Source organism: Methylobacterium sp. M6A4_1b (genome assembly GCF_053345175.1).
The window spans coordinates 55976-111791 of sequence record NZ_JBKEZQ010000015.1; the positions used below are offsets into that span (position 1 = coordinate 55976).

General features: G+C 70.2%; 46 protein-coding genes and 2 tRNA genes (1 of these 48 only partly in view). 9 read left to right on the forward strand and 39 right to left on the reverse strand.

The genetic code is table 11. The features are described from left to right. From ACLBWX_RS15470 to ACLBWX_RS15535, 14 genes are all read right to left on the reverse strand, one after another. Positions 1-157, reverse strand: the start of a protein-coding gene (locus ACLBWX_RS15470; protein WP_056474122.1) for a peptidylprolyl isomerase. 302 nt of this gene lie to the left of the window's left edge; the window shows 157 of its 459 coding nt (coding positions 1-157); it begins with the start codon at positions 155-157; its stop codon lies beyond the left edge, outside the window. A gap of 4 nt (positions 158-161) precedes the next feature. Continuing rightward, positions 162-638 carry a hypothetical protein gene (locus tag ACLBWX_RS15475; RefSeq protein WP_447677958.1) on the reverse strand — a complete coding sequence of 159 codons (477 nt, stop codon included), beginning with the start codon at positions 636-638 and terminating at the stop codon, positions 162-164. 31 nt (positions 639-669) lie between these two features. Continuing rightward, positions 670-1215, reverse strand: a complete 546-nt coding sequence (locus tag ACLBWX_RS15480; RefSeq protein WP_447677959.1) for a peptidylprolyl isomerase — start codon at positions 1213-1215, stop codon at positions 670-672. A gap of 51 nt (positions 1216-1266) precedes the next feature. Next, positions 1267-1767 (reverse strand): pantetheine-phosphate adenylyltransferase, encoded by a 501-nt coding sequence (gene coaD, locus ACLBWX_RS15485; protein WP_447677917.1) that lies wholly within the window; start codon positions 1765-1767, stop codon positions 1267-1269. Between the two features lie 118 nt (positions 1768-1885). Beyond that, on the reverse strand, positions 1886-4639 hold the full coding sequence (gene gyrA / locus ACLBWX_RS15490; RefSeq protein WP_447677918.1) for a DNA gyrase subunit A: 2754 nt from the start codon (positions 4637-4639) through the stop codon (positions 1886-1888). 251 nt (positions 4640-4890) lie between these two features. Continuing rightward, the gene (locus tag ACLBWX_RS15495) at positions 4891-6474 is read right to left on the reverse strand and encodes an efflux transporter outer membrane subunit (RefSeq protein WP_447677919.1); all 1584 of its coding nucleotides are present in this window, start codon (positions 6472-6474) and stop codon (positions 4891-4893) included. A gap of 101 nt (positions 6475-6575) precedes the next feature. Beyond that, positions 6576-9737 (reverse strand): efflux RND transporter permease subunit, encoded by a 3162-nt coding sequence (locus ACLBWX_RS15500; protein ID WP_447677920.1) that lies wholly within the window; start codon positions 9735-9737, stop codon positions 6576-6578. Positions 9738-9797: 60 nt separating this feature from the next. Beyond that, positions 9798-11081: an efflux RND transporter periplasmic adaptor subunit gene (locus ACLBWX_RS15505; RefSeq protein WP_447677921.1), complete on the reverse strand. Its 1284-nt coding sequence runs from the start codon at positions 11079-11081 to the stop codon at positions 9798-9800. A 585-nt stretch (positions 11082-11666) separates the two neighbouring features. Then, positions 11667-12002 carry a hypothetical protein gene (locus ACLBWX_RS15510; protein WP_447677922.1) on the reverse strand — a complete coding sequence of 112 codons (336 nt, stop codon included), beginning with the start codon at positions 12000-12002 and terminating at the stop codon, positions 11667-11669. A gap of 544 nt (positions 12003-12546) precedes the next feature. Beyond that, positions 12547-12624, reverse strand: a tRNA-Pro gene (locus ACLBWX_RS15515). 102 nt (positions 12625-12726) lie between these two features. After that, a complete protein-coding gene (locus ACLBWX_RS15520) occupies positions 12727-15939 on the reverse strand; it encodes an efflux RND transporter permease subunit (protein ID WP_447677923.1) in 3213 nt (1070 codons plus the stop codon). 128 nt (positions 15940-16067) lie between these two features. Further along, on the reverse strand, positions 16068-17219 hold the full coding sequence (locus ACLBWX_RS15525) for an efflux RND transporter periplasmic adaptor subunit (RefSeq protein WP_447677924.1): 1152 nt from the start codon (positions 17217-17219) through the stop codon (positions 16068-16070). 85 nt (positions 17220-17304) lie between these two features. Further along, positions 17305-17628, reverse strand: coding sequence for a rhodanese-like domain-containing protein (locus tag ACLBWX_RS15530; protein ID WP_447677925.1), 324 nt, complete (start codon positions 17626-17628; stop codon positions 17305-17307). A 64-nt stretch (positions 17629-17692) separates the two neighbouring features. After that, positions 17693-18997, reverse strand: a complete 1305-nt coding sequence (locus tag ACLBWX_RS15535; protein ID WP_447677926.1) for a glycosyltransferase family 4 protein — start codon at positions 18995-18997, stop codon at positions 17693-17695. Positions 18998-19115: 118 nt separating this feature from the next. Here ACLBWX_RS15535 and ACLBWX_RS15540 point away from each other — a divergent pair, with 118 nt between their 5' ends. After that, positions 19116-19985, forward strand: coding sequence for an MBL fold metallo-hydrolase (locus tag ACLBWX_RS15540; protein ID WP_447677927.1), 870 nt, complete (start codon positions 19116-19118; stop codon positions 19983-19985). 72 nt (positions 19986-20057) lie between these two features. On the opposite strand, the gene ACLBWX_RS15545 is transcribed toward ACLBWX_RS15540, so the two are convergent. Continuing rightward, positions 20058-20762, reverse strand: coding sequence for a glutathione binding-like protein (locus tag ACLBWX_RS15545; protein ID WP_447677928.1), 705 nt, complete (start codon positions 20760-20762; stop codon positions 20058-20060). Between the two features lie 176 nt (positions 20763-20938). Here ACLBWX_RS15545 and ACLBWX_RS15550 point away from each other — a divergent pair, with 176 nt between their 5' ends. Both ACLBWX_RS15550 and ACLBWX_RS15555 read left to right on the forward strand, forming a co-directional pair. Continuing rightward, the gene (locus ACLBWX_RS15550) at positions 20939-21172 is read left to right on the forward strand and encodes a hypothetical protein (protein ID WP_447677929.1); all 234 of its coding nucleotides are present in this window, start codon (positions 20939-20941) and stop codon (positions 21170-21172) included. Positions 21173-21212: 40 nt separating this feature from the next. Further along, on the forward strand, positions 21213-21404 hold the full coding sequence (locus ACLBWX_RS15555; protein ID WP_447677930.1) for a hypothetical protein: 192 nt from the start codon (positions 21213-21215) through the stop codon (positions 21402-21404). Positions 21405-21946: 542 nt separating this feature from the next. On the opposite strand, the gene ACLBWX_RS15560 is transcribed toward ACLBWX_RS15555, so the two are convergent. Together ACLBWX_RS15560 and ACLBWX_RS15565 are read right to left on the reverse strand one after the other, a co-directional pair. Continuing rightward, the gene (locus ACLBWX_RS15560; protein WP_447677931.1) at positions 21947-22246 is read right to left on the reverse strand and encodes a hypothetical protein; all 300 of its coding nucleotides are present in this window, start codon (positions 22244-22246) and stop codon (positions 21947-21949) included. A gap of 137 nt (positions 22247-22383) precedes the next feature. Beyond that, positions 22384-22533: a hypothetical protein gene (locus ACLBWX_RS15565; protein ID WP_447677932.1), complete on the reverse strand. Its 150-nt coding sequence runs from the start codon at positions 22531-22533 to the stop codon at positions 22384-22386. Positions 22534-23329: 796 nt separating this feature from the next. Here ACLBWX_RS15565 and ACLBWX_RS15570 point away from each other — a divergent pair. Beyond that, a tRNA-Pro gene (locus tag ACLBWX_RS15570) sits at positions 23330-23406 on the forward strand. A 38-nt stretch (positions 23407-23444) separates the two neighbouring features. Then, on the forward strand, positions 23445-23756 hold the full coding sequence (locus ACLBWX_RS15575; RefSeq protein ID WP_055950667.1) for an ETC complex I subunit: 312 nt from the start codon (positions 23445-23447) through the stop codon (positions 23754-23756). A gap of 182 nt (positions 23757-23938) precedes the next feature. On the opposite strand, the gene ACLBWX_RS15580 is transcribed toward ACLBWX_RS15575, so the two are convergent. The 10 genes from ACLBWX_RS15580 to ACLBWX_RS15625 form a co-directional block, all read right to left on the reverse strand. Further along, a complete protein-coding gene (locus tag ACLBWX_RS15580; RefSeq protein ID WP_447677933.1) occupies positions 23939-25510 on the reverse strand; it encodes a SpoVR family protein in 1572 nt (523 codons plus the stop codon). A gap of 78 nt (positions 25511-25588) precedes the next feature. After that, positions 25589-26890, reverse strand: coding sequence for a YeaH/YhbH family protein (locus ACLBWX_RS15585; RefSeq protein ID WP_447677934.1), 1302 nt, complete (start codon positions 26888-26890; stop codon positions 25589-25591). A 106-nt stretch (positions 26891-26996) separates the two neighbouring features. Continuing rightward, the gene (locus ACLBWX_RS15590; protein ID WP_447677935.1) at positions 26997-28943 is read right to left on the reverse strand and encodes a PrkA family serine protein kinase; all 1947 of its coding nucleotides are present in this window, start codon (positions 28941-28943) and stop codon (positions 26997-26999) included. Between the two features lie 198 nt (positions 28944-29141). After that, positions 29142-29591: a 4-aminobutyrate aminotransferase gene (locus ACLBWX_RS15595; RefSeq protein WP_447677936.1), complete on the reverse strand. Its 450-nt coding sequence runs from the start codon at positions 29589-29591 to the stop codon at positions 29142-29144. Positions 29592-29735: 144 nt separating this feature from the next. Then, complete coding sequence (locus tag ACLBWX_RS15600) at positions 29736-30236, reverse strand: MerR family transcriptional regulator (protein WP_447677937.1); 501 nt, start codon at positions 30234-30236, stop codon at positions 29736-29738. Between the two features lie 37 nt (positions 30237-30273). Continuing rightward, positions 30274-30594 (reverse strand): integration host factor subunit alpha, encoded by a 321-nt coding sequence (locus ACLBWX_RS15605; protein ID WP_056474070.1) that lies wholly within the window; start codon positions 30592-30594, stop codon positions 30274-30276. Between the two features lie 116 nt (positions 30595-30710). Then, positions 30711-31718 (reverse strand): beta-ketoacyl-ACP synthase III, encoded by a 1008-nt coding sequence (locus ACLBWX_RS15610; RefSeq protein WP_447677938.1) that lies wholly within the window; start codon positions 31716-31718, stop codon positions 30711-30713. Positions 31719-31746: 28 nt separating this feature from the next. Continuing rightward, on the reverse strand, positions 31747-32781 hold the full coding sequence (gene plsX / locus ACLBWX_RS15615) for a phosphate acyltransferase PlsX (RefSeq protein ID WP_447677939.1): 1035 nt from the start codon (positions 32779-32781) through the stop codon (positions 31747-31749). Between the two features lie 188 nt (positions 32782-32969). Further along, positions 32970-33509 (reverse strand): YceD family protein, encoded by a 540-nt coding sequence (locus ACLBWX_RS15620; protein ID WP_447677940.1) that lies wholly within the window; start codon positions 33507-33509, stop codon positions 32970-32972. Then, on the reverse strand, positions 33506-34102 hold the full coding sequence (locus ACLBWX_RS15625) for a ubiquinol-cytochrome C chaperone family protein (protein ID WP_447677960.1): 597 nt from the start codon (positions 34100-34102) through the stop codon (positions 33506-33508). The genes ACLBWX_RS15620 and ACLBWX_RS15625 overlap by 4 nt, the downstream gene beginning before the upstream one ends. 256 nt (positions 34103-34358) lie before the next feature. Between ACLBWX_RS15625 and ACLBWX_RS15630 the strand changes: the two genes are divergently transcribed. Then, complete coding sequence (locus ACLBWX_RS15630; protein WP_447677941.1) at positions 34359-34856, forward strand: outer membrane protein assembly factor BamE; 498 nt, start codon at positions 34359-34361, stop codon at positions 34854-34856. A gap of 150 nt (positions 34857-35006) precedes the next feature. Continuing rightward, a complete protein-coding gene (locus tag ACLBWX_RS15635) occupies positions 35007-37460 on the forward strand; it encodes a PAS domain-containing protein (protein ID WP_447677942.1) in 2454 nt (817 codons plus the stop codon). Positions 37461-37465: 5 nt separating this feature from the next. On the opposite strand, the gene ACLBWX_RS15640 is transcribed toward ACLBWX_RS15635, so the two are convergent. The 5 genes from ACLBWX_RS15640 to ACLBWX_RS15660 form a co-directional block, all read right to left on the reverse strand. After that, entirely contained in the window at positions 37466-37690 is a 225-nt protein-coding gene (locus ACLBWX_RS15640; protein ID WP_447677943.1) for a hypothetical protein, read from the reverse strand. 35 nt (positions 37691-37725) lie between these two features. Further along, entirely contained in the window at positions 37726-38445 is a 720-nt protein-coding gene (locus tag ACLBWX_RS15645; RefSeq protein ID WP_447677944.1) for an HAD-IA family hydrolase, read from the reverse strand. Beyond that, positions 38442-40340 (reverse strand): PAS domain S-box protein, encoded by a 1899-nt coding sequence (locus ACLBWX_RS15650; protein WP_447677945.1) that lies wholly within the window; start codon positions 40338-40340, stop codon positions 38442-38444. The genes ACLBWX_RS15645 and ACLBWX_RS15650 overlap by 4 nt, the downstream gene beginning before the upstream one ends. Positions 40341-40515: 175 nt before the next feature. Further along, positions 40516-41607 (reverse strand): alkene reductase, encoded by a 1092-nt coding sequence (locus ACLBWX_RS15655; RefSeq protein WP_447677946.1) that lies wholly within the window; start codon positions 41605-41607, stop codon positions 40516-40518. A 674-nt stretch (positions 41608-42281) separates the two neighbouring features. Next, the gene (locus ACLBWX_RS15660) at positions 42282-42536 is read right to left on the reverse strand and encodes a hypothetical protein (protein WP_447677947.1); all 255 of its coding nucleotides are present in this window, start codon (positions 42534-42536) and stop codon (positions 42282-42284) included. Positions 42537-42905: 369 nt separating this feature from the next. Here ACLBWX_RS15660 and ACLBWX_RS15665 point away from each other — a divergent pair, with 369 nt between their 5' ends. Then, on the forward strand, positions 42906-43289 hold the full coding sequence (locus ACLBWX_RS15665) for a VOC family protein (RefSeq protein WP_447677948.1): 384 nt from the start codon (positions 42906-42908) through the stop codon (positions 43287-43289). Positions 43290-43335: 46 nt separating this feature from the next. Here the strand turns inward: ACLBWX_RS15665 and ACLBWX_RS15670 are convergent, their stop codons facing one another. The 6 genes from ACLBWX_RS15670 to ACLBWX_RS15695 form a co-directional block, all read right to left on the reverse strand. Continuing rightward, positions 43336-45723, reverse strand: coding sequence for a TonB-dependent siderophore receptor (locus ACLBWX_RS15670; protein WP_447677949.1), 2388 nt, complete (start codon positions 45721-45723; stop codon positions 43336-43338). Between the two features lie 252 nt (positions 45724-45975). Next, positions 45976-47973 carry a Fe(3+)-hydroxamate ABC transporter permease FhuB gene (fhuB, locus tag ACLBWX_RS15675; RefSeq protein WP_447677950.1) on the reverse strand — a complete coding sequence of 666 codons (1998 nt, stop codon included), beginning with the start codon at positions 47971-47973 and terminating at the stop codon, positions 45976-45978. After that, entirely contained in the window at positions 47966-48880 is a 915-nt protein-coding gene (locus ACLBWX_RS15680; RefSeq protein ID WP_447677951.1) for an ABC transporter substrate-binding protein, read from the reverse strand. Before ACLBWX_RS15680 ends, fhuB begins: the two co-directional genes overlap by 8 nt. Continuing rightward, a complete protein-coding gene (locus ACLBWX_RS15685) occupies positions 48849-50129 on the reverse strand; it encodes an MFS transporter (RefSeq protein WP_447677952.1) in 1281 nt (426 codons plus the stop codon). Before ACLBWX_RS15685 ends, ACLBWX_RS15680 begins: the two co-directional genes overlap by 32 nt. A gap of 9 nt (positions 50130-50138) precedes the next feature. Continuing rightward, positions 50139-51209, reverse strand: coding sequence for a DUF2218 domain-containing protein (locus tag ACLBWX_RS15690; protein WP_447677953.1), 1071 nt, complete (start codon positions 51207-51209; stop codon positions 50139-50141). Between the two features lie 249 nt (positions 51210-51458). After that, on the reverse strand, positions 51459-51995 hold the full coding sequence (locus ACLBWX_RS15695) for a sigma-70 family RNA polymerase sigma factor (RefSeq protein ID WP_447677954.1): 537 nt from the start codon (positions 51993-51995) through the stop codon (positions 51459-51461). A gap of 294 nt (positions 51996-52289) precedes the next feature. Here ACLBWX_RS15695 and ACLBWX_RS15700 point away from each other — a divergent pair, with 294 nt between their 5' ends. Beyond that, positions 52290-53057: a GNAT family N-acetyltransferase gene (locus ACLBWX_RS15700; protein WP_447677955.1), complete on the forward strand. Its 768-nt coding sequence runs from the start codon at positions 52290-52292 to the stop codon at positions 53055-53057. 7 nt (positions 53058-53064) lie between these two features. Here ACLBWX_RS15700 and ACLBWX_RS15705 read toward each other — a convergent pair. Beyond that, positions 53065-55816, reverse strand: a 2752-nt coding sequence (locus tag ACLBWX_RS15705) for an amino acid adenylation domain-containing protein (protein WP_447677956.1), incomplete at its 5' end; no start/stop codon positions are given.

The following is a 55816-nucleotide window of genomic DNA, read 5'->3' on the forward strand; positions in this document are numbered from 1 at the left end:
AGCCGTCGATCACGCGGTGGAACGGCACGCCGTCGTAGAAGCCCTGCGCGGCGAGCGTCTTCAGGCGCTCGACATGGTTCGGGGCGAGGTCGGGGCGCAGCCCGATCACGACGCGGCCCTTGCTGGTCTCGAGGATGATGGTCTCGGTCTCTGCCATGGGTCTAGACTCCTTTTCCCTTGGGTCCTTGGTAGATGAAGCGAAGCGCGATGGGGCGCCCCGCGATGGCCGCGCCGAGGGCGGGGGTGATCCGGGCGGGCGTGCAGCGCCGGATCGCCGCCAGGGTCGCATCCGTGAGGATGCGGTAGGCGCGGGTGTCCGAATCCTGTGTCGAGAAGGTCACCCGCGGCGTGCCGATGACGGTCCCGTCCCGGCGCAGGGCGAAGCGGGCGGTGATCTCGGTGCGCTCGAAGCGAGCCAGACCCTCGGGGACCTCCCAGCACGCGGCGAGGACGGGATAGAGCTCCCGCAGGGTGTCGGCCGGGTTCTGCCCGTCGGCAGACCTCCGTCCGTCGGCCATGCCCGCCTGCGGCGCGGCCTGCGGGACCTGGACGGTGCCCCGCAGGGTCTCGGGCAGGGTCAGCGGGCCGGTGGAGGGCGCCGCCCGCACGGGGAGCCCGGCGGCGACGAATGCCGCCAGCGCCCCGAGGTGGCGGCCGGCGCCCCGCAAACTACTTGGCTCCCTGCGCCATCTGCATCTTCACGATCTTGTCGGGGTTCTGCACCGCCCCGCCCGCGGCGCCGGGCGCCGCCTTCTTGATCGCGTCGACGGCCTCCATGCCCGAGGAGACGAGGCCGACCACGGTGTACTGGCCGTTGAGGAACGGCGCGTCGCCGAGGCAGATGAAGAACTGCGAGTTGGCGGAGTTCGGGTCGGAGGAGCGGGCCATGCCGACGGTGCCGCGCTTGAACGGCGCCTGCGAGAACTCGGCCGGGATGTTCGGCAGGCTGGAGCCGCCGGTGCCGTTGCCCTTCGGGTCGCCGGTCTGGGCCATGAAGCCGTCCATCACCCGGTGGAACTTGAGGCCGTTGTAGAAGCCCTGCTTGATCAGGGTCTTGATCTGAGCGACGTGCTTCGGGGCGATCTCGGGACGGAGTTCGATGGTGACGCGACCGTCCTTGGTCTCGAGGTAGACCGTGTTCTCGTCCACCGCCCAGGCCGCGGGGGTCGTGGCGAGCAGGCCGGCGAGGCTGAGGAGGGCGAGGCGGCGATTCAGTCCAAAGGCCATGGGGTCGGCATGCTTTCGTTGGTCGTGACGAGGAACGGCTCAGGCCGCGGCGAAGCGCTGGGCGAGGCGCGCCGCCACCAGCGGCGGCACGAAGGGCGAGACGTCGCCGCCCATGGCCGCGATCTGGCGGACGAGGGTGGCGGTGATCGGCCGGACGCCCGTGGAGGCGGGCAGGAACACGGTCTGCACCTCCGGCGCCATGGCGCCGTTCATGCCGGCGAGCTGCATCTCGTAGTCGAGATCGGTGCCGTCGCGCAGGCCGCGGATGAAGACGGTGGCGCCGACCCGCCGCGCCGCCGTGACCGCGAGGTCGTCGAAGGTCACGATGGTCAGCGCGGTGCCCTCGGCCTCGGCCAGGGGGCCGCAGGTGGCGGTCAGGAGTTCGGCGCGTTCCTCGGGCGAGAACATCGGCGCCTTGCCGGGATGCACGCCGATGGCGATGACGAGGTTCGGCACGAGGCGGCACGCCTGACGAATGACGTCGAGGTGTCCGTTCGTGACCGGGTCGAACGAGCCGGCATAGAGGGCGGTGCGGATCATCGCGGCCCGGGGTAGAGCATTTCGTCCCGAAACGGAACCTCCGGTCGGAGCAGGAAAACGGCGTGACCTCCGCGCGGCGGCGTGGACGGCTCCCGGGCCATCCGCGCCGCCATGGGGCTCAAGCGGTCTCTTCGCCGCCCTCGATCGAACCGCCGTCGGTCTCGTCCTCGCCCTCGATGTGCTCGACGGACACGACCTTCTCGGTCTTCTCCGTGTTGAACACCGTCACACCCTGCGAGGCGCGGCCGACGATGCGGATGTCGTCCACCGGCACGCGGATGAGCTGGCCGCCATCGGTGACTAGCATGATCTGGTCGGAGGGCTGCACCGGGAAGGAGCCCACGAGGTTGCCGTTGCGGGCGTTGACCCGCATCGCCGTGATGCCTTTGCCGCCGCGGCCCGAGGTCCGGTACTCGTAGGACGAGGTCCGCTTGCCGAAGCCGCGCTCGGACAGGGTGAGGACGAACTGCTCGGCGGCGCCCATCTCGTTGTAGCGCTCCAGGGAGATGGCGCTCGCCTCGGCGACCCCCTCCTCCGCCTCGGGGCTCGCCGTCTCCTCGCCCTCGACCCCGTCGCCGATCACGGCGCGGCGCATCTTCAGGTAGCCCGCCCGCTCCTCGGGCGAGGCATCGAAGGCGTTGAGGATCGTCATCGAGATGACGCGGTCGTCCTTGCCCAGGCTGATGCCGCGCACGCCGGTGGAATCGCGGCCCTTGAAGACGCGGACGTCCTCCACGGGGAAGCGGATGCACTGGCCGGCCTGGGTGGTGAGCAGCACGTTCTGGTCGGCGCGGCAGATCTCCACGTGGACGATGTGGTCGCCCGCATCGAGCTTCATGGCGATCTTGCCGGCACGGTTCACCTGCACGAAGTCGGAGAGCTTGTTCCGGCGCACGCTGCCGCTCGCGGTGGCGAACATGACGTCGAGGGTCTCCCAGGAGGCCTCGTCCTCGGGCAGCGGCATGATGGTGGTGATGCGCTCGGTGCCGGCATCCATCGACAGGATGTTGACCAGCGCCTTGCCGCGGGCGTTCGGCGCCGCCATCGGCAGGCGCCAGACCTTCTCCTTGTAGACCTGGCCCTGGTTCGAGAAGAACAGCACCGGCGTATGGGTGTTGGCGACGAACAGGCGGGTGACGAAGTCCTCGTCGCGGGTCGACATGCCCGAGCGTCCCTTGCCGCCCCGGCGCTGCGCGCGGTAGGTCGAGAGCGGCACGCGCTTGACGTAGCCCGCATGCGACACGGTGACGACCATGTCCTCGCGCTGGATCAGGTCCTCGTCCTCGACGTTCGAGTCCCAGTCCAGGATCACGGTGCGGCGTGGGGTGGCGTAGGCCTCGCGGACCTCCGCGAACTCGTCCTTGACGATGCCCATGATGCGCAGGCGCGAGCGCAGGATGTCGAGGTAGTCGGCGATCTCGTCGGCGAGCTTCTTCAGCTCGTCGCCGATCTCGTCGCGGCCGAGCGCGGTGAGGCGCTGCAGGCGCAGGTCCAGGATGGCGCGGGCCTGCACCTCGGAGAGGCGGTAGGTGCCGTCCTCGGCCACCCGGTGGCGCGGATCGTCCACCAGGGCGATGAGCGGCGCGATGTCGTGGGCGGGCCAGCTGCGCGCCATCAGCGCGTCGCGGGCGGTGTTGGGATCGGGCGAGGTCCGGATCAGGCGGATCACCTCGTCGATGTTGGCGACCGCGATGGCCAGCCCGCACAGCACGTGGGCGCGCTCGCGGGCCTTGTTGAGGAGGAACTTGGTCCTCCGCGAGACCACCTCCTCGCGGAAGTCGATGAAGGCCTGGAGCAGATCCTTCAGGTTCATCAGCTCGGGGCGGCCGCCGTTCAGCGCCACCATGTTGCAGCCGAAGGAGGATTGCAGGGGCGTGAAGCGGTAGAGCTGGTTCAGCACCACGTCCGCCATGGCGTCGCGCTTGATCTCGACGACGATGCGCATGCCGTCGCGGTCGGATTCGTCGCGCAGGTCCGAGATGCCCTCGACGCGCTTCTCCTTCACCAGCTCGGCGATCTTCTCCATGAGCGTCGCCTTGTTCACCTGATACGGGATCTCGGTGAAGATCAGCGCCTCGCGCTCCTTGCGCAGCTCCTCGACGTGGGACTTGGCCCGCATGATGATCGACCCGCGGCCCGTGGCGTAGGCCTGGCGGGTGCCGGCGCGGCCGAGGATCGAGCCGCCGGTGGGGAAGTCGGGGCCGGGCACGATCTCGGTGAGCTGCTCGATCGAGAGGCCGGGATCGTCGATGAGCGCGACGCAGGCGTCGATCAGCTCGCCGAGGTTGTGCGGCGGGATGTTGGTGGCCATGCCGACCGCGATGCCGCCGGCGCCGTTGACGAGGAGGTTGGGGAAGCGCGCCGGCAGGACGGTCGGCTCCTCGCGCGACTCGTCGTAGTTCGGCTGGAAGTCGACGGTGTTCTTGTCGATGTCGGCGAGCAGCGCGTTGGCCGGCTTGGCCAGGCGCGATTCGGTGTAGCGCATGGCCGCCGCCGGATCGCCGTCGACGGAGCCGAAATTGCCCTGCCCGTCGATGAGCATCAGGCGCATCGAGAAGTCCTGCGCCATGCGGACCAAGGCGTCGTAGATCGATTGGTCGCCGTGCGGGTGGTAGAGACCGATCACGTCGCCGACGATGCGGGCCGACTTGACGTATTTGCGCTCGGGCAGGTGCCCGCTCTCGTAGGCGGCGTAGAGGATGCGCCGGTGCACGGGCTTGAGGCCGTCGCGCGCGTCCGGCAGCGCCCGGCTCACGATCACGCTCATGGCGTAATCGAGGTAGGAGCGCTTCATCTCGTCGGTGATGGACACGGGCTTGATGTCGGAGGCGGGCGGCGGCGTGCCGGCGCCCGGAATATCGTTCTCTGCCAAGGTCTTCGGTCTCTACCTGTCCGGGGTCCGGAGCGTCGGCGGCAAGGGTCGGTCCCGCCCGTTCGCGGCGTTGTCGCACGTGCCTCCGGCGCTTGAGCCGAACCGTGCGGTGTCCTGGCCAAACCTATAGCGCATCTCGTCGGCCCAAGCCAACAAATCGCGGCTTAACCCCCTGGTAACGAACGGTTTGCCCGCGCCGCTCCGATCGGCCCGGCCCGGCGGTTCGCCGGCCCTGCCCCCGGACCCTGCCCCTAGAGGAACTTCGCCGGGTCGGTGCTCGGCGGCGCCGGCTTCACGTCGGCGCGGTTCCACCAGCCGCCGCCGAGCGCCTGGAACAGGGCGGCGGTGTCGGCATACTGGTTGGCGCGCGCGCCCGCCGAGGTCACGAGGGCCGAGAGGTAGGATTGCTGGGCGATCAGCACCTGGGTGCTGTTGAGGGCGCCCGCCGCGTATTGCTTGCGGACGAGGCCGAGGCTCTCGCCGGTGGCCCGCTCGGCGGCGGAGGCCGCCGCCACCGCCCTGGCGTCGGACTGGAGCGCGCGCAGCGTGTCGGCGACGTTCTGGAAGGCGCCGATCACCACGGCCCGGTACTGGGCCTGGGCCTCGTTCAGCGTCTCCTCCGCGGCGCGCTGGCGCCGGAACAGGGTCCCGGCATCGAAGATCGGCTGCGCCATGGTGCCCACGATTCCGTAGAACGAGGCCGCCGACGTCGCGAGCTGCGCGATCCGCACCGCGCTGGCACCGCCATTGGCGGTGATGTTGAACTGCGGCAGGCGGTTCGCCACCGCGACCCCCACCGCCGCGCTGGCCTGCTGCACGTTGGCCTCGGCCGCCTTCACGTCCGGACGCTGCTGCACCAGGCGCGAGGGCAGGCTCACCGGCAGGTTGGTGGGCAGGCGCAGGGAGGCCAGGGTGAAGGTCGGCGCGATCTCCTCGCTGGGCAGGCGCCCGACCAGGGCGGTCAGGAGGTTGCGCTGCTGGGCAAGCTGCTTCTCCATGGGCGGCAGCAACTGCATCGAGACCGAGAGGGCGGCCTGCTGCACCACCACGTCGGCCCCGGCGATCTGTCCGAGGGCGAGCTGCTTGTTGTAGAGGTTCAGGACCTCGGTCTGGGCCTGGATGACCTTGCGGGTGGCGTCGATCTGGGCGCGCAGCGACGCCTCCTGGATCGCCGCCAGGACGACGTTCGTGGTCAGCGTCAGGTAGGTCGCCTCGAGCTGGAAGCGCTGGTTCTCGGCCTGCGCCTCCAGGGACTCGATCTGGCGCCGGTTGCCGCCGAACACGTCGGGCGTGAACGAGACCGTCACCTGCGGGGTGTAGAGGCTGTAGAAGAGCTGCCGGTTGTCGTTGAGCGGCCCCTGCAGGGCGCCACCGGGCGCCTTCTGGCGCGAGCCGAGGCCATTGGCGCCGACCACCGGGAACAGGGTGCCGCGCTGCGCCTCGACGTTCTCCTGCGCGATCCGGAGCGAGGCCTGCGCGGCGTCGAGGTTCGGGTTGTTGGCGAGCGCCTCCGCCACGAGGCGGTCGAGGGCGGGGGAGCGGAACAGCGTCCACCACTGGCCCGGCACGTCGGCGCCCGCGACGAAGTTCTGGTCGGCCGAGCCGCCATGGGCGGTGCGGATGTTGTCGGCGGCGGTGGGGTTGCGCAGGGGCTCGCGGGTGTAGCGGGTGGCCGGCGGGTCGGCCGGCGGCACGTAGTCCGGCCCGACGACGCAGCCGCCGACGGTGCACAGGGCCGCGGCGGCGAGGAGCGCGCGGAGCGGAGAGGCGCCGGACACCCGGCCGGCCCGGGCTTCGCTCCGGGACCGGGCCCGGATCTGTGTGGATGCCGCCATGGTGTCGGAGAATCCTGTCGCCGTCCGCGGCCGTAGAGGCGCCGGGCCGGCCGCGAAGTCAACGCGGCCGGCGGACGGCGCGCGGGGCTGTGATCGCCGGGTCATGCGTGCTTGGCCCGGGCCGCGGCCCGGGCGGCCGCTCCCGAGGGGAGAGCGGCCGGCACGCGGCGCGAGAACAGCGCGATCAGGATCGGGACCACCACGAGGATGAGGTTGGGCGCGAGCAGGATGCCGCCGACGACCACAAGGGCGAGGGGCTTCTGCACCTGCGAGCCGATGCCGGTGGAGATCGCCGCCGGCAGCAGGCCGACGCAGGCGGCGACGCAGGTCATCATCACCGGGCGCATGCGGACATTGGCGGCGTGCCACACCGCCTCGGTGCGCGCCCAGCCCTCGTCGACGAGCTGGTTGTAATAGGAGAGCAGGATCACGCCCTCCATGGTCGAGATGCCGAAGAGCGCGATGAACCCGATCGCCGCCGAGATCGAGAACGGCGTCATCGTGAGGAACAGGGCGAAGACGCCGCCGATCATCGCCATCGGGATCACGCTCAGCGTCAGCACCATGTCGGTGACGGAGTTGAAGTTGACGTAGAGCAGCAGCGCGATGAGCGCGATCGTCACCGGCACCACGATGGTCAGGCGCTGCACCGCGTCCTGCAGGTTGGTGAACTGCCCGACCCATTCGAGGTGGAACCCGGCCGGCAGGGTCACGTCCTGGGCGATGCGCGCCTGCGCCTCCAGCACCGCGCCGCCGAGGTCGCGCCCGCGCACCGAGAACTTCACCGGGATGTAGCGCTCCTGGTTCTCGCGGTAGATGAAGGCCGCGCCGGAGACGAGCTCCACGGTGGCGATCTCGGAGAGGGGCACCTGGACCACGCCGCCCGTAGGGTTGGCCGCCCCGATGGTGATGTTGCGGATGGTCTCCAGGCTGCGGCGGTACTGCGGCGCCAGGCGCACCCGCATGGGGAAGTGCCGGTCCGAGCCGTACTCGTAGAGGTCGCCCGCGGTCTGGCCGCCGATCGCCGCCTGGACGGTGGTGTTCACGTCGCCCGGCGACAGGCCGTAGCGGGCCGCCTTGCGCCGGTCGATGTCGATCCGCACCGTGGGCTGCCCGAGGGAGGCGAAGACCGAGAGGTCGGCGATGCCGGGCACCCGCGACAGGGCCGCCTTGATCTCCTCCGCGGTGCGGGTGAGGTCGTTGAGGTCGTTGCCGTAGATCTTGACCGAATTCTCGCCCTTCACCCCGGAGGCGGCCTCCTGGACGTTGTCCTCGATGTACTGGGAGAAGTTGAACTCGATCCCGGGGAACGCCTCGTCGAGCTTGGCCGAGAGGTCGCGGACGAGCCCGTCCTTGTCGAGGCCCCGGCGCCAGGTGTCGAAGGGCTTCAGGGACGCCAGGATCTCGACGTTGAAGAAGCCGGTGGCGTCGGTGCCGTCGTCCGGGCGGCCCTGGTGCGAGAGCACGGTGACCACCTCCGGCACCGCGGCGATGATCTTGCGCAGGCGCTCCACGTAGGCGTTGCCGGCCTCCAGCGAGATCGAGGCCGGCATGGTGCCGCGGATGTAGAGATTGCCCTCCTCGAGCTTGGGCAGGAACTCGAGGCCCAGCGTGCGGGCGGCGATGCCCGAGACGCCCAGCACCGCGGCGACCACGAGGAGCGACAGCACCTTGTTGCGCAGGCCGAAGCGCAGGATGAGCACGTGGCCGAAGCGTAAGGCGCGCACCACCAGGGTGTCGCGCTCCTCCACGCGCTTGGGCAGGATCAGGGCCGAGAGCGCGGGCGAGACCGTGAAGGTGGCGATGAGGCCGCCGAGCAGCGCGTAGGCGTAGGTCTTGGCCATCGGGCCGAAGATGTGGCCCTCGACGCCCGTCAGCGTGAAGAGCGGCAGGAAGCCCACGATGATGATCGTGGCCGAGAAGAAGATCGCCCGGTTCACCTCGGCGCCCGCGATGGCGATCGTGCCGAGGCGCCCGGTCAGGCCCCCCGGCGGCGTCTGGCCCTCGCCGTGCTCCGGCTCGGCGAGGTGCCGGAACACGTTCTCGACCATGATCACGGTGGCGTCGACGATGAGGCCGAAATCGATGGCGCCGAGGGAGAGGAGGTTGGCCGAATCCCCGCGCAGGACCAGGATCAGGATGGCGAAGCCCAGCGCGAAGGGGATCGTCGCCGCCACGATGATCGCGCTGCGCAGGGAGCCGAGGAACAGCCACTGCACCACGAAGACCAGCGTCACGCCGAAGACGAGGTTGTGCATCACCGTGTGGGTGGTGGTCTGGATGAGCCCGCTGCGGTCGTAGATGCGCTCCACCCGCACGTCCGGGGGCAGGATGCCGCTGGCGTTGATCTTGTCGATCTCGGCGTTGACGAGGCGCAGGGTCGGCAGGCTCTCCCCGTCCCGGCTCATCAGCACGATGCCCTCGACGATGTCGTTGTCGCCGTCATGGCCGACGATGCCGAGGCGCGGCGCGTGCGAGACCCGCACGTCGGCGACGTCGCGCACGAGCACCGGCACGCCGTTGACTTGGGTCAGCATCGTGTCGCGGATGTCGTCCATGTCGCGGATGAGGCCGATGCCGCGCACCACCGCCGACTGCTCGCCCACGTTCAGGGTCTGGCCGCCGACGTTGATGCTCGAATTGTTCAGCGCGGTGACGAGCTGGACCAGGGTGAGGCCCTGGGCCTGGAGCCGGTTGAGGTCGACGGCGATCTCGTATTCCTTGGTCCGCCCGCCGAAGGCCGTCACGTCGACGACGCCCGGAATCGCCTTGAAGCGCCGCTGCAGCACCCAGTCCTGCAGGGTCTTGAGGTCGGTGGAGGAGTAGCCCGGCGGCCCCGTCACCTTGTAGCGCATGATCTCGCCGACGGGGCTGGTGGGCGAGATCTGCGGCTGGGCGCCATTGGGCAGGGGCGGCAGCTGCGAGAGCCGGTTGAGCACCCGCTGCAGGGCCTCCTGGTAGGTGAAGGCGTAGCTGAACTGCACCTTCACGTCCGAGAGGCCGAAGAGCGAGATGGTGCGCACGACCGTGGCGTTGGGGATGCCGGCGAGCTGCACCTCCAGGGGAATCGTGATGTAGCGCTCGATCTCGTCGGCCGATTGCCCGGGATTCTGCGTGATGACGTCGACGAGCGGCGGCACCGGATCGGGATAGGCCTCGATGTTGAGCTGCGTGTAGCTGGCATAGCCGAGCGCCAGCATCACCAGGAACAGCAGGCAGACCAGCACGCGCTGGCGCAGGGCGAAGACGATCAGGCTGTTCATCGTGAGATTTTTCCGGCCGCGGCCCGATGACGACGAGGAAGGGGCCCCCGGCCCGACGGGTCAGGACGCCTTGTCACCGCTCGTCGCCCGATCCATGAACACGGCCCCGCGCGTGACGATCGCCTCCCCCGCCGCGACCCCGGCGGTGACCTGCACCATCCCGCGGGCCGTCATCCCGAGGGTGACGTCGCGGGCCTCGATCGCCCCGTCGGGCCGCGCGATCCAGACATGCGCCCGCGCGCCCTCGTAGACGATGGCGGCGGCGGGCACGGCCGGCGCGCTCCGCCCCGGCCCGGTGAAGATCGTGAAGGTGGCGAACATCTCCGGCTTCAGGATCTGGTCGGGATTCTCGACCTCGCTGCGCACCGCGAGGCGCCGGGTCGCCGGGTCGAGGCTGGCGGACATGTAGTCGACCCGCGCCTTGAAGATCCGGTCGCCGAAGCCCGCCACCGTCGCCTCGACCTCCTGGCCGATCCGGATGCGCGGGATCTCGCTCTCGCGCACGTTGGCCACCAGCCAGACCGTCGAGAGGTCGCCGATCACGAAGATCGGGTCGCTGGCGGTCGAGAGATACTGCCCGAGTCCGACCTTGCGCTGGACGATGGTGCCGGCGATCGGCGCCCGGATCTGGGTCTCGGGGCTGAGCGTGCCCTTCTTCTCGAAGGCCGCGATCTCCGCATCGGTCTTGCCGAGGAGGCGCAGGCGGTTCTTCACCGCTTCGAGGCCGGCCTCGGCGGTCTTCAGGTCGCTCTGCGCGCCGATGACGTCGTTCTGGGCGGACTGATAGTCCTTCAGGGCAACCGCCCTGGCCTGGAACAGCTCCTGCTGGCGCGCCGCGATGGTCTGGTCGAGCTTCAGGAGCGCGGTCGCCTTGGCGAGGGTGTTGAGGGCGGTCTGGTAGTCGTTCTGGGCCTGGACCATGTCCGTGGCCTCGAGGGTGAGGAGCACGTCCCCGGCCTTCACCGCGTCGCCGGCGCGCACCAGCACCCGGGTCACCCGGCCGGCATAGGGCGAGGTCACCGGCACGTTGTCGTCGTCGTTCAGCGCGATCCGGCCCTCGGCCGTGCCTTCGGGCCGGAAGTCGACCGCCGCGATCGGGACGATGTTCAGGGCGGCGCGCTGCGCCGGATTCGGCCGGAACAGCCGGGCCGCGCTGCCCTCGCGCGCCGCACCGCCCGTTAGGGTCTCGGCCTCGCTCGCCCCGAACCGCTCCCGAACCGCCGTGCTCATGCCCGTCAGGACGCTCATGACCGGGCCGGGCCAGAGACTGGCGGCCACCACCGCGCAGATCAGCAATCCGAGGGGCGCGAGAATGGTCGCGATCGTGCGCTTTGTCCCGGTCATGTGCCGCAGGAGTGCTTTCAGGTTGGGCGCCGGAGGAGGGATCGCGGGCGGAAGAGTGTCTCGGGAGCTTCGGGGACGATCCGGAGGGAGGTCGTTCCGGATGGTTCGTCTTTGCGAATACGCTTCTCGCCAGATCTGAGCGTCCCTGTTCGAAGGCCGGACAGGTCGAGGGATCCCGCCGAGATTGTCTTGAGCCAAGTCGCTCCGCGTTTGTGTGACGCCATTCGTGGCGAATTTTCGATGGGCTCCCGAGCCCCGGTGGGCGCCGTCCTCCGCCCGCCGGCCGCCGCTTCGCCCGAGGTTTCGGCCGAAGACCGCGATCGGTGGCCCACCCGGCCGCTGGCGCGTGCCCGCAAGGCCTTCGGGGCGGAGTGAAAAGGCCAAGCTTGCCCGCGAGTCAATCCGCCGTCGGCGGGTCCGGAGGGCGCTCGGCCGCCGTCCGACGGGAGGGTGGAGCGACTGACGATTTCGTGTTGTCCGAACCACGTCCGTCCCGGCCGCGTCCGCCCTGCATCGATCCGGACGGCACCGCCGAAGCCGACGATTCGCCGTCCGCGCCTGGGCCGGCGGCTGCCGAGAAGACGGTTACGGGCGGCCCTGCCTGACCGGCGGCGAGGGGGGGACCTTGGTCAGCACGTGCGAACCGCTCGACCCCGTGATCGTGACGGTCATCTGCTGGCCGTCGATCAGTCCGATGTACTGGCGGGAGCCGATCTGAAACACGATCATGCCACCGGTCACGTCCCGGATGTTGAGCGGGCTCCACTCGAACGGCTTCTCCGGATTGTCGTTCGCCTGAACGGCATCCTGATCGACGCGGATCTGAAGGCCGTCGCCGACCCACCGGCCTTCGAGGAACTTGCGCATGCTGGATTCGGCCGCGGCCGGGGAGTGGCCGAGCAGGAGGCCCGTCGCGACCATGGTCAACCATCGCGTGCCTCTCACGGCATGCCTCCCATGCTCCCGCGTTCCCGGGACCGCGCCATCGCCCCGTAATCCGGCAGGCAGTCTGCGCGCAAGATCCCTCCGGCGCGAGCCGCCACGCTGTCCCGTCCGCACGGGCGGCACCGCCTTCGGTCGTCCCTCCCCGTGATGACGCCGCGCCGACGACCCGGCCACAGGCTGCACGGTCGGTTTCAGGGAGTGCGCTGGGGCATGACGGGGCCACGGTCCGTCCGGACGGCAGGGACCGCGAGGGTGCCCCCGGAGGCCGATCAGGATCGAGGGTGTTCGGAAGTGGATCGCCCGGCCGCGACAGTCCGGAGGGAGAGCGAGACGGCGACCCTCAGGGGCGAGTCCCGGTCGTCCGTGCCCGAGATCTCGAAACGCTGTTCGGCTCGAACCCTGGCCCCGCCCGGTCGGCGATCGCGAGGCAGGATGAGCACCGCAGGAACCCGCCGAGGTGGGCCGATCGGCCGGCCGGCTCGCGGAGGTCAGCCCCCTGGGGGGAATCGGCTGACGTTAATGGTCGGAGCGAGAGGATTCGAACCTCCGACCCCTAGTCCCCCAGACTAGTGCGCTAACCGGGCTGCGCTACGCTCCGACGCCCCTGACGGGGTGAGGGGTCTTTAGCTTTCCGGTCTGCGGGGCGCAACCCCCAACATGAAGCCCGGATGCGGGGTCCGCATCCGGGCTCGGAAGGGTCTCAGGCGTGGGAGGGCGCCGCGTGCGGATCGTGCTTGTCCGGCGTGGTGTTGTGCGGGTCCTTTCCGCGCTTCCGGGCGAGCCAGATCAGGAAGTTCCGGATCACCACGTAGAAGACCGGGGTGAGGAAGAGGCCGAACACCGTGGCGCCGATCATGCCGAAGCAGACGGCGGTGCCGAGCGCCTGGCGCATCTCGGCGCCGGGGCCGGTGGCGATCACCAGCGGCACCGTACCCAGGATGAAGGCGAAGGCCGTCATCAGGATCGGGCGCAGGCGCAGGCGGCAGGCCTCGACGGCGGCGGCCACGGGGCCCTTGCGCTCGGTCTCCTCCAACTGGTGCGCGAACTCCACGATCAGGATGGCGTTCTTGGCCGCGAGGCCGATCAGCACGATCAGGCCGATCTGGGTCAGGATGTTGTTGTCCTGGCCCCGCAGCTGCACCCCGAACAGGGCCGCGAGCACGCCGGTGGGCACCACCAGCAGGATGGCGAGCGGCAGCGCCCAGGATTCGTACTGCGCGGCGAGCACCAGGAAGACCAGGAGCACGCCGAGCGCGAAGACGTAGATCGCCGTGTTGCCCGCCGCCTTCTGCTGGTAGGCGATCTCGGTCCAGTCGTAGGCGTAGCCGTCGGGCAGCGCGTCCTTGGCGATGGCCTCCATGGCGTCGAGCGCCTGACCGGTGGAGATTCCGGGCTTCGACGTGCCCTGCACCGGCACCGAGTAGTACAGGTTGAAGCGCTGGACGATCTGCGGGCCGGTGATCTCGCGGATCGTGGCCAGCGTGCCCATCGGCACCAGGGCGCCGGTGGAGGAGCGGACCTTCAGCTGCTCGATGTCCTGCTTGGAGACGCGGAACGGCGCGTCGCCCTGCACGCGGACCTGGTAGATGCGCCCGAGGGTGTTGAAGTCGTTGACGTAGGCGCCGCCGAGCGCCGTCTGCACCGTCGAGAACACGTTGGAGAGCGGCACGTTGAGCATGCGCGCCACGGTGCGGTCGATGTCGAGGTAGAGCTGCGGCGTGTCGTTGCCGAAGGTGGTGAACACCCGCTGCACGTCGTTGCTCTGGTTGGCCTTGCCGAGGACCTCGCCGACGGCGCCCAGCAGCGGGCCGATCGACGACGATTGCCGGCTCTCGATCTGCATCTTGAAGCCGCCGCCCTGGCCGAGGCCGCGCACCGGCGGCGGCGGGATGACGATGACGCGGGCCTCCTGGATGTCCGCGGTGGCCTTGATCACCTCGTTGGTGATCACCGCCGCGCTGCGCCCCTGCGTCGCGCGCTCCTTGGCGCCCGCCAGGGTGATGAACATCACGCCCGAGTTGGTGGTGTTGGTGAAGGTCGCGCCGTCGAAGCCCGCGATGATGACGGTGTTGGTCACGCCCTCGATCTTGCGGGCCGCCGCGGCCGCCCGGTTCACCACCTCGGTGGTGCGGTCGAGCGAGGCGCCGGAGGGCAGCTGCACCACGCCGATGAGGTAGCCCTGGTCCTGGTCCGGGATGAAGCCGGTGGGCGTCGTCTGGACGAGGTGCAGGGTGGCGGCGATGACGCAGGCATAGACGAGCAGCATCGCGATCAGCCCGACCGCGTAGTTCGTCAGGCCGTAGATGATCCGCCCGTAGGTGTTCGACAGCCAGTCGAAGCCCTTGTTGAACCGGTCGGCGAGCCAGGCGACGAAGCGGAAGAGGAAGAACTTCGGCTTGGCGTGCTCGTGGTGGGGCTTCAGGAGCAGCTTGCAGAGCGCCGGCGACAGCGTCAGCGAGTTGAACATCGAGATGATGGTCGAGGCCGCGATGGTGAGCGCGAACTGCTTGTAGAACTGGCCGGTGATGCCGGGGATGAAGGCGGTGGGGATGAACACCGCCGAGAGCACGAGCGCGATGGCGATGACGGCGCCGCCGACCTCGTCCATGGTCTTGTGCGCGGCGTCGCCCGGGGACAGGCCCTCGGCCATGTTGCGCTCGACGTTCTCCACCACCACGATGGCGTCGTCGACCACGATGCCGATGGCGAGCACGAGCCCGAACAGGGTGAGGTTGTTCAGCGAGAAGCCGAAGGCCGACATGGCCGCGAAGGTGCCCACCAGCGAGACCGGGATCGCGATCACCGGGATGAGCGCGGTGCGCCAGCTCTGGAGGAAGACCAGCACCACGATCACGACGAGGCCGACGGCCTCGAACAGGGTCTTGTAGACCTCCTGGATCGACTCCTCGATGAACTCCGTCGGGTTGTAGGCGATGCGGTACTCGATGTCCGGCGGGAAGTTCTTCTTGAGGTTGTCCATGACCTTGCGCACCGACGCGGCGGCGTCGAGGGCGTTGGTGCCGGGGCGCTGGAAGGCGCCGATGCCGATGGCGGGCGTGTCGTTCAGGAACGAGTTCGTCGTGTAGTCCTTCTGACCCATCTCCACGCGGGCGACGTCCTTCACCCGAACGAGGCGGCCGTCCGCCGCCTTGACGATGACGTCGGCGAACTCCTCGGGACTCTGGAAGCGCCCCTGCGACTGCACGATGAGCTGGAAGGCCTGGCCGGTGGCGGCCGGCGGCGAGTTCAGGGCGCCGGCGGCCACCTGCACGTTCTGCTCCGAGAGCGCCGTGATGACGTCGGAGGTGGTGAGTCCGTAGGCCGCGAGCTTGTTCGGGTCGAGCCAGACGCGCTCGGCGTACTCGTTGCCGCCGAAGATGGTGATGTCGCCGACGCCGTCGAGGCGCAGGAGCTCGTCGCGGATGTTCAGGTAGATGTAGTTGGCGAGGTAGTTCTGGTCGTAGGTCTTCTTCGGCGACAGCAGGTGCACCACCAGCATCAGGTCCGGCGAGGCCTTGCGCACGGTGACGCCGAGGTTGCGCACGTCCGGCGGCAGGCGCGGCTGGGCCACCGAGAGGCGGTTCTGGACGAGGACGTTGGCGATATCGAGGTTGGTGCCGACCTTGAAGGTCACCGTCAGCAGCATGTTGCCGTCGTTGGTCGACAACGACGTCATGTAGAGCATGTTGTCGACGCCGTTGACCTCCTGCTCGATCGGCGTCGCGATCGTGGCCGCCACCGTCTCCGCGTTGGCGCCCGGGAAGCTCGCCCGCACCGTCACCGTGGGAGGCACGATCTCGGGATACTGCGCCACGGGCAGCGACAGGTAGGCGACGTAGCCGAGGATCAGGAAGACGATCGACGTGACCGACGCGAAGATCGGCCGATCGACGAAGAAGTGGGCAAAACGCATCGCTTGGACCTCTCGCCGCGCGCGGCCCGCTCGCGCGGGTCCGAGGCGGCATCGTTTCTTCGTCCGCGGTCTGGTGGCCGCTCCCCGGCCGCGATCGGCCGGGGACTATCTCGTCCGGGTCGGCGGTCTCAGGTCCTGCTCGGCGGCAGGGTCGAGGCCTCGGCCGCGACCTTGGCCCCGGGCCGCACGCGGCTCACCCCGTTCACCACGACGTTCTCGTCGCCCTTCAGGCCCTCGCGGATGACCCGGTAGCCGTCGACCTTCGGTCCGAGCTTGACGTCGCGCAGCGCCACCGTGCCGTCGTCGCCGACGACGTAGACGATGCGCTTGTCCTGGTTGGCCGAGACCGCCTCGTCGGGCAGGAGGATGCCCTGGTAGGGCTTGGTGGCGGGCAGAGCGACCACGCCGAAGAGGCCGGGCTTGATGAACCCGTCGGGGTTCTCCACCGTGGCGCGCAGCAGCACGGTGCCGGTGGCGTTGTCGACCCGGTTGTCCACGAAGTCGAGGGTGCCCTTGCGGGTCGGCTTCGCCTCGCCGGTGAGCGCGATGCGGATCGGAACGCCCTTGCCCTTCTGGGTCTCGCCCATGCCGATGCCGAGGCTGCCCTGGTACTTCAGGAACGAGCGCTCATCGACGGTGAAGCCGAAGTAGATCGGGTCGAGGGAGACGATCGTCGTCAACTGGGTCTGGTCGGTGATGACGATGTTGCCCTCGGTGACCAGGCGCCGGCTGATGCGGCCGGAGATCGGGGCCTTCACCTCGGTGAAGTCGTAGTTCAGCTGGGCCTGGCGCAGTTGCGCGTCGGCACTGTCGACGTCGGCCTGCGCGGTCTGCGAGGCCTGCCGGCGCTGATCGGTGACCTGCTCGGAGATGTTGCCGGACTTGCTCAGGGTCTGGGCGCGGTCGAGGTCGGTCTGCGAGAAGTTGAGGCGGGCGCGCGCAGAGACCAGGGCCGCCTGGGCCTGGTCGAGGGCCGCCTTGTAGGGGCGCCGGTCGATGATGAAGAGCAGGTCGCCCTTCTTCACCGTGGCGCCGTCCGTGAAGTTCACCTTCTCGAGGTAGCCGGTGACGCGGGCCCGCACATCGACGATGTCGACGGGGTCGAAGCGGCCGGTATAGGTGTCGGTCTCGACGATCTCGCGCACCACCGGCTTGGCGGTGGTGACCTTCGGCGGAGGCCCGCCGGGCGCCTGTGCCCGGGCGGAAGTCACGAGGGCCGGCGCGACGAGCGCCGAAGCCACCAGCCCGAGGGCCGGAAGAAGACTGAAGATCGAGCGCATGCGCATATGGTTGTTCCCTACGCTGCGCCAGCTAGAGGTCTGTCCGGAATCATGTGGTGCGCTGCCACACATGTTCTGCTGATCTTCAGACTTCGACCGGTTCACCCGAACCGGCCCAGTCCTTAAACCCACCGGTGTAATGGGCGTCGATCGGCAGTCCGGCGCTCTGGGCGGCCGCCAGGGCGTGGACCGAGCGCACGCCCGACATGCACGAGAAGACCGGGCGGCGGCCGTCCTGCGCGATCAGCGCCGCGACGGCCCCCGTGTCGAAGGTCGAGAGCGGATGCGGGACCGCACCGGGGATGTGCCCCTGGTCGAATTCGTGCGGCTCGCGCACGTCGATCAGCAGCAGGGAGCGGTCGGCGAGGCCCGCCTTGATCGCAGCCCGGTCGAGGTCGACAACCTTCATCCGCCCATCCTCGTTACTTGCCGCCCGGAAGGGGCGACCATCCTCTGACGGTTGTTCTTATGCGTCAGGTATCAGGACCGCAAATCGCCTGGCCGAGGGCTTCCTCCACGGTGGCGAAGTGATTCGTCCAGGACGGCAGGGCGGCCCCGGCCAGCCGGGCGACGAGCGCGTCCCGCAGGGACGAACCCGGATCGGCGAGATCTTCCACCGCCCGGCGCCAGCCCGGTCCGTCGAGGGGATCGAGGAAATGCGCGAAGCCGGCACCGATCTCGCGGTGGACCGCGAGGTCCGAGGCGACGACCGGAAGTCCGCAGGCCGCGGCCTCCACGACCGGCAGGCCGTAGCCCTCCGCGAAGGAGGGCATCAGCAGGGCGGTCGCCGAGCGGAGCAGGGCCGCGAGGCCGTGGCTCGACAACCCGCTGACCTCGCTCACATGCGCCTGGACGGCAGGGCAGCGCTCCAGCATGTCGACGATGTTCTCCGCTTCCCAGCCGCGCCGGCCGACGAGGACGAGGCGGGGCGTGTCCGGCCCGTGCCGCTCGGCGAGGTCGCGCCAGAGATGCAGCAGCGCCAGGTGATTCTTGCGCGGTTCGATGGTGCCGCAGGCGACGAAGGTCGGCCGCGCGGGCGCGAAGGACGGCCCCTCCCCCGCCGGCCGGAACACCGGCTCGACGCCGAGGAGCGCCACCGTCACGGGACGTGCGGGCAGGCCCCGCGCCCCGCAGTGGCGGGCGAAGCGTTCGCCGACGTCGCGGGAATTGACCACCACGTGCGCGGCGTGGCGGGCCACGGTCTCCATCCGGATCCGGTGCCGCTCCGCCTCTCCGGGGCGTCCGTATTCCGGGTAGTCGATGGGGATGAGGTCGTGGACGAAGAACACGGGCCGGATGTCGCGCCGGTCGTAGAGCCAGTCGAAGCGGCCGGGCTTGTCGAGGCGCAGGTGCGAGCTGTGCAGGTAGACGGTCCCGGCGGGCAGGATCTCGGGGGCCCGCGCGCGCAGGGTCGTGGCCGCCGTCCGGGCCTGGATCCGGCGCCGATCCAGGGCACCGTCGCGCGTCGGCGCGGCGGCCGGCCTCCCCGTGTCGGTCGCCGACCCGAGGGTCGCCGCCAGGCGCCGGTAGACCGGGTCCTGCGTCGCGTCGCGGTCCTCGACCCAGCCGGCCGCCACGGCCTCGACGATGGCGCGCGCCTCCGCCCGCGCCAGCACCCGCGGGCCGAACGCCGTCGAGACCAGGCCGAAGCGGTCCCCCTCCTGCGCCAGGACGTGGCGGGCATAGGCGAGGTCGACCCTGTCGATCCCGCTCGGGCTCGGATGCCGCAGGCGGGTGATCAGGCGGGTCAGGTCGAAGGCGAGGCTCGGGACGGGCATGGTCCTCCGGTGGCGTTCAGGTGCGGGGCCGTATGGCCGCTCGCCACCTTGCGCCTATATGCGCACGCCTCAGCCCGAGGCTACCCGCGGTCCCTGCCGCCAACGCGAGCAATCTTTCGTGTCTCCCGGATACCTGCCCTTCGCCGGCGCCCTCGATCTGCCTGCCTATACCTGTGACAATTGCGGGTTCTGGCAGCGCCACTTCGAGCGGCCGCCGGCCTGTCCGATGTGCCTCGATGCCCGCCACGTGGTGCCGCAGAAGGGCTGGCAGTTCTGGACCGAGCGCGAGGCGCAGGAGCGGTTCCCCTGCCACTGGGAGGAGCTGGAGCCCGGAATCTGGCGGTTCTGGAACGATCCCGTCTCGGGCATCGGCCCGAGTGCCTACCTCGTCCAGACCCCGGCCGGGAACATGGGCTTCGAGGCCTGCCCGGTCTTCAGCGAGGCGGCCCTCCGGCACATCGCAAGCCTGGGCGGGATGCAGGTCCTGTCGTCCTCGCACCCGCACGCCTATGGCGCCCTGGTCCAGTTGCAGGACCGCTTCGACCCGGAACTCTGCTTGGCCGCCGCCGACTTCACCTGGAGCGCCGCGCTGCAGGTCTCTTGGCCCTACGACGATTTCCTGGAACCGCTGCCCGGCCTCGAGCTCCACCGCACCGCCGGCCACTTCGACGGGCACGCGGTGCTGTTCGATCGCGGGCGGAAGATCCTGTTCTGCGGCGACGCCCTGAAGTTCGAGCTCGACCCGCAGGATTTCCGGCGCGCGCTGACCATCTCGGCCCACAAGGCCTTCGTGCGCGGGGTGCCCCTGACCACGAACGAGTTGCGGCGCTACCGCGACGTCTTCGCCCGGCTGGACTTCACCCAGACCTGGACGCCCTTCGAGCCGGCCGCCAATTGCGGCCGGGCCGAGGTGCTGGCGCTGATCGACGGCATGCTGGCGACCCGCCCGCACGCCGCCCCGGTGCCTCTGGACACCCTGCGGCGCTGAGAGCGCGCGGCATGCCCGAGCCGGCGATTCCCCCGGGATCGCGGAGCGGGCTTCGCTCGGATGCTCTCCGGATCAGCTCCGCGTCGCCGCGGTCTGGCCGAACATGACCTTCTTGGCCTCCTCGCTCATGGTCTTTCCGAAATCCGGATTGATCTCGGGCGCGCGGGCGTAGGCGGCCTTCGTCGCCGGGCGCTCGGCGATGGCCTCGAACCAGCGCCGGAGGTTCGGGAAGTCCTCGAGCCGCTGGCTCTGTTTCTCGTAGGGCACGATCCAAGGATAGCTCGCCATGTCGGCGATCGAGTAGCCGCCGCCGGCCAGGAAGGGCCGGTCCGCGAGTCGCCGGTCGAGGACGCCGTAGAGCCGGTTCGTCTCCTTGACGTAGCGGTCGATGGCGTAGGGCACCTTCTCCGGGGCGTACTGGGTGAAGTGATGGTTCTGGCCGAGCGTGGGGCCGAGGCCGCCCATCTGCCAGAACAGCCATTGCAGCACGTCGGCGCGGCCGGCCACGTCCTGCGCGATGAAGCGACCGGTCTTCTCGGCGAGATAGAGCAGGATGGCGCCGGACTCGAAGAGCGAGACCGGATCGCCGCCGCCGGCCGGGGCGTGGTCGACGATCGCCGGCATGCGGTTGTTGGGGGCGATCGCGAGGAAGTCCGGTTTGAACTGGTCGCCCTTGCCGATGTTCACCGGCTTCAGGGTGTAGTCGAGCCCCGCTTCTTCGAGGAACATCGTGACCTTGTGGCCGTTCGGGGTCGGCCAATAATACAGATCGATCATCGCGGTCTCCGTGGGCGCGCCGAGGCTCGGTCCGGCCGCATGGCGGGCGAGGTGGGGTCCGGAGGACGCGGGGTCAAGCTCGGATCCGGCCGCGACGGGTCGCTCAAATGCCCCGGAGTTTCTCAACGGGGAATTCAGGCGCGCGTGGTTGCCTCGTCATGGACGAGGAGGGCGGCATGGTCAGCGCGATTTCTGCGAGCAGCGGCGGGCTACTGGCCGCGACCCAGCGTTACGCCACGGCGGCCGAGGGCATCGCGGCCATCGGCACCAGCCTGCCGAGCGCGACCCAGGTCGATCTCTCGACCACCGCCGTCCAGCTCCTGCAGGAGAAGTCCAACATCGGGATGAACACCGCCATCCTGAAATCGACGCTCGAGTCCGAGCGCCGGGTCCTCGACATCCTGGCCTGAGGATCGGCGCGCCTCGAAGCCTTTGGAAGGATCGACGCCCATGACGATCACCGTTCCGATCACGCAGGTCGGCCTCCTCCGGGCAACCGAAATCGTGCACGGCAGCCGGAACGACGCCGCTCGCCGCCACGAGACCGAGCCGCGCACCGTCTCCGTGGAAGTGGATCGCTCGCGCGCCGGCGAGCGCGACGGGATTCCGAGTCAGCGCCGCGTCGTCGACCTGCGCGTGTAGGGTCTGAACGGTTGGATCTGTCCAACAGGGGCAGCTTTCGGCCCGACGAAGCCGCAATAGCCGCTCCAGCGCTGTCCTCGGCAGCCGACATCCGAAACCTCGCAGGGGCGGATCCTCACCGGACCGAGCCCGCTTCGATCGCGGACGAGACCGGATCGACGAGCGGTCGCGTCTTCACCGGAATCAGGCGCTTCGGGGGGCGTGATCGCGCAAGACGCCGAATTCCTCGGGCCCACTTCGGACCGGAAGACCCTCGACCGAGTGGCCCGCCTGCACGCGCAGCCGGTCCCATGGAGCCGATTCGCCGTCGATGCGATGCGGCCTGCATTCGCGATGGCGGCAGCCGGCAGGATTCCGGAATGATCGGCGAGGTGGGTGGAGAAAAAGGCGGACCCGTGTGGCGCTCGCCCGACTGTCTCGGCGGCAGATCCGCCATGGCGCGAGGCCCGCGGAACGCAAGGTCAGGCCGGCGAGACTGCCTATCCTCGCGCCGGTGGCCGTCGGGAGGAGATCCGGCCGGCGGTGTGGCGCCGAGGAGCGCTTCAGGCCGCCCTGGAGTTGCCCGCGGGTCGCTGCGTGGTCTCGCCGGTCTCGCGACCCTTGGCAGCGATGTCGCGCAGCATCTTGACCATGGCGTCGGTCTGATCGTGCGTGGTTTCGTCGAACTCCGCGTCCGCGCTCCAATCCTCGCCCCGGCGCAGCATGATCACGGCGCCAGCCGCGGCAGCGCAAAGACTTCCCGTCAGCGGCGCGCACATCAGTGCGGTCCAGATGCCATACGGCAGAAGCAGCGCCGTCGAGATAATGCCTCCGCCCATGGCGGCCAGTAAGATCAGGAACATCGATCGGCCCTCGTTCGAACCCTAATACCATGGTTCGACGGTCAGGATCGCATTGATTGCCGTCATCATGACCGACGCGTTAACGAACGGTGTCGAACTGTAACGGCCTTTGCGGCGCCTCGCGCCGGTGACGGTCCTTACGACCAGACCCGAAGGATGATCAGGAGCGCGACCGGAACGACGAACATCAGGGCGATCGCCCAGTGGATGTCGTTTCGTGCGCGCCTCACCTCGCTTTCCAATGCGTCGATGCGCGCCTCCAGGGCGCGTAACTTCGCATCGTTCATGGGCCGCTCCGTCGATTCGGTTCTTGCGCCCATGTTGGCGGGGCGCGATCGGGGCTGTCCAGCAAGGCGCAGATGGGCATGGCCCTTGGGAAGAGGCCTCGCCGCGACGGATTCCGTGCGGCGTGCGATTTATCGCAGCGTTTCCCTGCGAGGGCCACAGCGATGTTCAGGCGCCCGGAGCAACTCCGGGCGGTTGCTTCGTTTCGGGTTGCTGGCGCGTGGTCTCTGGCCGGCGCGTGGTCTCGGGCTGGCACTTAGCCTCTGGCTGGCGTTTGGCCTCGCGGAGCCGGGCCAACTTCAGAAGGATCGAACGGATGTGTGTGCGCGCGTGAGACGTCTGGGTCATCGCCAGGAACGGCGATCCGCCAGATACCGTTTCGTCACAAGAAAGTGCGTGAGATTTCGAAGACTTGCCGACCGCACGGTCCCAGTCGGCCGCGATTGAACCGGGACTTCCCACGCGTCGTGCGTGGCCCGTCGCCCTCGCAGGCTCGGGGTGCCGGAGCGTTCGGGCGGCGCATGCCTCATCGGGAGGGGGGCGATCGATCTGCGACGGAGCCATCTGGCTCTTCGCTGGCACGCGGCGGCCCTCCCCGCATCGACGGATTCCGGGCTCGTCGCGCATCCGGAGACCCGGTCCGAGCCTGTGGAACGCGGCCCGAATGCAGTCCGGGTATTCGCCGCGGCTCCCGGTTCCGACCTCCGCCCGTCTCGACCCTTCGGCGACCTTATGTTCACGCCGCCCGGTTGCCATTTCCCCGCCGAAACCGTAACTCCCCTCTACGCGCAAGCGTGTCGGGGTGTAGCGCAGTCTGGTAGCGCATCTGGTTTGGGACCAGAGGGTCGTAGGTTCGAATCCTATCGCCCCGACCATTGTTTCACGCCGAGGCTCCCTGGAGTTGGACGACCCGATGTCGAGCGCCCGCATCTACCAGCCCGCGAAGGATCCGACGCAGTCCGGAACGGCGCGGGCCAAGGCCTGGGTGCTGGAATTCGACCAGACCGCGCCGCGCGAGACCGACCCGCTGATGGGCTGGACCGGCTCGTCCGACATGCTGCAGCAGGTGCACCTCGAGTTCGAGACCCGCGAGGAGGCCGTGGCTTACGCCACCCGCGCCGGGCTGTCCTACCGGGTCGAGGAGCCGCAGAAGCCCATCCTGCGCAAGGGCCTGTCCTACTCCGACAATTTCAAGTTCAACCGTACTGCGCCCTGGACCCACTGAAGCGCCCCACGCGGCGTCAGAGCTGGGTCAGGATGGTGACCGCTCCGAAGATCAGGACGGAGCCCACCGCGACGGCGAGCAGGATCAGGGCGGCGCGCGATTCGCGCAGGTCGTCGTTCGTCATGGGCGCAGGCTAGACCCGGACCGGCGCCGCGCCAATCCGGGCCCGCTCACAAATCCGTTCAGAAGAAGATCGGCCGGGCGCTCGCATGATGCTCGGCCAGCACCGCGTCGTTGGCCGGATCGATCTCCTTCAGCACCGCATCGTAGCCCCAGAGATCCGCCAGGTGCTGCAGCACCCGCCGGGCATCGTCCTTCTGCAGCGTGATGCGGTTCAGCGCGCGGTGATGCACGATCAGGCGGCGGTCGCCCGTGAGGTCCACGTCCACCACCTCGATGTCCGGATCGAGCCAGGCCACATCGTATTGCCGGGCGAAGGAGCGGCGCATCTTGCGGTAGCCGCGCTCGTCGTGGATCGCCTCCACGAAGAGTTCCGACTCGTCGGGATCGTCGACGACGTGGAACAGGCGCATCTCGCGCATGAGCTTGGGTGAGAGGAACTGGGCGATGAAACTCTCGTCGCGGTAGTTCGCCCAGATGTCGCGCAGGGTCGCCATGGCATCGCCGGTGCCGGCGATCTCGGGGAACCATGCCCGATCCTCCTGCGTCGGCTGCTCCACGATGCGGGCGATGTCCTGCATCATGGCGAAGCCGATGGCGTAGGGATTGTGGCCGTTGTAGCCGCGCTCGTTGTAGTTCGGCTGGCGCACCACGTTGGTGTGCGACTGCAGGAACTCGAGATAGGCCGCCTCGCCGATAAGGCCCTTCTCGGACAGCGCGTTCATGATCCGGTAGTGGCAATAGGTGGCGCAGCCCTCGTTCATCACCTTGGTCTGGCGCTGCGGGTAGAAGTACTGCGCCACGAGGCGGACGATGCGCAGGATCTCGCGCTGCCAGGGCCGCAGCCGCGGGGCCGCCTTCTCGAGGAAGTAGAGGATGTTCTCCTGGGGCAGCTCGAGGAGCGCCTTGCGCCGCTCCGCGGCGATGTCGGGAGGGGCGCCGGCGACCTTCTGCGGCAACGTGCGCCAGAGGTCGTTGTAGATCTGCTCGCCGTGCTCGGCCCGCTCGCGTTCGCGGCGCTGCTCGGAGGCCAGATCGGGCCGCTTCTTGCGCGGGTAGCGATGGACGCCCTGGCTCATCAGGGCGTGGGCGGCGTCGAGCACCGCCTCGACGGCGGCGTGGCCGTGGCGCTCCTCGCAGCGCGAGATGAAGCCCTTCGCGAAGTCGAGATAGTCGAGGATGCCTTCCGCGTCGGTCCACTGCTTGAACAGATAGTTGTTCTTGAAGAAGTGGTTATGCCCGAAGGCCGCGTGGGCGATGACCAGCGTCTGCATCGTCGCCGTGTTCTCCTCCATGATGTAGGAGATGCACGGGTCCGAGTTGATGACGATCTCGTAGGCGAGCCCCATCATGCCGCGCCGGTAGCCGGCTTCGTGCTGGGCGAAGTGCTTGCCGAAGGACCAGTGCTTGTAGAACAGCGGCATGCCGATCGACGCATAGGCGTCCAGCATCTGCTCGGCGGTGATGATCTCGATCTGGTTGGGGTACCAGGACAGGCCGAGCGCCCGCGCCTCGACCTCGCAGGCATCGTGGATGCGCCGGATCGTGTCGAAGTCCCAGTCGTTCCCGGTGAAGAGCGGCTCCCGGCCGCCCGAGACCGGCTGGGGCGTGGGGCGGATGATGCTGCCGACCATACGATTTACGCCTTCCTCGAAGGGTCCGTGCTCGAAGGGTCCGTGTCCCGCGCGATCGGTGATGCGGCGCGCGGGCGCTCAGGCCTCGGCCTCCGCCCGGGCATCCTTGCGCCCGAACAGTTCGCGGAAGACCGGGTAGATGTCGCGGCGGTGGTTGACCTTGCGCATGGCGATGGGCGCGCCGGTCTTCGCCAAGCCTTCGTAGGTCCGCCACAGGGTGGTGCGGTGCTCGACGAAACCGGCCCGCGGGCCGTTCTCGTCGCCGACCTCCAGGTAGGCGAAGTGCTGGCAGGCCGGCAGGATGTGGGCGCGCAGCAACTCCGTCGCGGTCGGCCCGTCGCTGGAGACGTTGTCGCCGTCGGAGGCCTGCGCGGCGTAGATGTTCCAGTCGTTGGGGTCGTAGCGCTCGGCGATGACGCGCTTCATCTCGACCAGGGCCGAGGAGACCAGGGTGCCACCGGTCTCGCGCGAGCCGAAGAAAGTCTCCTCGTCCACCTCGGTCGCCTTGTCGGTGTGGCGGATGAAGACGATCTCCACGTGCCGGTAGCGGCGGGTCAGGAAGATGTGCAGCAGGATGTAGAAGCGCTTGGCGAGGTCCTTCATGTGCTCGGTCATCGAGCCCGAGACGTCCATCAGGCAGAACATCACCGCCTGCGCCACCGGGCGCGGATAGGTCTCGAAGCGGCGGTAGCGCAGGTCGAGGGGGTCGACGTAGGGGATTCGCTTGGTGCGCTCGCGGAGCGCCGAGAGCGCCAGGAGCAGGTCCGGCAGATCGGGATCGCTCGACGGCGTCGTGGCGATGCGCGCCTCCAGGGCGGCGATCTCGTCGGGCTTCGGGCGCTTCAGGGCGATGCGCCGCGACATCGAGTTGCGCAGGGTGCGCGTGAGCGCGAGATTGGCCGGCGAGCCCGAGATGGTGTAGCCGGCCCGGCGAAGCCCCTCCGTCTCCACCACCGAGAGCCGGCGCTTGGCCAGATCCGGCAGTTCGAGGTCTTCGAGGAAGAGTTCGAGGAATTCCTCGCGGGTGAGCACGAAGCGGAAGGCGTCCTCGCTGTTCTCGGAGCCCTCGCCCCCCTCCCCCGAGCCCTTGCCGCCGCCGCCCGAGGGCGGGCGCTCGATGCGGTCGCCCTCCACGTAGGTCCTGTTGCCGGGCAGGATGTGGTCGTGCAGGCCGGTGCCGGGCTGGCGGGCGAAGCGCGGCTCGCGGACGCCGTCGGCCGGCACCGAGACGCGGCCGTCCTTGCCGAGATCCTTGATGTCCTTCTCCCGCGCGGATTCCCGCACGGCGCGCTGGGCCACGTCCTTCACGCGCCGCAGGAAGCGCTGGCGGTTCGCGAGGCTCTTGCCCCCGGGGTTCAGACGACGGTCGACGATGTGCATCCGGTATGTGTGCCTTCGCCCTCAGAACCAATGTGGGATCGACTGGCCGGGGCGGCCACCGGCGTGGCCACCCCCTCACCCGTGGGACAGGGCGTCTCGCGTCGCCCTACCCGGCCTGCTTCACCCGCATGTACCACTCGACAAGACGGCGGACCTGCCGCTCGGTGTAGCCGCGGGCCACCATCCGGTCGACGAACTCGCCGTGCTTCTTCTCGGTCTCGCCGTCCTTCTTGGAGCCGAAGGAGATCACCGGCAGCAGTTCCTCCACCTGGCTGAACATGCGCCGCTCGATGACCTCGCGCAGCTTCTCGTAGCTCGTCCAGGAGGGGTTGCGACCGCCGTGCTGCGCCCGCGAGCGCAGGGCGAACTTCACCACCTCGTTGCGGAAGTCCTTCGGGTTTGCGATGCCCGCCGGCTTCTCGATCTTGGTCAGCTCCTGGTTCAGGAGTTCGCGGTTGAGGAGCTGCCCCGTCTCGGAATCCTTGAAGTCCTGGTCCTCGATCCAGGCGTCGGCATAGTCGATGTAGCGGTCGAACAGGTTCTGACCGTAGTCGTGGTAGGATTCGAGGTAGGCCTTCTGGATCTCGTGACCGATGAACTCCGCGTAACGCGGGGCCAGCTCCGTCTTGATGAATTCCAGGTAGCGCTTCTCGGTCTCCGGCGGCAGTTGCTCGCGCCGCAGGGCCTGCTCCAGCACGTACATGAGGTGGACCGGATCGGCCGAGACCTCCGTGGTGTCGTGGTTGAAGGTCGCCGCCATCACCTTGAAGGCGAAGCGGGTGGAGATCCCGTCCATGCCCTCGTCGACGCCGGCGGCGTCCTTGTATTCCTGCATCGAGCGGGCGCGGGGATCGACCTCGCGCAGGGACTCGCCGTCGTAGACCCGCATCTTCGAGAAGGCGTTGGAATTGGCGTGCTCGCGCAGGCGCGAGAGCACGGAGAAACGGGCCAGCATCTCCAGGGTGCCCGGCGCGCAGGCGGCGTCGGACAGTTCGGAGCCCGAGACCAGCTTCTCGTAGATGCGCTGCTCTTCCGTGACGCGCAGGCAGTAGGGCACCTTGATCACGTAGATGCGGTCGATGAAGGCTTCGTTGTTCTTGTTGGTCTTGAAGGTCTGCCACTCGGATTCGTTCGAGTGAGCCAGGATCACGCCCGTGAACGGGATCGCGCCGATGTTCTCGGTGCCGACGTAGTTGCCCTCCTGCGTCGCGGTGAGCAGGGGGTGCAGCATCTTGATCGGCGCCTTGAACATCTCGACGAATTCGAGGACGCCCTGGTTCGCCCGGTTGAGGCCACCCGAGTACGAGTAGGCGTCGGGATCGGCCTGCGAGAGGGTCTCCAGGCGCCGGATGTCGACCTTGCCGACGAGGCTCGAGATGTCCTGGTTGTTCTCGTCGCCCGGCTCGGTCTTGGCGATGCCGATCTGGCGCAGGCGCGAGGGCCGGACCTTGATGACCTTGAACTTCGAGATGTCGCCGTTGAACTCGTCGAGACGCTTGAGGGCCCAGGGGCTCATCAGGCCGGTGAGGCGGCGCTTCGGGATGCCGTAGCGCTCCTGGATCTCGGCCCCCATCGTCTCGGGGTCGAACAGGCCCAGCGGGCTCTCGAAGACCGGGGAGACCTCGTTGCCGGCCTTCAGCACGTAGATGGGGTGGGTCTCCATCAGCGCCTTGAGGCGCTCGGCGAGCGAGGACTTGCCGCCGCCGACGGGGCCGAGCAGGTAGAGGATCTGCTTGCGCTCCTCCAGGCCCTGCGCCGCGTGGCGGAAGAACGAGACGATGCGCTCGATCGTCTCCTCCATGCCGTAGAACTCGGCGAAGGCGGGGTAGACCCGGATCGTCCGGTTCATGAACACGCGCCCGAGGCGCGGGTCCTTCGCGGTGTCCACGAATTCGGGCTTGCCGATGGCCTCGAGGATGCGCTCCGCGGCGGAGGCGTACATCAGCGGCTCGTCGCGGCAGGCCTCGAGATACTCGGAGAGGCTCATCTCCGTATCGCGACGCGCTTCGTAGCCACGGGCGAAGCTCTGGAACAGGTCGTTCGTCGACGGCATAGGCTTTCCGATCCCCTCACGACAGCGACAGCTTCATCCTGTCTCGGCTTGGATGCAACTGACAGGCCCAGTTTTGTCGCAGCGCATTCATCACGGAAATCGGGCGTGTGATGCGTGCCACACTGCAACAGGCGGGCCTGCCATCCGGGTTCGGTGCCGGGGCCACGGCGACGGTCGGCCGTGGCCCCGGGGACGGGCTCAGAGGTCGGTCGAATCCTTTTTCGCCGCCGCGTCGGGCTTGGCCGTATCGGGCTTGGCGGCGCCGACCGTGATCTTGATGGTCTGGGTCTGGACGTTCCCGTCGGAATCCTTGACGTCCACCGTGACCTCGTCGCTCCCGGTGAAGCCGTCCTTGCTCTGGTAGAACACCGCCTGCACCGCGGCCTCCTTGCCGGGGCAGCGGTACTTCGCCGGCGTCTTGATCTTGCCGACCTTGGTGATGAGCGAGCCGTTCTTCGGCGCGCCGCTGACGCGGATCTCCGGCATCGGGCCGGTGGAGCAGTCCTTCTTCAGGTTCGGCACGATGGCGAGGCGCACGCTCTTGCCGCTGGCGGCGGTCTCGCTGCGGGTGACCGTGGTCTGCGCCAGGGCCGGCCCGGCCAGAAGGATGCCGGCGGCCATGAGGGTGAGGGAACGGGCGAGCAGCATGCGGGACGAACTCCGATCACGCCGGGCGATCCACGCGGGACGCGGTGGATTCGGCCCAGGTGAAGCGGATGTGGGGATCGCGGGCGCGGCCGTCGAGTGGGCGCCGTCGAGTGGGCGCCGATCCTTCCGCGCGAACCCGCGGCGTCAGGCGTCCCCGGCCGGCTCCGGCGGCAGGCGCAGGCGGGCCATGGCCGCGCGGCACGTCCGCAGGTCGTCCAGCGCCGCTTCGAGCACCGCCCGCTGCCCGTCTGTGAGGCTCTCGCCGGCGGGCGATTCGGCCGCCGGTGCCTCGTGCTCGGAATCCTGGAGCGAGGGCGCGGCCGCAACGGCCTCGCCCCGGCCCACCGACTGGACAAAGCGCAGGCCGCGCTCCCGGAGCACGCGCTGAGCGCCCCGGATGGTGTAGCCCTGCCCGTGCAGCAGGTGCTTGATGCCCTTCAGGAGGTCGACGTCGTCGGGGCGGTAGTAGCGCCGCCCGCCGGCCCGCTTGACCGGGCGGATCTGAGCGAAGCGCGTCTCCCAGAAGCGCAGCACGTGCTGGGGCACGTCGAGTTCGTCGGCGGCCTCCTTGATGGTGCGGAAGGCGCCCGCGCTCTTTTCAGGGGCCTCGCGCACCGGCGCCTCCGCGTCGCGAGGGCCGGACATCGTTTCGTCGATCCGCGCCGCGAGGGACATCTGGAGCCTACTCGTCGTCGTGCTCGGCCGCGCCGTTCAGGCCGTTGATCCGGGCCTTCAGCACGTTCGAGGGCTTGAACACCATGACCTGGCGCGGCTCGATCGCCACCTCGACGCCGGTCTTCGGATTGCGCCCGACCCGGCGCCCCTTGCTGCGCACCACGAAGGAGCCGAACGAGGACAGCTTCACCGTCTCGCCGCTGGCGAGGCAGGCGCAGATCTCGGACAGGACCGTCTCGACCAGGGCGGACGACTCGGTCCGAGAGAGGCCGACCTGCTGGTAGACGGCCTCGCTCAAATCGGCGCGTGTGACCGTCTTTCCCGTCATGCGATATTCCCCAAGGCGATTCGAGTTTTCTTAGTATCTCTATGATTGCGCACGCTAATCGGCGTTCAGGCCGGGGTCAACTGCGCGTGAGGCCCCGTTTCCCGAACCCCGTGCCTCTACCAGCGGATGAGGGCCGCGCCCCAGGTGAAGCCGCCGCCGATCGCCTCGATCATCACGAGGTCGCCGGGCTGGATCCGGCCGTCCTTTCGGGCGACGTCGAGGGCCAGGGGGATCGAGGCCGCGGAGGTGTTGCCGTGCCGATCGACGGTGAGGACCACCTTCTCGCGCGCGATGCCGAGCTTGTCGGCCGAGGCCTCGATGATCCGCCGGTTGGCCTGATGCGGTACGAACCAGTCCAACTCCTCGGCGCTGGTGCCGGTGGCCCGGAAGGCGTCGTCGATGACGTCGGTGACGGAGCCGACGGCGAAGCGGAACACCTCCTTGCCGGTCATCCGCAGGTGGCCGGTGGTGCCGGTGGAGCCGGGGCCGCCATCCACGTAGAGCTTCTCGCGGTGGCGCCCGTCCGAGCGCAGGCTCGCGGCAAGCACGCCGCGATCGGCGCTGGTGCCCTCCCCCTCGCGGGCTTCCAGCACCACGGCACCGGCGCCGTCGCCGAACAGCACGCAGGTCGTGCGGTCCTCCCAGTCGAGGATCCGCGAGAAGGTCTCGGCGCCGATGACCAGGGCGCGCCGGGCGCTGCCCGTGCTCAGGAACTTGTCGGCGGTGGTCACGGCGTAGACGAAGCCGGCGCAGACCGCCTGGACGTCGAAGGCGAAGCCGCCGCGCAGGCCGAGAGCCGCCTGGATCTCGGTGGCGGTGGACGGAAAGGTGTGGTCGGGCGTCGAGGTGGCGCAGATGATGAGTTCGATGTCGTCGGCCGTCAGGCCGGCCTCGTCGAGGGCGGCGCGGGCGGCGCGGGCGCCGAGGACCGAGGTGGTCTCGGTGGCGTCCGCGAGGTAGCGCTGCCGGATGCCGGTGCGCTGCACGATCCAGTCGTCGGAGGTGTCGACGGTCCGGCTGAGCTCGTCGTTGGTGACGCACCGGGCCGGCAGGGCGGAGCCGCAGCCGACGACGACGGAGCGCAGGACCTTTCCGGAGGGGGCCGTCCCGGTGGTGACCGTCATGGGGCCGTCCTTCTGTTCGCGGCGCGGCTCACGATGCGGCCGCGGCCGGCGTCAGGTCGAGCATGTCGCGGATGGTGCGCATCAGGTCGTGCCGGGCCATGTCGTGGGCGAGGTCCACGGCCGCCGCGAAGCCGTGCGCGTCCTCGGAGCCGTGGCTCTTGATGACGATGCCCTCGAGGCCGAGGAACACGCCGCCATTGGCCCGGCTCGGGTTCATCTTGTCCCGCAGGGCCTTGAAGGCGTGACGGGCGAAGAAGTAGCCGATCTTGGCCGAGAGCGTCCGGCTCATGGCGGCGCGCAGGTAGCTGCCGATCTGCTTGGCCGTCCCCTCCGCGGTCTTCAGGGCGATGTTGCCGGTGAAGCCCTCGGTGACGACCACGTCCACGGTGCCCTTGCCGAGGTCGTTGCCCTCGACGAAGCCGTGATAGGCGAGGTTCGGCAGGTCGGTCTCGCGCAGGTAGCGCGCCGCTTCCTTGACGGCCTCGTTGCCCTTCATCTCCTCGGTGCCGACGTTGAGGAGTCCGACCGTCGGCCGGTCGAGGTCGAACACGATCCGGGCCATGGCCGAGCCCATCACGGCCATCTCGACCAGGTGCTCGGCATCGGTGCCGATGGTGGCGCCGACGTCGAGGACCACGCTCTCGCCGCGCACCGTCGGCCAGAGGCAGGCGATGGCCGGGCGCTCGATGCCCGCCAGGGTCTTCAGGCAGATCTTCGACATCGCCATGAGGGCGCCGGTGTTGCCGGCCGAGACGGCGGCATCGGCCTCGCCGTCCTTCACCGCCTGGATGGCGCGCCACATCGAGGACTTGCCGCGCCCCGAGCGCACCGCCTGGCTCGGCTTCTCGTCCATGGAGATCGCCATCGTCGTGTGGCGGATCTCGACGGCACCCTTCAGGCGCGGCTCGGCCGCCACCAATGGCGTGAGGATTGCTTCATCCCCGAACATCAGGAACGTCATCTCGGGATGGCGCTCGCGGGCTATGGCGGCGCCGGGCACCACGGTCGTGGGGCCGTGGTCGCCGCCCATGGCGTCGAGCGAGATGCACACTCTCTGGGGCATGGTGGGTGGCCGGTGGGCTCTGAAACGCGGAAGGGGCTGCCTCCCGGCGGGGAGGCATCACGGTGGGTGGGGTGCGGCGAACGACCGGCCCCCTGCCCGGCGCGGCGGAAAATAGCGATTGAGGCCCGGCGGGCAAACGAAATCTGAGGCTTTCACCGAACGCCGTTCCGCCCTCAGGGCCGATCGGCTCAGTCGTCGGCGGGCTTCAGGCCGCGCAGGGCGGCGAGCGGCGGCTCGTCCTGGTCCTCGATATGCGGCTCGAAGGCGACACCGGGCTTGCGCGGATAGGGGTCGAGGCCGAGGGCCAGGAACTCCGCCGTGATGGTGCCGAAGTCGATCCGGCCGCCGACGATCGGATCGGGGACGTCGGCATCCTCCGCGTCCGTCCCGGCGAGCCGGTCGGTGTCGGTGAACAGCAGGTCCACCGGCTCGGAAACGGGGCCCTCGAAGGGCTCGAGGGACACCGTACAGACCTGGGTCACCTGCGCCGTCACGGTCCCGCGCACGCGGAAGGCCGAGGACGGGCCGCTCGTCTCGAAGCTGCCCTCGAGATCGCGGATGGCCGGGATCTCGAACTCGGCGGCGAGGGCCGCGCATTCTTCCGGGCTCGCCGTGACGACGAGGCGGCCGTCGCTGCGGCGCAGGCGGTCGACGCTGACGATCCGCGAGAGCGGGCCGGTCTGGTTCTGGCGGGGCGTGTCGTGGTGAGGCTTGTCGTGACGGGTCATGGGATTGTCCGTGTCGTGGTGCCGTCCGGCCCTGCAGCGGCGGCCGCGAAGGTGTTCGGCGGCGGGAAGGACGGGCCGACGCCGATCAGGCCGTCGAGGTCGGAGCGCGCCAGGGCGGCGTCGCTGGCGAGGACGTAGCGCGCGAGTTCGTCCGCGGCCTCCGGCACGTCGAGCCCGAGGACGTTGCGGGCGAGCGCGGCCTTCAGCGCCGCGAGGTCCCCGGCATCGAGGGCGGCATCGTAGCCCTCGGCGCGGCCGTAGAAGGCCGAACCGAGCTTCTTCATGCGCTTGGGCACCCCGAAATCGCCGATGCCGGATTCCCGCAGCGAAGAATCGAGCTGAAGGAACACCGAATTCACGAGGTCCTGGGCCACGTCCGCCGCCGGCTCGGGCAGGCGGTTGAGCCGCCGCAGCACCAGGATGACGTGCAGGATCAGGCACTCGAACCGGCCCTCCAGCGTGTCCGGTACGCCGAGACGCAGGTAGAGGTCCGGGTGGCGCGCCGCTTCGTTGATCCGCCCGTGCAGCGTCTCGATCACCTGCGCGCGCGGGCTCGACCGTCCCCAACTGCGCAGCCGGTCCAGGAGTCCCATCGTCATGCGCCTCTCCTCCCGCCTGCTGGCGTGGCGCAGGTGCGGACGGACCGTGGGTGTGGCCGGGCTTGCCTTGTCAAAACCATAACCCCGCGTTACGGCAGCGAACGGTCAAGGTGCAACCTCCATCGGGATTCTTCCGCCCTCGGTGCCGGGTCGGGATCGGGGCCGCAAGACGCCTTGTCGGAAGATGCTTTCCGGGAAGTCGCCTTCACGGAAGACGCGTTCAGTTTCTCATTTGCAGCAAGGGTGGCCGATGTCGCGCCGTCTCGTCTCGTCGCTCGCTCGCCTCGCCGTCCTCGGCGTGATCGGAGCCGGTGTGTCCGGCTGCATCGGCGAGGACATCCGCCACGGCTACCAGATCGACCAGGCGGCCCTCGCCACCGTGAAGCCCGGCATGAGCGCCGAGCAGGTGCTGCAGATCCTCGGCACGCCGTCCACCGTCTCCACCGTCGGCAACAAGTCCTGGTACTATATCACCCAGAACACGCGCCGGACGGTCCTGTTCCTCGGCGAGCGGGTCGAGGACCAGAAGGTCACCGCCGTCTACTTCAACCAGGGCTTCAAGGTGGAGCGCGTGGCGCTCTACGGCCTGCAGGACGGCAAGGTGTTCGACTTCATCGAACGGACCACGCCGACCAGCGGCGCCGACCGCGCCTTCCTCAGCCAGCTCTTCCGCGGCCTGACCAAGTACGAGCCGTTCGGCAGCGGATCCGGCGCCAGCGTGGTTCCGGGCGCCAACCGCGGGCTGTAATCGTCGCGGCCCTCCGCCGGAGGCGGCCGGGCGCGGCCTATCGCCCCGGCCATCGGCGGAGGATGCCCCGAGCGTCGGCGCGGGCAGATCGCCGCGCGCTCCCTGAACGGCGCGCCAGGGTTCGCTCCCGGGCGGGCAGAGGACCCGAGGATGCCGTTTCGCGAAGCCTTTCTCGTCGAGGGTGGCGAGACCGGCGCGCTCCTGCGCCAACACGACTGGTCGAAGACCTCGCTCGGCGCCCCGGCCGGCTGGCCGCAGGCCCTCAAGACCCTGGTCGGCGTGATGCTCGGTTCACAGCAGCCGATGCTGATCGTCTGGGGACCGGACTACCTCACCCTCTACAACGACGGCTACGCCGCCATGTGCGGCACCCGGCACCCGGCCGCCCTCGGCGGTTCGTTCCGTGACCTCTGGCACGACATCTGGGACCAGGTGGAGCCGATCCTCTCCCGTGCCTATGCGGGCGAAGCCACGCACATGGACGGCATCGCCTTCGTCATGCACCGCAACGGCTACCCGGAGGAGACCTTCTTCTCGTTCGGCTACACGCCGGTGCGCGACGAGGCCGGGCAGGTCGCCGGCATGTACTGCGCCTGCGCCGAGACGACGGGCCGGGTGCAGGCGGAGCGCCGGGCCAGAGCCGAACGCGAGCGCCTGGAGCAGCTCTTCGCCCAGGCGCCGAGCTTCATGGCCGTCCTGCGCGGTCCCGAGCATCGCTTCGAACTCGCCAACCCCGCCTATCGGCGCCTCGTCGGCGACCGGCCGGTCCTGGGCCGGACCGTGGCGGAGGCCCTGCCCGACGCCGTGGCCCAGGGCTATCTCGACCTCCTCGACACCGTCTACCGCACCGGGGAGGCGTTCACCGCGCGCGCCTCGAAGCTCACCCTCAAGGCCGTGGCGGACGGGCCGGAGGTCGAACTCTACCTCGACTTCGTCTATCAGCCGATCTTCGACGACGACGGCACCGTCACCGGCATCTTCGTCGAGGGCGTCGACGTCACCGACCGGGCTCTGGCCGAGATCGCCCTGCGCCGGAACGAGGCGGAACTGCGCTTCCTCAACGCCGACCTGGAGCGCCAGGTCGTGCTGCGCTCCAACGAGCGCGGTCTGACCTGGCTGGTCAGCCCCGATCTCCTCGGCGTGTTCCACCCGGACGGCTACTTCGAGCGTCTGAATCCCGCCTGGGAGGTGGTGCTCGGCTGGTCCGAATCGGAGATCGCCGGGCGCCCCGTGGTCGACCTGATCCATCCGGACGACGTCGAGCGCACCCGGGCGGCGATCCACACGCTCGCTGCCAGCACGCCGGTCTTCCGCTTCGAGAACCGCTACCGTACCCGGGACGGCGGCTACCGCTGGCTGTCCTGGACCGCGGTGCCGGAGGGCGGTCGCTCCTATTGCAGCGGCCGCGACATCACCGAGGACAAGGCGCGGGAGGCCGCCCTGGACCAGGCCCAGGAGGCCCTGCGCCAGGCTCAGAAGATGGAGGCGGTGGGCCAGCTCACCGGTGGCGTCGCCCATGACTTCAACAACCTGTTGACGGTCATCAAGTCCTCGACCGACCTCCTGAAGCGTCCGGGACTCGCCGAGGATCGCCGCCGCCGCTACGTCGACGCCATCTCCGACACCGTGGCGCGCGCCGCCAAGCTCACCGGCCAACTCCTCGCCTTCGCGCGGCGCCAAGCCCTCAAGCCCGAGACCTTCAACGTCGGCACCGGCGTCGCCGCGATCAGCGAGATGGTCGGAACCCTGACCGGCGCCCGCATCGCGATCGTGGTCGAGGTGCCCGAGGCGCCCTGCTACGTGCATGCCGACCCGAGCCAGTTCGACACCGCACTGGTGAACATGGCGGTCAATGCCCGCGACGCCATGGACGGCCAGGGCCGGCTGACGATCCGGGTCGGCACCGTCGAGGGCATCCCGCCTCTCGACATCCGCCAGGGCGCCTTCGTGGCCGTGTCGCTGACCGATACCGGTGCCGGCATCGCCGCGGGCGATCTCCACCGGATCTTCGAGCCGTTCTACACCACCAAGGGCGTGGGCCAGGGCACCGGCCTCGGCCTCAGCCAGGTCTTCGGCTTCGCCAAGCAATCGGGCGGCGAGGTCGTCGTCGAGAGCGCGCCGGGCCACGGCTCGACCTTCACCCTGTTCCTGCCGCAGGTCGCGGCCGTGCCGGAGACCGCTGACCCCCCCGAGGAGGCCGAGCCCCTGACCGAGGGGCACGGCACCTGCGTGCTCGTGGTCGAGGACAACCCGGAGGTCGGCCGCTTCGCGACGCAGACCCTGGCCGAACTCGGCTATCACACGGTCTGGGCGACCTCCGCCGCCGATGCCCTGCGCCAGCTCGAGAAGATCCCCTTCCGCTTCGAGGTGGTGTTCTCCGACATCGTCATGCCGGGCATGAACGGGATCGAGCTCGCGAAGGAGATCGCTCGGCGCCGGCCCGACCTGCCGGTGGTGCTGGCCAGCGGCTACAGCCACGTCCTGGCCGAGGAGGGCGCTCACGGCTTCGAATTGCTGCACAAGCCCTATTCGGTGGAGCAGCTCTCGCGGGTCCTCAGGGAGGCTGTGGCGCGCAGCCGGCGCGGGCGCCGCGCCCGGACCTGACGGGATCAGCTCCCGCCCGGTTCGCCGGCTTCGAGGCGTGCGATTAGGCCTGCGAACACGTCGGAGACGTCCGCTTCCAGCTCCGGCGCGTAGGTGGCCTGCAGGCCGCCGGCCAGACAGGCCACCAGGAAATGCGACCGTGCCCGGCGCGCCTGGGATCGGCGGACCGCCGGGTCCCGGCGCGCGGCTGCATGCGTTCCGGCCGGCGGCGAGCGACGTGTCGTGTCCATCTACAAGCGTCCGTTCCGCCGCACGTCCCGGCCTATCACAGGTTAATCTGGCGCCCGATGGACCCGCCACGCAACCGGTCCGAAACCTCCGCGGCGCGGTTTCCAGGCGCCTGTGGCGGCGTCGACACGACGCATCGCCCGATCGCGGCCGGTTCGGAGAAGACGTGCGCGGGCGCTCGGGCGGCCAGGGCATCGGCGCGGGTATAGCCCCAGGCCACTGCCCCGAAGGCGCAGCCCGCCTCCGTCGCCGCCTGGTGGTCGCGGATCTCGTCGCCGACGTAGAGCACCTCGGACGGGACGATCCCGGCGTCGCGGATCAGGGCGCGCAGGCGTCTCGCCTTGCCGAACAGCGAGGCGCCGCAGGCGTAGTGGGTGAAGCGCCGGGCCGCCGGTCCCAGCGCCCGCCGGATCGTCGCTTCCCGGTTCGAGCTCGCGATGCCGAGGGCAAGACCCGCCCCATCGAGGTCGGCCAGCAGGTCCGGGATCCCGGGGAACAGCCGGATCGCGGCGATGTCGCGCGCGGCGAGCCGGTGCATGTGCCGGGTGATCAGCGGGAGCTTCCAGGCCGGGATTCCGAGGTGCCGGACGATCGCCCGCGCATCCATGCCCCGCAGGGTCTCGGTCTCGTGCTCGGCGATGCGGGCGAAGCCGTAGCGGTCGGCCACGCCGTTGATGATTCCGGCGAACCAGGGAAAGCTGTCGGCCAGGGTCCCGTCGAAATCGAAGACGACGAGGCGATACGGGTGCGGGCTCACGAACCGAGATTGTCCACCGGCACGACGAGGCGCATGACGAGGCCGCCCGGGGCCCAGTCCTGCTCCAGGGTGCCGTCGAGCTGCCCGACGACGCTGCGCTGGGCCAGCACCGTGCCGAAGCCCTGCCGGGTGGGCGGTCCGGTCACCGTCGGGCCGCCGCTCTCCGCCCAGGTCAGGATGTAGGATGGTCCGTCGCGAAGGCCGGTGAGGCGGACGCTGCCGGCCTCGGTCGAGAGGCCGCCATACTTCATCGCGTTCGTGGCCTGCTCGTGCATGATGAGGGCGAGCGCGGTGGCGGCGCGCTCCCCGACGGCGACGTCGTCGCCGTCGACGACGATCCGCGCGCGCCCGTCCTGCACGTAGGCCGCCATGATCAGGCGCATCAGGCCGAACAGGGTCTGGCCCTTCACCGCGGGGGCGCTGGCGGGCGAGTGCGGCCGGACGTATTCGTGGGCCTGCGCCAGGGCGCCGAGGCGCTCGCGGAAGGCCGAGACGAAGGGGCGCGCGGCCGGATCGGTGCGGGCCGAGAGGCCGGCGATGCCGCCGACCACCGCGAAGATGTTCTTGATCCGGTGCGAGAGTTCCTTGATCAGCAGGTCCTGCGCCTCTTCCGCCCGCTTGCGCTCGCGCAGGTCGCGGGTGACGGTGGCGTAGCCGACGAAGCGGCCCTCGTCGTCGCGGACCGGGAAGATGTTGTAGAGGACCGCGATCCCCTCCCCCGTGCCGAAGTGCCGGAAGGCGAGCTCGCCCTCCCACCAGCCCTGCCGCTCGACGGCGGGCAGGGCCGTCCCGGTCACGAGCGCCTGACTCTCGGGCATGAAGTAGTCGAGGAGCTGGGTCCCGGCCACGGCGGTGACGTCCGGCAGCCCGACGAGGCGCCGGCCCGCCTCGTTGATGTGCTGGACCAATCCCTCGCGGTCGGCCATGCCGATGAAGTCCTGCGACTGCTCGACGATGGCGGCGAGCTTGCGTGCCTCGGCCTCCGCCCGCTTCAGGTCCTCGATGTCGGTGCAGGTCCCGAACCAGCGCTCGATGCGCCCGTCGGCATCATGGAGCGGCATCGCCCGGCCGAGGGTCCAGCGATAGGCCCCCGAATGGTGGCGCAGGCGGTACTCGACCTCGTAGGGCTCGCCGGTGGCGAGGCTGTGGCGCCAGCGCGTCCAGGCCCGTTCCTGGTCGTCGGGATGGAACATCCCGTTCCAGGCCTCGCCGTCCGTCGAGCCGGGCGGCATGCCGGTGAACTCGTACCAGCGGTCGTTGTAGAAGTCGTGGTAGCCGTCGGGCTGGGTGGTCCAGACCATCTGCGGCATGGCGCCGGTCATCACCCGGAAGCGGCGCTCGCTCGCCTCGAGTTCCGCCTCGCGGGCCTCGACCTCGCCGCGCGTCCGGGTCAGCTCGATCAGCGTCGCGGCCTGTTGGGCCAGGGCCTCCAGCATCTCGGCCTGGACCGGGGTGATTCCGTCGGGCCGGGCGACCCGGTCGAGGACGCACAGGGTGCCGAGGGGATAGCCCGCGCGCGAGCGGATGATCGCACCGGCGTAGAACCGGAGCTGGCGCTCACCGGTGACGAGGGGATTGTCGCGGGTCCGCGGGTCCCGGGTCAGGTCCGGGATGACGAGGAGCGTCCCGGCCGCGATGGCATGCGAGCAGATGGACATCCGCCGGGGCGTCTCGGGCACTTCGAGCCCGACCCGGCCCTTGAACCATTGCCGGTCCGCCTCGACGAGGCTCACCAGCGCGATGGGCGCGTCGCAGAGCCGGGCTGCGATGCGGGTCAGGTCGTCGTAGACCGCTTCCCGCCCGGAGGCGGCCAAGTCGAGGCTGGCGAGCTCCGCCAGCCGATCGGACTCGGTCCATCCGGTCGGTGCGACGGAGCAGGCATCGGTCGAAGGCAAAAGCGGCTATCCTCGTCGATCGCCACACATAGGGTGTCTCCGGTCCGAGCGATAGCGCCGACCTCTACCGAGACGATCCGCACAGGTTGGCAAAGGACGCGTCTGTCATCCGTCGGCGGGCCGTCTCCTCCCGCGAACGAAGCAGGAGACGGCCGCAATCCCGTCGAATCGCAGATCAGGCGGCCTTCGCCGCATCCCGCGTCGGGTAATCGACGTAACCTTCCGGCCCCTGGCTGTACCAGGTCTTCGCTTCGTCCTTGTTCAGGGCGGCGCCCGCGAACAGCCGCTCGGGCAGATCGGGGTTGGCGATGAACGGGCGCCCGAAGGCGACGGCGTCGGCGCGGCCCTCGTCGAGGGCCGCCTGCGCGCGGGGGCCGTCGTAATCCGAGTTCAGGATCAGGGGGCCGTCGAAGGCCGCCTTCATGGTCGGGGCGACCGGGGGATGGTTGGCCGTGCCGAAGGTGCCGTTCGGCCCGGGCTCGCGCAGCTCGAGAAAGGCGATGCCGATCTTCGAGAGGACGGCCGCGGCGGCCCCGAACAGGGCGTCGGGGTTCGAATCGTCCACGCCCTGGATCGCACCGTTGGGCGACAGGCGCACGCCGGTGCGGTCCTTGCCCACGGCATCGGCCACCGTCCGTGTCACCTCGGTGAGGAGGCGGATGCGGTTCTCGATGGAGCCGCCATAGGCGTCGGTCCGGAAGTTCGCGCCGTCGCGCAGGAACTGGTCGATGAGGTAGCCGTTCGCGGCGTGGATCTGCACGCCGTCGAACCCGGCCCGGATGGCGTTGCGCGCAGCGCGGTCATAATCGGCCAGGAGGCGGGGAATCTCGTCGACGGGCAGAGCCCGGGCCTCGGCGTAGGGCTTCTTTCCCTCGTAGGTGTGGGCGGCGTCCGGGGCCGTGGTGGCCGAGGCCGAGATCGGCTTTGCGCCGCCGAGGAAGTCCGGGTGCACGATGCGCCCCATGTGCCAGAGCTGGCAGACGATCTTGCCGCCGGCCTCGTGCACGGCCCGCACCACCGGCTTCCAGGCCTCGACCTGCTCGTCGGACCAGATGCCCGGCGCGAAGGGCCAGCCCAGGCCTTCCTGTGAGATGCCGGTCGCCTCGGTGAGGATCAGCCCCGCGCCGGCACGCTGACGGTAATACTCCACCATGATGGGCGTCGGGACGTGCTCGCGGGTGGCGCGGCCGCGGGTCAGTGGCGCCATGAAGACGCGGTTCTTGGCATCGATCGCGCCGATGCGGATCGGGTCGGACAGGGCAGTCATGGGGACGCTCACGTTGTTTCAAGGACAAGCGGCAAGGACGAACGGACGGTGCGCGGCCTCCGCCGCCCCCGTTGATGTCCTCATGTGGTCGCCGCGCCGGGGCAGGCCAGACACGTACGCCGCGACCGTCGCAAGCTTGTGCGGGTGCGCACGCGCCGTCCCACGCGCCTGGAACCCTGGGGCGGCTTCCTGCACCGCCCGGGCTGGAAGACCATCCGGCTCTGCCGGCGGGCCGCCGGTTTTCGACGGCGTCCGTCGGGGCCGTGGCCTCGATGTCCGCTTCTTCCAAAGCGGCCCCGGTCTGGGGCGCGGCCCGGCGGCCTTGGTCGCCCGCGACCGCGAGCGGCGGCAATCGGAGGAAGGGCGGTTTCCACCACGGCCCGGTGGCCAATGGCGCCGCCGATGCGAGACGCATCACGGGGCGGAGGGCTGGTCGGACCATGGCATCGATTTGCGACGCCGCACCGCACAGCCTCGGGGATCCCCTGCCCCATCGCCGCGGGGCGTCCGGAGCAGTACCGCAGGGCCGGGCCGGTTGCGCTCGCCCATCGGTTGTGCCCGCGCCGATGACCGTCGCCATGGCGTTGCCGATTGCCGGGGCGCCGCATGCGTTGCGGCGAACGGTGCCCCGGCGCTGGCTATCGTGGTCTCACCATCCGGCCGACGATGCAGGTTCAGGCGCCTCCGGTCGATTCCGGCTCCTGCTCCATCCGCACGCAGGCGAGCACTTCCCCGTCCTTCCGGACGACTTCGGCGACCGGCGGCGCGTCGCCGGCGATGCGTGCCACGATCCGCGACGACAGCAGCCAGATGTTGGCCTCGGTGATCGCGTCATCATCCGACTCGGCCCGCAACTTTCGCGAGTGTGATGTACGATGGGCAATCGTGACATCCTCCCGACTGTAAAGATGATGCGCTGTATAAGGCATTATTCCTCCGGCGCGTTAGATGGTCCGCCAAAGATAGTAAAAATAACGCAAGCAACAAGCGTAATTATTGGTATGTAGTATTTTAAATACCAAGAGAGGATAGTCTGATCGTTCTTGCTCGGACTCGCTCTCGGTCGGGATCGGGCCGCCCGCGCCGGAACCCACTGCACCGGGCCGGTGCTCGCCGCTCCGCCCTGCGCGGTCCGGATCGGAAGCCGGCCACCCCGCTGCCCGATCCGGGCACGGTTCGGCCGGGCACATCGTTCAGCTTCCCGGGGGATCGTGCCGGGAAACCGGAGGGCGTCATGGTTGCAGCCATAGCCTCGGTCGCGGTAGCCCTGCAGCCCAGCGAGCGAGGGAGGCGACGACGTGTTCAGCCATATGGTGATTGGCAGCAACGACCTGGCCAAGTCGAAGGCGTTCTACGATGCGCTCTTCGGAGCCATCGGCGGCGAGCCCGGCACGACGGATGCCCTGGGACGTCTGGTCTACGCTCACCGCGGCGGCCGGTTCGTCGTCACCAAGCCGATCGACGGGAAGGCCGCGACCGCTGCCAACGGAGGCACCATCGGGTTCGCGATGGACAGCCCGGATCAGGCCGGCGCCTGGCACGAAGCGGGTGTGACCCACGGGGGCACCTCCGTGGAGAACCCGCCGGGCGAGCGCCAGACGCCGATGGGCCGGATCTATCTCGCCTACCTGCGCGATCCGGACGGCAACAAGCTCTGCGCCCGATACAAGTTCGCGGATTGACGCCGGGGCCGGCCCGACCGGCCGGCCCGCCACGAGCGAGGGCGTGTCACCACCGATAGCTGACCGTTCCGGTGACGCGGCGGCCTTCGCCGTAGTTGCAGCCCACGAAGCCGATCTGCTGCGAGCAGGTGCCGACGAAGACGCGGTCGAGCAAGTTGTTGGCCGCCACCTGGAAGCGCCAGTTCTCGTACTGGTAGCGAATCGCGGCATCGACCAGGAAGTAGTCCGGCACCCGGATGGTGTTCTGAGGGTCGCCGAAGCTGGCGCCGACGTAGCGGAAGCCGGCGCCGAGGCCGAGGCCCCGGAAGGGGCCGTCCTGCACCGTGTAGTCGGCCCAGGTGGCGGCGGTGAAGTTCGGCACCTGGATCGGGCGCCGCCCGACCGCGCTCGGGGCTCCGGCGGGGGGCTCGTCCTTCGTGACCTCGGCGCTCAGGACGGTCGCCGAGGAGATCAGCTTGAACCCGTTGAGCAGATCCACGGTGGCCTCTGTCTCGAAGCCCTTCACCGAGATCTCGCCGACCTGATAGAACGCCTGCTGCAGCGGATCGGTGGGATCGAAGGTCAGCGCGTTGGTCTTCTTGGTGTCGAACACCGAGAACAGGATCGAGCTCGCGGCACCCGGCGGCTGGAACTTCACGCCGGCCTCAATGGTCTCGCCGCGCTCGGGCTTGGGCGGCAGGATGTTGTATGAGGTCGGGACCGCGCCAACGCCCGGAATGGTCTGCGTCGTGCTCTGCTGGACGTAGACCGGCAGCACGTTGAAGGAGCGCGCCGCCGAGACGTAGGGCGTCAGGCCGTTGTCGAAGAGATAGGACAGGCCGGCCCGTCCGCTGAAGGCCTGGACATCCTGGTTCGCGCCGAAGGCGGCGGGGATCGCGTTGGGAACTCCGAAGGCGTCGAGCTGCTGGCGCACGGCGTCGATCGGCGGGTTGATGGCGGTCGTCTTCGTCGTCACCCAGTCGTAGCGGCCGTTGAGGCTGAGCACCCAGCGATCGTCGAACTTGACCTGGTCCTGTGCGTAGAGGCCGACCTGCTCCTGGTCGATGCGCGCGAGCCGCGTCTGCGGGAGCGTGGCGACGCCCGTGCCGTAGACCGGGTTCAGGATGTCGAGGGGGCCGACGAGGGGACCGGCGCCGAGGAGGGCGGCGGTCGGCCCGCCGAACTGATTGCTCTTGTTGTTGACCTTGCTGTAGTCGACGCCGACCAGCGCGGTGTTCTTGATGCGGCCGAACTGGGAATCGTTCTGGAGCTGCGTGTCGACGGTGAAGACGCCGTATTCCTCAAGCCAGGTCTGCGCCGAGCGCCCCAGGATGTTGGGCGCCGTCGGGCTGCTGCTGGTGGCATAGACGGCATTGTAATCCGTCGAGGCATGGGCGTAACGCAGGTTCTGGCGCACGGTCCACGAATCGTCGAACCGGTGCGAGAACTGGTATCCGCCCTCGAAGTGCTCGGCGAGGAAGCGCGAGAAGTTCGGTTCTCCGAGGAAGCGGCTGCGCAGCTGCGCCCGGTAGGGATTGCTGCCGTTGGTGTAGTCGCGCGGAATGGCCCGGAAGGTGTCCCCCGTGCGATCGCGCTGATAATTGCCGAGCAGCGTCAGGCTCGTATCGGCCGAGGGCGCGAAGGTGACCGCGGGAGCGATGTAGATCCGGTCCAGCGGCGTATTATCCACCTGCGTGCCGCCTTCGCGCAGGAGGCCGGTCACGCGGTAGAGGATCGTCTTCTCGGGGTTGACGGGGCCGCTCAGGTCGAAGCCGAACTGCTTGCGGTTGAAGCTGCCATACCCGCCGAAGATCTCGCGATAGGGAACCGCGAGGGGCTTCTTGGTGATGAAGTTGACGAGGCCGCCGGGATCATTGAGCCCGAACAGGCCCGAGCTCGGCCCGCGCAGCACGTCGATGCGCTCGACGCCGTAGGGTTCGATGGGAAAGCCCGAGAAGCTGGTCTGCGGCAGGCGCAGGCCGTCCTTGTAGATGCCGCGCTGGGTCTGGTCGAAGCCCCGGATGATGAGCTGGTCGAACCGCCCGTCCTGTCCCTGCGGCGAGGTGACCACGCCGGCGCTGTAGCCCAGGGCATCGGCGAGGTTCTGGACGCCGCGGTCCTCGATCTGCTTCTGCGTCACCACCGAGATCGACTGGGGCACCTCGCGCAAGGGGGTGTCGGTCTTGGTGCCGGTGTTCGAATTCGGGACCACATAGGAGGTGGCCGCCTTCAGCGCGCTCGCGGTGCCGGCCGGGATTCCGGTCCCCGAACCGACCACCGACAGGGTGTCGAGCTGCACCGCGGCGGTGCCGCCCGCATTCTGCGCCAGGGCCGTACCGCTCCCCAGGGCCGGCGCCATCGCCGCCAGCGCGAGGGCGGAAACGCCCGCCGCGCCGATCCAGCGACCGTGGCGCGCGGACTTCGGGAACGCGGGAAGGGGCTCGGCCTGGATCATGGGGAATGCTTTCCGATGCCGATCTTGACGTCATGCAGCAGACGGGATCAGCGAGAACCGTCGAAAGGACACTTGCCGAACACTCCCGAATAAATTTGGAGCTGTTCTAAGCAGGAGATCTTGTCTTACAGCGACGAGGTGCGCATGCGGGAGGCTATTGATCAAGCTGACTCTGCGGCCGGTTCCCATATTCCAATGCGGCGTTGTTGATTCAACACATAAACACTTTGGAATAAATAAAAACTCGAAGACTTACCGCCGCGCCAGCAGCCACATCATGAAGGGCGCGCCCACGAGGGCGGCCACGAGGCCGGCCGGAAGCTGGTCGGGGAAGAACGCCGTCCGACCGAGGAAATCCGCCGCCACCATGATCAGCGCGCCGACGAGGGCGGAGCCCGCGAGATGGGGCGCGGCCCGCGCCAGGCCGGCGAGCCGCGCCACCTGCGGCGCCACGAGGCCGACGAAGCTCAAGGGGCCGGCGACGAGGGTTCCGGCCGCCGTGAGGAGGGCCGCCAGCGTCAGGATGGCGAGCCGGCTTCCCCCCAGATTCAGGCCGAGCGCCCGCCCGGTGGCGTCCCCCAGCGGCATCAGGTCGAGCCAGCGCACCACCAGGGGCAGGAAGGCCGCCCCGATCCCGAGGAGGGCCAGGGCCGCGACGGCATCGTCGGGCGCCACCCGCGCGGTCGAACCCGCCGTCCAGGCCCGCAGCATCACCACCGCCGGATCGCCGCTGATCATCAGGATGGTGAGGAGCGCGCCGAATCCCGTGGTGAGGGCGATGCCGGCGAGCAGCATCTGTTCCGGTGCGAGGGCGGCCCGCCGGCCGAGCGCCAGGATCGCCAGGAGGGAGACCAGGGCGCCGGCGCCGCCCGCGCCGAGGAGCATCGCCCGATCCGGCAGGGCGACGAGCAGGCTGAGGGTGATCAGCCCGAAGGCCGCTCCCGCGCTCACGCCGAGGACCTCCGGGCTCGCGAGCGGGTTGCCGGTGAGGCGTTGGACCAGGGCGCCGGCCAGCGCCAGGGTCGCGCCCGCGGCCAGCGCGGCGACGACGCGCGGCCAGCGCCAGGGCATCACTTCGGCGAGGCCGTCGCCGAGGCTGACGACCCAGCCGCCCTCCTGTCGGCCGAGCACCAGGGCGCCGACGGACAGGAGCGTCAACAACGCGCCCCAGGCGGCGATGCGGCGCCAGGGCCTCGGCGCGCGCGCCGTCGCCTCGCCGGCGTGGTTGAGACTTCCGACCCCGCGCAGGCGCGGCAGCAGCCAGAGCAGCAGCGGCACGCCGAGGAGCGCCGCGAAGGCGCCGGTCGGCAGGGAGACCAGGGGGCCGAGGGCCAGCACCACCGCATCGGTGAGCCAGAGCAGGGCGCCCCCGAGCAGGGGCGCGGCGATCAGGCGGTCGCGCAGGCGCCGGGTTCCGGTGAGCCGCACCAGGATCGGCGCGGCGAAGCCGACGAAGCCGATCACGCCGACGCCGCTCACGACGAAGCCGGCGAGCGCCACCGCGAGCACCAGGGCGCCGAGACGGGCCGGCCCGAGGCCGAGCCCGAGGCTGCGCGCGCTGGTCTCGTCGAGGTCGAGGAGCGCGAGCGGCCGGACCATCAGGGCCACGAGTCCGGCGGCGATGGCGAGGCGCGGCGCGAGGTAGGCCGGGGCCGACCAGTCGTTCATGGCCAGCGACCCGGCACCCCAGACGAACAGCCCGAACAGGCGCTCCTGGTGCAGGATGACCAGGAGGGTCTGGATCGCCCCGCAGGTGAGCTCGACCACGAGCCCGGCCAGCAGCAGCCCGAGGGGCGCGAAGCCCCGGTTTCGGCCGAGGGCGAAGACCGCGAGCGCCGCGAGGCCGGCCCCCGCGAGCGCCACCGCCTCGCGCCCATTCGCGAACAGGCCGGGGGCGAACAGGGAGGCGAGCGCCAGGGCGAGCTGTGCGCCGGACGAGATCCCGAGGGTCGACGGCGAGGCCAGGGGATTGCGCAGGACCTGCTGCAGCACGGTGCCGGACAGGGCGAGCGCCGCGCCGGCGAGCCAGGCGGTGGCGAGGCGGGGGGCGAGGCTCTCGTGCAGGATGACCTGCCGGATGTCGGTCCAGTCCGGGTTCCACAGGGCGGACAGGGCTCGCGCCACGGGCAGGTCCGCCGTGAGGCCGCGCAGGGTGAGGAGCGCGGCCGCGAGGCACACGGCCCCGATGAGCAGCGCCGTGCCGGAGGGACGGCGCGCGGGGGGACCCGCGATGGCCCGCGCCTCAGCCACGCGGACAGGTCTCCCGCTGCCGTTCCGCCATCAGACCGACAAAGCGCGCGATCGCCGGCAGTCCGCCGTAGAACCAGACCGGCGGCAACACGGCGACCCGGTGGTCGCGGACCGCCGGGAGTGCCTGCCAGAGCCGGCTCGACGCCAGGGCCCGGGCGGCATCCGAGCGGATCGGGCCGATATGGACGATGCGGGCGTCGGGCGGACCGGCGGCCAGCTGCTCGATGCCGAGGGCGGTAAAGCCGTAGGCGTTGGTCGGCCCGGTCCAGGCATTGGCGAGGCCGAGCCGGTCGAGCACCGTCTGAAACAGGCTGTTGCGGCCGTAGACCACCACGTTGCGGTGATCGACGATCCAGACGAGGAAGACCGGCCGCCGGTCGCCGGGGCAGGCCTCGGCGGCGAGGGTTTCCAGCAGCGTCGCGGTGCGCGTCTCCAGGGCCTCGGCGGCGGCCTCGCGCCCGATCAGCGCGGCGATGCGCCGGGTTTCGGCCCGGGCCCGGGCGTAGGGCGTGCCCGCCTGGGCGTAGATCGAGACCGCCTCGGTCGGCGCGATCCGGCGGAGGAAGTCGCCCTGGCTCGCCACCTGAAGGGGGTTACCCAGGATGAGGTCGGGCTTCAACCGGGCCAGGACCTCGAGATTGGGTTCCACGACGAGGCCGAGATCGGTGACGCCCGGCGGCAGGGTGGGCGCCACGACGGTGCGGTTGTAGCCCTCCGGCTGGGTCACGCCCACGGGCACGAGGCCGAGGCCGAGCAGCAGTTCCACCGCGCCCCAGTCGAGGGCGGCGACCCGTGGACCCGCCGGTTCGGCCCGTGCCGGCAGCGATGCGGCGAGCAGGACGAGGATCCATCCGAGGACGATCCGGCGACGAACCTCAGCGCGCATCGGCGCGGACCAGCCCGGCATGGCCGGTCTCGGGGCGCTTCTCGGGCGCGAGGCTCGCGCGCCGGAGGCTGGGGACGAGGGCCGCGAAACCGGCCGTCGCCGCGAGGCAGAGCCCCCCGCCCGTCACCAGGGCGAGGCGCGCGGAGGCGAGATGCGCGCTGGTGCCCATCTGCAGGCCGCCGAGCGCCGGGCCGAGGGTCTCCTCCAGCACCCAGAGGCTCGAGACCCGGCCGAGCATCGCGTCCGGCGTGGCGCGCTGGATCAGGGCGGCGCGCAGGATGCCGGCCAGGCTCGCGGCGGCCCCCAGGACGGCGAGGACGAGCAGGGCCGGGACGAGGCCGCCGACGAGGCCGAGGGCGAGGCAGGCTCCGGCCCAGACCGCCACGCAGGCCAGCAGCCAGCGCCCCGCCCAGGGGCTCGCCCCGGCACGGCCGGAGCCGAGGGCGCCGATCAGGGCGCCCAAAGCGGGCGCGGCGTAGAGGAGGCCGAGGCTGTCGGCGTCGCCGCGGAAGGCGCGGGCGGCGAGTTCGGGCAGGAGCACGTAGGGCACCGCGAAGACCAGGGCGACGAGATCGATGAGCAGGAGGCTGAGGACCAGGGGCGAGCGCAGCAGGAACCGGAGGCCGCCCGTCCGATCCGACGGCACGTCGCCGTCGGGAGCGATGCGCCCCGGCGGCAGGCGCGGAAGCCGGGCGAGCAGGATCGGCGTCAGGCCCGAGGCCAGCGCCACCAGTCCGTAGCAAGCGACCAGGCCCATCCGCGCCGTGATCGCCCCGGCGAGGAACGGCCCCGCGATGGCGCCGGCCTGGGCCGCCACGGCGGTGAGGGCGGCCGCCCCGGCGAGGTGCTCGCGCCCGACCAGGGCCGGGGTCGCGGCCATCAGGGCCGGCATGCCGAAGCCGAAGGTCGCCCCGCCCACCACGGCGGCCGCGAAGATCGGCAGGATTCCGGGCTCGGCCAGGGCCGCGTTGCCCATCAGGATCAGGATCGCGGCCAGGTGCGCGGTCCGGGACCACACCATCACGGCGCGCCGGTCGAAGCGGTCGGCGAGCCAGCCGCCGACCATCAGCGACAGGGCCATCGGCCCCGCCACGGCGGCGTTCAGCAGCGCCACCTGAAGGGACGAGTCCGTGAGCGCGTAGGTCTGCAGGCTGACGGCGACGCCGAGCACCCCGAAGGCCAGGAAGGAGGCGGCCCGCGCCGCATAGAGCAGCCGGAAGCCCGGGCTCGCGCGCAGGGGCGCGACGTCGATGAAGGCGAAGGCGGCCATCGCGGGTCCCTACGTGTCCGCGTCCTCGCTGTGCCCGCGCCGCCAATAGGCCACCGCGAGGTGCCGGTCGCGGGGAAGGCCGCAGGTCCTGCGCCAATGGGCGCGCAGGGCCTTGAAGGTCTCGAACTCGGTGCCGGCCCAGGCGAAGACGCGGCGGTCCTGCGGGATCGGAACCGCCTTCACGGCCTCGGCCAACCGGAGCGTGGATCCCGCGGGTGCGCCCGTCCGGTGCAGCCAGCGCAGGGCGATTCCCTCGGGATGCGCCAGGGTCAGTTCGTCGGCCGCCTCACCGACCTCGATCACCGCGACGCCGGTGGCCTCCGGGGCGAGGCGCTCGAGGATGCGGGCGATGGCCGGCAGCGCCGTCTCGTCGCCGGCCAGCAGGTACCAGTCCGCCGGCGCGACGCCCCGGCCGCCCGGACCCAGCAACCCGACGACGTCGCCGAAGCGGGCGCGCGCGGCGAAGGCCGCCCCCGGGCCGGGCGCATCGTGCAGGACGAAGTCCACCGCGATCTCGCCGGCCGCCGCATCGACACGCCGGACGGTGTAGGTGCGCAGGGCCGGCGCGGACGGCCCCTGCGGCCAGACCGGGATCCCGTCGGCGCCCGGCACCGGCCAGACCGGTGGCTGGCCCTCGGGCGGGATCAGCAGGTGGATGTGCATGTCCGGCGCGTCGTAGCGCGCGAGATCCCGGCCCGCGAAGGTGATGCGGCGCAGGTGCGGGGTCAGGTCCTCGATCCGGCGGACCCGGACCTCGCGTAGACTCGGCAGGGTGGTGTCCGCGCAGCCGTCCCCGGTCCAGATCAGCCTGGCCTCCGCCGCGCCCGGCAGTTCCCGCAGGTGCTGGGCGAGCATGAACTTGATGGCGGCGAGCCGGGTGGTGTCGTCGGCCTCGGCCCGCAGGGTCAGGCGATCCCGATCGATCTCCAGGCTGCCGGTCCCGATGTCGAAGGCGATCCGGGCACGCCCGGGCGCGGCCTCGACGACGAAGTCGTGTTCCTCGAAATGCTCGCAGAGATGCGCCACGTGCCGCTCGGCATCGGCGAGATGGACCTGGGCTTCGGCCGCCAGCAATGTCACAGGATGGTCTCCCCGTACGCGCGAAGGACGCGCGGATGTGCGATTCGAGCCGATCGAGCGATGTCTCTGGTCGGCCAGCCCTAGAGGATGGACGACGCAGAAACAACAGAGATGCTTGTTTTGTAATGGTTCTAAGTCTTTCGACGCGGATGTTGTCCATTCACGAAGAGCGATCTGTTCTTCGGTTTGTCTGAAGTGATCCTCGACGATCGCCCGCGCCGTTCCGCGCCGGAACCGATCGAGATCGCCTCACGCCGCCGCGGCCCGGCACAGGGCGGTGCCGTCGCGGATCATGAAGTTCACCAGCGTCGGCGAGATGCCGGCCTCCCGGGCCAGCACGTTCTGGGGCACGCCCTCGATGCGGTGGGCCAGGAAGACCCGGCGGGTGCGCTCGGGCGTTTCCGCCAGGGCGGCCAGGACGGCGCGCAGAGCCTCGCAGCGCTCCAAGTGCGCCTGCGGGCAGGTGCAGGGCGCCGGCACGGCATCCGCCTCGGCGTCCGGCGCCAGGCGGCAGCGCTCGCGCAAGTGGCGGCGGGCGCAATCGATCGCGGCGTTTCGGACGATGCGGCGCAGATACGGCGCGGGTGCCGCGACCTCGGGACAGGCCGAGGCCTCGCACAGCTTCAGCACGACGTCCTGCACCACGTCCTCCGCGGTGGCGCGGTCACGCAGGATGCGGGCGGCGACGTCCACCAGGGCGGCCTGCTCGCGCACCAGGGCGGCGAGCAGGGTGGCGATGGCGGGCGAGGAGCCCTGCGGGGGCGCGGAAACCCGGGTCTGTGTCATCGACAGCCTTCCTCGTCGTGATGGCCGCGACGATCCTTCGGAGACGGGGCGGGCTCGGCGCCCGGTGCCGCGTCATCTGTGATCGTCGAATCCACAAGCGAGGCTATGTCGGCAGATCTCCGACGAATTCAAGCTTGTACTTGAAAATAAGATCTGGAATTAGAAGAGTTCCAATTCAAAATTACCCTATTTATGGACAATAGTCTTTCACTGTTGCTATCTATTATACCGATGGTGGATGGGCATCGTCTTGCCCCCGCGCGCCCTGGCGAAGCGACACGAGAGGCGGAATCCATGGTTCGAACCGAAACGGACTTCGCGACGCTGCTCGACGCGCATCTGCGGATGCAGGCGGGATGCTACGTGGCCGGTGTCGCGCCGGCCCCCGCCGGCGGATGCTACGTCTGGTCCGCCCTCCCCGAGCCGGGCTTCAATCTGGCCATCGGCACGCGGGATCTCGGCTGGATGGCGGCCATGGCCCGCCGGCACGGACGCCGGCCCGCGCGCCTCGCCCTCGACGGCGAGGCACCGGTCGATTCGGATGCGAAGCCGGCCTGCCTCGCCCGCTACCCGACCCGGTGGATGGTGCGGGACACGGCCGCGTCGGAGCCGGCCCCGCCGGAGGGAATCGACCTGACGGTGGAGACGGCCCCCGCGCCCGGCGACGCCTTCCTCTCGGTCTGCGGTGACCTTTACGCGGAGCCCGCGTTCAACGCCGTGGCGCAGGCTGTCTTCGTGCCGCTCCTGGCCGCGGCGCGGGCGGTGCCGGGGGTCGAGACCCGGCACCTCACCCTGAGCGCGGCGGGCGTGCCGGTGGCCTGCGCTTCGCTCTACCGGGCCGGCCCCCTGGCGGGCCTGTACAATGTCGGCACCCGCGCGTCCCACCAGGGCCGGGGCCTCGGCGCCCGGGCGACGCGGGCCGCCCTCCGCTGCGCGGCGGAGGCCGGCGCCGGGACGGTGTTCCTGCAATGCGTCGGCGACGGCCCGGTCGAGCGCCTCTACCGGCGCCTCGGCTTCACGGTGGCGGCGAGCCCTGTCCTGGAGGTCTACGACGAATCCTGAGCGCGCCTCAGGCGCCGCCCGCGTCGAGACGGGCCGCGAAGCAGTCGTGGAAATCGGCCGAGTCGACGATTTCCCGGTGGGTGACGCCGGGAATGACGTCGCGGCTCAGCACATGCCCGGAGTAGCGGCTCCAATCCACGTGGTTGAGGCCCCGCGCGAGCGATTCTCCGGCGAGCCAGACCCGGATCGGGGCATCGAAGGCCGCGGCTCGGTATCCCCGGTACAGCAGCGTGTTGTCCACGAAGGTCCAGAGCTCGAATTCCTTGCTGCCGAGGCCCGGCCCGTCGGCGGGCAGCGGGCCGGTGGCGGCGACGTAGGCGAGGAACTGCGCCGTCAGGCCCTCGTCCATGCGCCGGAACAGGTCCTCCCAGTCGGCCCGCATGGGCGAGCGCTCGAGCCAGAGGGCGACCTGCGCCTGCCGGGCGCTGCGCTCCTCCGGCGACAGGCGCGGCAGGGCGCCGACCGAGAAGTTCACGTCGATGTCGCAGACATCGAGCATGCCGACGAAGGTCAGGTCCACGTCCGAGCCCAGCATCCGGGCGGCCTCGTAGGCGAGCACGCCGCCCCAGGACCAGCCGAGCAGGGTGCAGGGCCTGCCCGCGCACTCGGCCCGGATGGTCTCCGCGTAGCGCGCGGCGATGTCCTCCACCGAGACCACGCTCTTGCGGGCCTCGGTGAGCGAGTAGCACACGAAGCCGGTCACCGGCTGGTCCGGCCCGAGGCGGCGCACCAGGGGCGCGTATTCGCGGGTGTTCACCATCAGGCCGGGGAAGCAGTAGAGCATCGGGCGCGTCCCGGTGCGTGAGAGGTGCACCACCTGAGCCGTGCCGACCGCGTCGTCGCTCAGCGCCGCCGCCAGGGTCGCCACGGTCTGGTTGTTGAACAGGTCCGCGATGGTGGGCGCGCGGCCCGGAAAGGCCTTCCCCAGGGCGGTGAGCACCCGCAGGGCCGTGAGGGAATGCGCGCCGGCTTCGAAGAAGTTCTGGTCTGGGGTGATGGTTTGCAGGCCGAGGGCCTCGGCCCAGATGCGGGCGACCGTGGCCTCGGTCTCGTTCAGGGGGCGGGCCGGCGCCGCCTCGGCGGGGCCGTCGGCGGGCGCCGGCAGGGCCGCCCGGTCGAGCTTGCCCCCCGGCGTCAGCGGCAAGGCCGCCAGCATCACGATGCGGGCCGGCACCAGGTAGTCCGGCAGCCGCCGCGCCAGGGCCGCCCGCACGGCCCCCTCCTCCGGCGCCGCGCCGGGGGCCGCCACCACGTAGCCGACCAGGCGCGGACCGGCCGGCCCGTCCCGCAGGGCGGCGGCGGCGCCCGCCACGGTCTCCTGGGCGAGCAGGGCCGCCTCGACCTCGCCGAGTTCGATCCGGAAGCCGCGCAGCTTCACCTGCGCGTCCGCCCGCCCGAGATACGCCACCGTCCCGTCCGCCCGCCAGCGGGCGAGGTCGCCCGTGCGGTAGAGCCGTGCCCCGGGCGCTCCGTAGGGGTCGGGCAGGAAGCGGGCCGCCGTCTGTCCGGGCTGGCCGAGATAGCCCCGCGCCAGGCAGGCGCCGGCGAGGTAGAGCTCGCCCGTCACGCCCACCGGCACCGGCTCCAGGGCCGGGTCCAGGACGAGGGCGCGCCGCGGGCCGACCGCCCGGCCGATCGGCGCGTAGGCGTCCTCCACGCCGGCCTGCCCGTTCGTCTTCCAGGCCAGGGGCGAGATGACCGTCTCGGTGGGGCCGTAGCCGTTGACAAGGAAGCGCGGGCGCAAGGCCCGTGCGATGAGCCCGAAGCTCTCGCGCGAGAGGGCCTCGCCGCCGAAGGCGTAGGAGCGCGGGCTCGGGGGCGGACCGGCGGCGGCCTCGATCGCCAGGGCGTGCATGTAGGCGGTGGGGAAGCCCGCATGGCTGACGCGGTGGCGCTCCATGGCGTCGAGGGCTTCGCGCGGGGTCCAGAGGCCGTCGGGTTTGAGGACGAGGCAGGCGCCGAAGGCGAGGGGCACCATCCAGCGCTCGTGGGCGCCGTCGAAGCTCATGGAGAGGACGTGGAGTTCGCGGGTGTGGGGTCCGGTCTCGTAGAGGGCGCCGGTGGCGCGGACATGGGCGGCCAGCGGGCCGTGGGCGACGGCGACGCCCTTGGGCCGGCCGGAGGAGCCGGAGGTGTGGATCACGTAGGCGATCTGGTCGGGGTGGAGGGGCACGTCGGGTGCGCCGGCGGGCGGGCTCGCGGGGTCGCGGGTATTTCGGTCGCGGGCGTCACGATGGAGGGCGTCGAGGTCGAGGGTTTCGGGCAGGCCCGGGACGGGGGCGAGGCGGGCGAGGGTGTCGGCGTCGCCGAGGACGAGGCGGGGTTCGGCGTCGGCCAGGAGGGCGGCGATCCGGGCGGGGGGCAGGCCGGGATCGAGGGGCAGGAAGGCGCCGCCGGCGCGCAGGACGGCGAGGAAGGCGGCGATCTGGCGGGCGGAGCGCGGCAGGGCGACGGCGACGATCGTCTCGGCCCGGACGCCGCGCCGGACGAGGGCGTGGGCGAGGCGGTCGGCGTCGGCGTCGAGGGCGGCGAAGGCGGTGGTGGTGTCGCCGCAGATCACGGCGGGGGCGTCGGGGCGTGCGGCGGCGGCCCGCGCGATCAGGCCGGGCAGGAGGTCGTCGGCCAGGGGCAGCGGTCCCGGATAGGGCGCCGACAGGGCCAGGCGGGTCTGTTCGGTGACGAGCGGCAGCAGGTCCACCCGCCGCGCCGGCTCCGCCACCACGGCCCCCAGAAGACGCAGGAAACCGTCGCGGATCCGC

Coding starts and splice junctions, on each gene's coding strand:
- coaD (WP_447677917.1), bottom strand. CDS start 1,767: ATGATCCGCACCGCCCTCTATGCCGGCTCGTTCGACCCGGTCACGAAC.
- ACLBWX_RS15495 (WP_447677919.1), bottom strand. CDS start 6,474: ATGGCGGCATCCACACAGATCCGGGCCCGGTCCCGGAGCGAAGCCCGG.
- ACLBWX_RS15500 (WP_447677920.1), bottom strand. CDS start 9,737: ATGAACAGCCTGATCGTCTTCGCCCTGCGCCAGCGCGTGCTGGTCTGC.
- ACLBWX_RS15505 (WP_447677921.1), bottom strand. CDS start 11,081: ATGACCGGGACAAAGCGCACGATCGCGACCATTCTCGCGCCCCTCGGA.
- ACLBWX_RS15510 (WP_447677922.1), bottom strand. CDS start 12,002: ATGGTCGCGACGGGCCTCCTGCTCGGCCACTCCCCGGCCGCGGCCGAA.
- ACLBWX_RS15520 (WP_447677923.1), bottom strand. CDS start 15,939: ATGCGTTTTGCCCACTTCTTCGTCGATCGGCCGATCTTCGCGTCGGTC.
- ACLBWX_RS15525 (WP_447677924.1), bottom strand. CDS start 17,219: ATGCGCTCGATCTTCAGTCTTCTTCCGGCCCTCGGGCTGGTGGCTTCG.
- ACLBWX_RS15530 (WP_447677925.1), bottom strand. CDS start 17,628: ATGAAGGTTGTCGACCTCGACCGGGCTGCGATCAAGGCGGGCCTCGCC.
- ACLBWX_RS15535 (WP_447677926.1), bottom strand. CDS start 18,997: ATGCCCGTCCCGAGCCTCGCCTTCGACCTGACCCGCCTGATCACCCGC.
- ACLBWX_RS15545 (WP_447677928.1), bottom strand. CDS start 20,762: ATGATCGATCTGTATTATTGGCCGACCCCGAACGGCCACAAGGTCACG.
- ACLBWX_RS15550 (WP_447677929.1), top strand. CDS start 20,939: ATGGTCAGCGCGATTTCTGCGAGCAGCGGCGGGCTACTGGCCGCGACC.
- ACLBWX_RS15555 (WP_447677930.1), top strand. CDS start 21,213: ATGACGATCACCGTTCCGATCACGCAGGTCGGCCTCCTCCGGGCAACC.
- ACLBWX_RS15560 (WP_447677931.1), bottom strand. CDS start 22,246: ATGTTCCTGATCTTACTGGCCGCCATGGGCGGAGGCATTATCTCGACG.
- ACLBWX_RS15565 (WP_447677932.1), bottom strand. CDS start 22,533: ATGAACGATGCGAAGTTACGCGCCCTGGAGGCGCGCATCGACGCATTG.
- ACLBWX_RS15575 (WP_055950667.1), top strand. CDS start 23,445: ATGTCGAGCGCCCGCATCTACCAGCCCGCGAAGGATCCGACGCAGTCC.
- ACLBWX_RS15580 (WP_447677933.1), bottom strand. CDS start 25,510: ATGGTCGGCAGCATCATCCGCCCCACGCCCCAGCCGGTCTCGGGCGGC.
- ACLBWX_RS15585 (WP_447677934.1), bottom strand. CDS start 26,890: ATGCACATCGTCGACCGTCGTCTGAACCCCGGGGGCAAGAGCCTCGCG.
- ACLBWX_RS15590 (WP_447677935.1), bottom strand. CDS start 28,943: ATGCCGTCGACGAACGACCTGTTCCAGAGCTTCGCCCGTGGCTACGAA.
- ACLBWX_RS15595 (WP_447677936.1), bottom strand. CDS start 29,591: ATGCTGCTCGCCCGTTCCCTCACCCTCATGGCCGCCGGCATCCTTCTG.
- ACLBWX_RS15600 (WP_447677937.1), bottom strand. CDS start 30,236: ATGTCCGGCCCTCGCGACGCGGAGGCGCCGGTGCGCGAGGCCCCTGAA.
- ACLBWX_RS15605 (WP_056474070.1), bottom strand. CDS start 30,594: ATGACGGGAAAGACGGTCACACGCGCCGATTTGAGCGAGGCCGTCTAC.
- ACLBWX_RS15610 (WP_447677938.1), bottom strand. CDS start 31,718: ATGACGGTCACCACCGGGACGGCCCCCTCCGGAAAGGTCCTGCGCTCC.
- plsX (WP_447677939.1), bottom strand. CDS start 32,781: ATGCCCCAGAGAGTGTGCATCTCGCTCGACGCCATGGGCGGCGACCAC.
- ACLBWX_RS15620 (WP_447677940.1), bottom strand. CDS start 33,509: ATGACCCGTCACGACAAGCCTCACCACGACACGCCCCGCCAGAACCAG.
- ACLBWX_RS15625 (WP_447677960.1), bottom strand. CDS start 34,102: ATGGGACTCCTGGACCGGCTGCGCAGTTGGGGACGGTCGAGCCCGCGC.
- ACLBWX_RS15630 (WP_447677941.1), top strand. CDS start 34,359: ATGTCGCGCCGTCTCGTCTCGTCGCTCGCTCGCCTCGCCGTCCTCGGC.
- ACLBWX_RS15635 (WP_447677942.1), top strand. CDS start 35,007: ATGCCGTTTCGCGAAGCCTTTCTCGTCGAGGGTGGCGAGACCGGCGCG.
- ACLBWX_RS15640 (WP_447677943.1), bottom strand. CDS start 37,690: ATGGACACGACACGTCGCTCGCCGCCGGCCGGAACGCATGCAGCCGCG.
- ACLBWX_RS15655 (WP_447677946.1), bottom strand. CDS start 41,607: ATGACTGCCCTGTCCGACCCGATCCGCATCGGCGCGATCGATGCCAAG.
- ACLBWX_RS15660 (WP_447677947.1), bottom strand. CDS start 42,536: ATGCCTTATACAGCGCATCATCTTTACAGTCGGGAGGATGTCACGATT.
- ACLBWX_RS15670 (WP_447677949.1), bottom strand. CDS start 45,723: ATGATCCAGGCCGAGCCCCTTCCCGCGTTCCCGAAGTCCGCGCGCCAC.
- ACLBWX_RS15680 (WP_447677951.1), bottom strand. CDS start 48,880: ATGCCGGGCTGGTCCGCGCCGATGCGCGCTGAGGTTCGTCGCCGGATC.
- ACLBWX_RS15685 (WP_447677952.1), bottom strand. CDS start 50,129: ATGGCCGCCTTCGCCTTCATCGACGTCGCGCCCCTGCGCGCGAGCCCG.
- ACLBWX_RS15695 (WP_447677954.1), bottom strand. CDS start 51,995: ATGACACAGACCCGGGTTTCCGCGCCCCCGCAGGGCTCCTCGCCCGCC.
- ACLBWX_RS15700 (WP_447677955.1), top strand. CDS start 52,290: ATGGTTCGAACCGAAACGGACTTCGCGACGCTGCTCGACGCGCATCTG.